Origin of the sequence: Extibacter muris (assembly GCF_004345005.1) — a bacterium.
GTDB classification, from domain to species: domain Bacteria; phylum Bacillota; class Clostridia; order Lachnospirales; family Lachnospiraceae; genus Extibacter; species Extibacter muris.
Genome location: NZ_SMMX01000015.1, coordinates 1 through 57336 on the forward strand (window position 1 = coordinate 1; position 57336 = coordinate 57336).

Annotated in this window: 62 protein-coding genes, 1 other RNA gene and 1 pseudogene (1 of these 64 only partly in view); 12 read left to right on the plus strand and 52 right to left on the minus strand. The window is 49.8% G+C overall.

The annotated features are described in order from the left end of the window. The 3 genes from E1963_RS20230 to E1963_RS14930 form a co-directional block, all read left to right on the plus strand. The coding region (locus E1963_RS20230; RefSeq protein WP_207669409.1) for a hypothetical protein at window positions 1-186 on the plus strand (186 nt) is incomplete at its 5' end. Window positions 187-464: 278 nt separating this feature from the next. Beyond that, complete coding sequence (locus E1963_RS14925) at window positions 465-947, plus strand: RNA polymerase sigma factor (protein WP_132279580.1); 483 nt, start codon at window positions 465-467, stop codon at window positions 945-947. 17 nt (window positions 948-964) lie between these two features. Further along, window positions 965-1783: a zf-HC2 domain-containing protein gene (locus E1963_RS14930; protein ID WP_132279583.1), complete on the plus strand. Its 819-nt coding sequence runs from the start codon at window positions 965-967 to the stop codon at window positions 1781-1783. Window positions 1784-2370: 587 nt separating this feature from the next. On the opposite strand, the gene E1963_RS20235 is transcribed toward E1963_RS14930, so the two are convergent. From E1963_RS20235 to E1963_RS15030, 21 genes are all read right to left on the minus strand, one after another. Then, window positions 2371-2532 carry a hypothetical protein gene (locus E1963_RS20235; protein ID WP_207669410.1) on the minus strand — a complete coding sequence of 54 codons (162 nt, stop codon included), beginning with the start codon at window positions 2530-2532 and terminating at the stop codon, window positions 2371-2373. Between the two features lie 7 nt (window positions 2533-2539). Then, entirely contained in the window at window positions 2540-3070 is a 531-nt protein-coding gene (locus tag E1963_RS14935; protein ID WP_132279586.1) for a hypothetical protein, read from the minus strand. Window positions 3071-3190: 120 nt separating this feature from the next. Then, on the minus strand, window positions 3191-4618 hold the full coding sequence (gene lpdA / locus E1963_RS14940; RefSeq protein WP_132279589.1) for a dihydrolipoyl dehydrogenase: 1428 nt from the start codon (window positions 4616-4618) through the stop codon (window positions 3191-3193). Window positions 4619-4641: 23 nt separating this feature from the next. Further along, complete coding sequence (locus E1963_RS14945) at window positions 4642-5310, minus strand: uracil-DNA glycosylase (protein ID WP_132279591.1); 669 nt, start codon at window positions 5308-5310, stop codon at window positions 4642-4644. 69 nt (window positions 5311-5379) lie between these two features. Then, window positions 5380-6141 (minus strand): imidazole glycerol phosphate synthase subunit HisF, encoded by a 762-nt coding sequence (gene hisF, locus E1963_RS14950; protein ID WP_132279594.1) that lies wholly within the window; start codon window positions 6139-6141, stop codon window positions 5380-5382. 13 nt (window positions 6142-6154) lie between these two features. Then, complete coding sequence (hisH, locus tag E1963_RS14955; protein WP_132279597.1) at window positions 6155-6760, minus strand: imidazole glycerol phosphate synthase subunit HisH; 606 nt, start codon at window positions 6758-6760, stop codon at window positions 6155-6157. A 39-nt stretch (window positions 6761-6799) separates the two neighbouring features. After that, window positions 6800-8266, minus strand: coding sequence for a sensor histidine kinase (locus E1963_RS14960; RefSeq protein WP_132279600.1), 1467 nt, complete (start codon window positions 8264-8266; stop codon window positions 6800-6802). Continuing rightward, the gene (locus tag E1963_RS14965) at window positions 8267-8947 is read right to left on the minus strand and encodes a response regulator transcription factor (RefSeq protein ID WP_132279603.1); all 681 of its coding nucleotides are present in this window, start codon (window positions 8945-8947) and stop codon (window positions 8267-8269) included. Between the two features lie 236 nt (window positions 8948-9183). Continuing rightward, window positions 9184-9963, minus strand: a complete 780-nt coding sequence (gene surE / locus E1963_RS14970; RefSeq protein WP_132279606.1) for a 5'/3'-nucleotidase SurE — start codon at window positions 9961-9963, stop codon at window positions 9184-9186. Between the two features lie 101 nt (window positions 9964-10064). Beyond that, the gene (locus E1963_RS14975; RefSeq protein WP_132279609.1) at window positions 10065-11495 is read right to left on the minus strand and encodes an FGGY-family carbohydrate kinase; all 1431 of its coding nucleotides are present in this window, start codon (window positions 11493-11495) and stop codon (window positions 10065-10067) included. Window positions 11496-11580: 85 nt separating this feature from the next. Next, window positions 11581-12366 (minus strand): SDR family oxidoreductase, encoded by a 786-nt coding sequence (locus E1963_RS14980; protein ID WP_132279612.1) that lies wholly within the window; start codon window positions 12364-12366, stop codon window positions 11581-11583. Between the two features lie 251 nt (window positions 12367-12617). Further along, window positions 12618-13502 (minus strand): damage-control phosphatase ARMT1 family protein, encoded by an 885-nt coding sequence (locus tag E1963_RS14985; protein ID WP_132279615.1) that lies wholly within the window; start codon window positions 13500-13502, stop codon window positions 12618-12620. Window positions 13503-13518: 16 nt separating this feature from the next. Continuing rightward, window positions 13519-14094, minus strand: a complete 576-nt coding sequence (locus E1963_RS14990; RefSeq protein WP_132279792.1) for a glycerol-3-phosphate responsive antiterminator — start codon at window positions 14092-14094, stop codon at window positions 13519-13521. A 6-nt stretch (window positions 14095-14100) separates the two neighbouring features. Beyond that, on the minus strand, window positions 14101-15702 hold the full coding sequence (locus E1963_RS14995; protein ID WP_132279618.1) for a BCCT family transporter: 1602 nt from the start codon (window positions 15700-15702) through the stop codon (window positions 14101-14103). Window positions 15703-15706: 4 nt separating this feature from the next. After that, entirely contained in the window at window positions 15707-16213 is a 507-nt protein-coding gene (locus tag E1963_RS15000; protein WP_243117755.1) for a hypothetical protein, read from the minus strand. After that, entirely contained in the window at window positions 16197-17216 is a 1020-nt protein-coding gene (locus E1963_RS15005) for an electron transfer flavoprotein subunit alpha/FixB family protein (protein WP_132279624.1), read from the minus strand. The genes E1963_RS15000 and E1963_RS15005 overlap by 17 nt, the downstream gene beginning before the upstream one ends. Next, the gene (locus E1963_RS15010; RefSeq protein WP_132279795.1) at window positions 17213-18010 is read right to left on the minus strand and encodes an electron transfer flavoprotein subunit beta/FixA family protein; all 798 of its coding nucleotides are present in this window, start codon (window positions 18008-18010) and stop codon (window positions 17213-17215) included. Before E1963_RS15010 ends, E1963_RS15005 begins: the two co-directional genes overlap by 4 nt. Then, entirely contained in the window at window positions 18007-19449 is a 1443-nt protein-coding gene (locus E1963_RS15015) for an FAD-binding oxidoreductase (protein ID WP_132279627.1), read from the minus strand. The genes E1963_RS15010 and E1963_RS15015 overlap by 4 nt, the downstream gene beginning before the upstream one ends. 17 nt (window positions 19450-19466) lie before the next feature. Further along, entirely contained in the window at window positions 19467-20399 is a 933-nt protein-coding gene (locus E1963_RS15020; protein ID WP_132279630.1) for an electron transfer flavoprotein subunit alpha/FixB family protein, read from the minus strand. Then, a complete protein-coding gene (locus tag E1963_RS15025) occupies window positions 20396-21211 on the minus strand; it encodes an electron transfer flavoprotein subunit beta/FixA family protein (RefSeq protein WP_132279633.1) in 816 nt (271 codons plus the stop codon). Before E1963_RS15025 ends, E1963_RS15020 begins: the two co-directional genes overlap by 4 nt. 3 nt (window positions 21212-21214) lie before the next feature. Continuing rightward, entirely contained in the window at window positions 21215-22672 is a 1458-nt protein-coding gene (locus E1963_RS15030; protein WP_132279636.1) for an FAD-binding oxidoreductase, read from the minus strand. A 459-nt stretch (window positions 22673-23131) separates the two neighbouring features. Between E1963_RS15030 and E1963_RS15035 the strand changes: the two genes are divergently transcribed. After that, entirely contained in the window at window positions 23132-24376 is a 1245-nt protein-coding gene (locus E1963_RS15035) for an MFS transporter (RefSeq protein ID WP_132279639.1), read from the plus strand. Here E1963_RS15035 and E1963_RS15040 read toward each other — a convergent pair. Further along, window positions 24342-25169: a nitroreductase family protein gene (locus tag E1963_RS15040; RefSeq protein ID WP_132279642.1), complete on the minus strand. Its 828-nt coding sequence runs from the start codon at window positions 25167-25169 to the stop codon at window positions 24342-24344. The genes E1963_RS15035 and E1963_RS15040 overlap by 35 nt on opposite strands. Window positions 25170-25323: 154 nt before the next feature. On the opposite strand from E1963_RS15040, the gene E1963_RS15045 reads away from it, so the two are divergent. Genes E1963_RS15045 through E1963_RS15055 form a run of 3 tightly spaced genes read left to right on the plus strand, consistent with a single transcriptional unit; the run spans window position 25324 to window position 26937 of the window. Continuing rightward, entirely contained in the window at window positions 25324-25902 is a 579-nt protein-coding gene (locus tag E1963_RS15045; protein ID WP_132279645.1) for a TetR/AcrR family transcriptional regulator, read from the plus strand. A gap of 42 nt (window positions 25903-25944) precedes the next feature. Then, complete coding sequence (locus E1963_RS15050) at window positions 25945-26694, plus strand: EFR1 family ferrodoxin (protein WP_132279648.1); 750 nt, start codon at window positions 25945-25947, stop codon at window positions 26692-26694. Between the two features lie 54 nt (window positions 26695-26748). After that, window positions 26749-26937 (plus strand): hypothetical protein, encoded by a 189-nt coding sequence (locus E1963_RS15055; RefSeq protein WP_132279651.1) that lies wholly within the window; start codon window positions 26749-26751, stop codon window positions 26935-26937. Window positions 26938-27010: 73 nt separating this feature from the next. On the opposite strand, the gene E1963_RS19785 is transcribed toward E1963_RS15055, so the two are convergent. Both E1963_RS19785 and E1963_RS15060 read right to left on the minus strand, forming a co-directional pair. Then, the gene (locus tag E1963_RS19785; protein ID WP_167482220.1) at window positions 27011-27178 is read right to left on the minus strand and encodes a hypothetical protein; all 168 of its coding nucleotides are present in this window, start codon (window positions 27176-27178) and stop codon (window positions 27011-27013) included. Window positions 27179-27192: 14 nt separating this feature from the next. Continuing rightward, a complete protein-coding gene (locus E1963_RS15060) occupies window positions 27193-27894 on the minus strand; it encodes a cell wall hydrolase (protein WP_132279654.1) in 702 nt (233 codons plus the stop codon). Window positions 27895-28108: 214 nt separating this feature from the next. Between E1963_RS15060 and E1963_RS15065 the strand changes: the two genes are divergently transcribed. After that, the gene (locus E1963_RS15065; protein WP_132279657.1) at window positions 28109-28543 is read left to right on the plus strand and encodes an AraC family transcriptional regulator; all 435 of its coding nucleotides are present in this window, start codon (window positions 28109-28111) and stop codon (window positions 28541-28543) included. A 64-nt stretch (window positions 28544-28607) separates the two neighbouring features. Here E1963_RS15065 and E1963_RS15070 read toward each other — a convergent pair whose 3' ends face one another. The 5 genes and pseudogenes from E1963_RS15070 to E1963_RS15090 form a co-directional block, all read right to left on the minus strand. Next, entirely contained in the window at window positions 28608-29315 is a 708-nt protein-coding gene (locus E1963_RS15070; protein WP_132279660.1) for a 4Fe-4S dicluster domain-containing protein, read from the minus strand. Between the two features lie 157 nt (window positions 29316-29472). Then, window positions 29473-29937, minus strand: a pseudogene (locus E1963_RS15075) (ABC transporter ATP-binding protein); the annotation flags it as partial. 20 nt (window positions 29938-29957) lie between these two features. Continuing rightward, window positions 29958-31940, minus strand: coding sequence for an ABC transporter permease (locus E1963_RS15080; RefSeq protein ID WP_243117756.1), 1983 nt, complete (start codon window positions 31938-31940; stop codon window positions 29958-29960). 127 nt (window positions 31941-32067) lie between these two features. Next, window positions 32068-33477 (minus strand): sensor histidine kinase, encoded by a 1410-nt coding sequence (locus tag E1963_RS15085; protein WP_132279666.1) that lies wholly within the window; start codon window positions 33475-33477, stop codon window positions 32068-32070. Then, the gene (locus E1963_RS15090) at window positions 33478-34182 is read right to left on the minus strand and encodes a response regulator transcription factor (RefSeq protein WP_132279669.1); all 705 of its coding nucleotides are present in this window, start codon (window positions 34180-34182) and stop codon (window positions 33478-33480) included. 292 nt (window positions 34183-34474) lie between these two features. Here E1963_RS15090 and E1963_RS15095 point away from each other — a divergent pair, with 292 nt between their 5' ends. Further along, window positions 34475-34801, plus strand: coding sequence for a sporulation initiation factor Spo0A C-terminal domain-containing protein (locus E1963_RS15095; protein ID WP_132279672.1), 327 nt, complete (start codon window positions 34475-34477; stop codon window positions 34799-34801). Between the two features lie 59 nt (window positions 34802-34860). On the opposite strand, the gene ssrA is transcribed toward E1963_RS15095, so the two are convergent. Further along, window positions 34861-35211, minus strand: a transfer-messenger RNA (tmRNA) gene (gene ssrA, locus E1963_RS15100). 195 nt (window positions 35212-35406) lie between these two features. Between ssrA and E1963_RS15105 the strand changes: the two genes are divergently transcribed. Then, entirely contained in the window at window positions 35407-35832 is a 426-nt protein-coding gene (locus E1963_RS15105; protein WP_066579349.1) for an Hsp20/alpha crystallin family protein, read from the plus strand. Between the two features lie 67 nt (window positions 35833-35899). Here E1963_RS15105 and E1963_RS15110 read toward each other — a convergent pair whose 3' ends face one another. The 7 genes from E1963_RS15110 to E1963_RS15140 all read right to left on the minus strand — a co-directional run bounded on the left by E1963_RS15110 (window position 35900) and on the right by E1963_RS15140 (window position 42272). Then, window positions 35900-36442, minus strand: a complete 543-nt coding sequence (locus E1963_RS15110) for a zinc-ribbon domain-containing protein (protein WP_132279675.1) — start codon at window positions 36440-36442, stop codon at window positions 35900-35902. An 18-nt stretch (window positions 36443-36460) separates the two neighbouring features. Further along, window positions 36461-36697, minus strand: a complete 237-nt coding sequence (locus E1963_RS15115) for a hypothetical protein (RefSeq protein WP_132279678.1) — start codon at window positions 36695-36697, stop codon at window positions 36461-36463. 34 nt (window positions 36698-36731) lie between these two features. Next, window positions 36732-37199, minus strand: coding sequence for an SsrA-binding protein SmpB (smpB, locus tag E1963_RS15120; RefSeq protein WP_132279681.1), 468 nt, complete (start codon window positions 37197-37199; stop codon window positions 36732-36734). Continuing rightward, window positions 37186-39339: a ribonuclease R gene (rnr, locus tag E1963_RS15125; protein ID WP_132279684.1), complete on the minus strand. Its 2154-nt coding sequence runs from the start codon at window positions 39337-39339 to the stop codon at window positions 37186-37188. Before rnr ends, smpB begins: the two co-directional genes overlap by 14 nt. A gap of 92 nt (window positions 39340-39431) precedes the next feature. Further along, window positions 39432-39674, minus strand: a complete 243-nt coding sequence (gene secG / locus E1963_RS15130) for a preprotein translocase subunit SecG (protein WP_040435760.1) — start codon at window positions 39672-39674, stop codon at window positions 39432-39434. A gap of 113 nt (window positions 39675-39787) precedes the next feature. After that, entirely contained in the window at window positions 39788-41095 is a 1308-nt protein-coding gene (eno, locus tag E1963_RS15135) for a phosphopyruvate hydratase (RefSeq protein WP_132279687.1), read from the minus strand. 61 nt (window positions 41096-41156) lie between these two features. Further along, complete coding sequence (locus E1963_RS15140; protein WP_132279690.1) at window positions 41157-42272, minus strand: 4-hydroxybutyrate dehydrogenase; 1116 nt, start codon at window positions 42270-42272, stop codon at window positions 41157-41159. A 160-nt stretch (window positions 42273-42432) separates the two neighbouring features. Here E1963_RS15140 and E1963_RS15145 point away from each other — a divergent pair, with 160 nt between their 5' ends. Continuing rightward, window positions 42433-43275 carry a YitT family protein gene (locus tag E1963_RS15145; RefSeq protein ID WP_066579371.1) on the plus strand — a complete coding sequence of 281 codons (843 nt, stop codon included), beginning with the start codon at window positions 42433-42435 and terminating at the stop codon, window positions 43273-43275. 50 nt (window positions 43276-43325) lie between these two features. Here E1963_RS15145 and E1963_RS15150 read toward each other — a convergent pair whose 3' ends face one another. The 7 genes from E1963_RS15150 to E1963_RS15175 all read right to left on the minus strand — a co-directional run bounded on the left by E1963_RS15150 (window position 43326) and on the right by E1963_RS15175 (window position 49834). Further along, entirely contained in the window at window positions 43326-44096 is a 771-nt protein-coding gene (locus tag E1963_RS15150) for a sulfite exporter TauE/SafE family protein (RefSeq protein ID WP_132279693.1), read from the minus strand. Then, window positions 44093-44533 carry a MarR family winged helix-turn-helix transcriptional regulator gene (locus E1963_RS15155; protein WP_132279696.1) on the minus strand — a complete coding sequence of 147 codons (441 nt, stop codon included), beginning with the start codon at window positions 44531-44533 and terminating at the stop codon, window positions 44093-44095. The genes E1963_RS15150 and E1963_RS15155 overlap by 4 nt, the downstream gene beginning before the upstream one ends. A gap of 217 nt (window positions 44534-44750) precedes the next feature. Next, entirely contained in the window at window positions 44751-46097 is a 1347-nt protein-coding gene (glmM, locus tag E1963_RS15160; RefSeq protein ID WP_132279699.1) for a phosphoglucosamine mutase, read from the minus strand. A 153-nt stretch (window positions 46098-46250) separates the two neighbouring features. Further along, a complete protein-coding gene (locus E1963_RS15165) occupies window positions 46251-47648 on the minus strand; it encodes an NAD(P)/FAD-dependent oxidoreductase (protein ID WP_132279702.1) in 1398 nt (465 codons plus the stop codon). A 94-nt stretch (window positions 47649-47742) separates the two neighbouring features. Further along, entirely contained in the window at window positions 47743-47922 is a 180-nt protein-coding gene (locus E1963_RS19465; RefSeq protein ID WP_145964195.1) for a hypothetical protein, read from the minus strand. A 5-nt stretch (window positions 47923-47927) separates the two neighbouring features. Further along, entirely contained in the window at window positions 47928-49106 is a 1179-nt protein-coding gene (locus E1963_RS15170; RefSeq protein ID WP_132279705.1) for a phosphoribosylaminoimidazolecarboxamide formyltransferase, read from the minus strand. A 14-nt stretch (window positions 49107-49120) separates the two neighbouring features. Next, a complete protein-coding gene (locus E1963_RS15175) occupies window positions 49121-49834 on the minus strand; it encodes an IMP cyclohydrolase (protein WP_132279708.1) in 714 nt (237 codons plus the stop codon). A 204-nt stretch (window positions 49835-50038) separates the two neighbouring features. Here E1963_RS15175 and E1963_RS15180 point away from each other — a divergent pair, with 204 nt between their 5' ends. Beyond that, on the plus strand, window positions 50039-51142 hold the full coding sequence (locus E1963_RS15180; protein WP_132279711.1) for a hypothetical protein: 1104 nt from the start codon (window positions 50039-50041) through the stop codon (window positions 51140-51142). A 76-nt stretch (window positions 51143-51218) separates the two neighbouring features. On the opposite strand, the gene E1963_RS15185 is transcribed toward E1963_RS15180, so the two are convergent. The 8 genes from E1963_RS15185 to abc-f all read right to left on the minus strand — a co-directional run. Then, window positions 51219-51842, minus strand: coding sequence for a hypothetical protein (locus E1963_RS15185; protein ID WP_132279714.1), 624 nt, complete (start codon window positions 51840-51842; stop codon window positions 51219-51221). Beyond that, window positions 51799-53040: an ABC transporter permease gene (locus E1963_RS15190; protein WP_315974351.1), complete on the minus strand. Its 1242-nt coding sequence runs from the start codon at window positions 53038-53040 to the stop codon at window positions 51799-51801. The genes E1963_RS15185 and E1963_RS15190 overlap by 44 nt, the downstream gene beginning before the upstream one ends. Beyond that, a complete protein-coding gene (locus E1963_RS15195) occupies window positions 53037-53915 on the minus strand; it encodes an ABC transporter ATP-binding protein (RefSeq protein ID WP_132279801.1) in 879 nt (292 codons plus the stop codon). The genes E1963_RS15190 and E1963_RS15195 overlap by 4 nt, the downstream gene beginning before the upstream one ends. Before the next feature lie 73 nt (window positions 53916-53988). Further along, complete coding sequence (locus E1963_RS15200; protein WP_132279717.1) at window positions 53989-55251, minus strand: sensor histidine kinase; 1263 nt, start codon at window positions 55249-55251, stop codon at window positions 53989-53991. Next, window positions 55239-55913, minus strand: coding sequence for a response regulator transcription factor (locus tag E1963_RS15205; RefSeq protein ID WP_132279720.1), 675 nt, complete (start codon window positions 55911-55913; stop codon window positions 55239-55241). The genes E1963_RS15200 and E1963_RS15205 overlap by 13 nt, the downstream gene beginning before the upstream one ends. 106 nt (window positions 55914-56019) lie before the next feature. Next, window positions 56020-56340 carry an MGMT family protein gene (locus E1963_RS15210; protein WP_132279723.1) on the minus strand — a complete coding sequence of 107 codons (321 nt, stop codon included), beginning with the start codon at window positions 56338-56340 and terminating at the stop codon, window positions 56020-56022. A 19-nt stretch (window positions 56341-56359) separates the two neighbouring features. Further along, entirely contained in the window at window positions 56360-56773 is a 414-nt protein-coding gene (locus tag E1963_RS15215) for a hypothetical protein (protein ID WP_330570855.1), read from the minus strand. 159 nt (window positions 56774-56932) lie between these two features. Further along, on the minus strand, window positions 56933-57336 hold the 3' end of the coding sequence (gene abc-f / locus E1963_RS15220) for a ribosomal protection-like ABC-F family protein (RefSeq protein WP_132279729.1). 1075 nt of this gene lie beyond the right edge of the window; only the last 404 of its 1479 coding nucleotides appear in the window; its start codon lies beyond the right edge, outside the window; its stop codon occupies window positions 56933-56935.

Sequence of the window (57336 nt, forward strand, 5' to 3'; positions counted from 1 at the left end):
AGCGTAACTCCTTATATCCCAGTTCTGGCTTGCATGATAGCAGGCCTTATTGTCGTGCTCTTTTTACCAGAAAATTTCTTTTTACTTTTTTTAATTATCTACTTGACTTTTAATAGTTGGTCTTTCAGCATTGTAAAAGATTTCCCCAAGGGCAAAGTCAATACATTCTTACAATTTAAACTATAACCCTAAAATTTACGGTATTTTTTAGTGCATACTGTACAAATAACTCATATTATTTTTACTTATTCTTTCCAAAAAGGGAAATACATACTCTCTGTCTATTTTAATCTCTTATTGACCGTAAGTCCTTATATAGTTACATTTTGTCTCCTAACAGTCAAACTGTGCACGATTAATATTTTCCAATTATCTGTAACATTTTGTATTCTCGTGCGTGTAATGGCATATCAAGTATACTTGTATTACATGATGTCAGGCACCACAGGGAAGGGGGAAGATAGTTGGACATAGATTTTGAAGAAATATATAGCCGGTACTTTAAAGACGTATATCTCTTTGTACTGACGCTGAGCAAAAGCCCCGCGCTTGCGGAAGATATAACACAAGATTCATTCTTTAGAGCCTTAAAAGAGATCCGGCACTTCCAGGGCAGCTGTACTATGAAATCCTGGCTCTGCCAGATAGCAAAAAATCTATATATCTCACACTTGCGCAGACAGAAATACACGGTTGACAGAGAAATGTTTGTACTGCCCTCTTCCGTGGACATCGAACAGACATTTCTGAAGAAGGAGACGACACGTTCCATATACAGGGCGCTGCATACCCTAGATGAACCATACAAGGAAGTCTTTCTGCTGCGGACGCTTGGCGAGCTCACATACCGGGAAATCGGAGATATCTTCTGCCACAGCGAAACATGGGCCAGGGTCACTTATCACACGGCCAGGCTTAAGATACGGGAACTATTGGCGGACGAATAGAAGGGAGGAATCATTATATGAGCAGATTACATTGTGATCTGATAAAAGATCTGCTGCCATTATATACCGATGGCGTCTGCAGCGAGCAGACGAAGGTATCTGTCGAAGAACATCTTCGTACATGCGAAAGCTGCCGTGAAATGTACGAGGCCATGCAGGAGAACCTGCCGGAAAAGCCCGAGATCGCACTAGACCCGGAACTGAAGGATGATATTGCGTTTATCCGCAATGTGAAACGGCGCTTCACCCGCCGTCAGCTCATCATCATCTTCATACTGGTACCGATATTTGCCCTATTGCTCATACCGGCACCGTATATCAATGCTGAACTCTCGGCCATACATGCCGAAGATATCAAGGTCACGGAACTGTATGAACTGTCGAACGGGGATATCTTTTGTACGATAGAGAGCAATAAGGCCATATCAGCATTATCAGCGGGAAATCTTATGTCTGGCGACAAAGATGCAGAAGGCAGGGAGTATTGCGACGGTGTGATAGCGGCTGGTTCTCCTTCTGCCCTGACAACAATGCTTGACAGCAGCAAGAAACGTTTTCCTGTGTTAATCCGTTCCCAGAGCTTTCTATTTACTACGGCTAAAAAAGTGGAATATGGTGGCGTGACAGTAGGAGGAAAAGACGTTGACAGCCACTGCCGCACTATCAGATACGAAGGGCCGTTCAACGAAGAGCTTGTCATCTGGAAGGAAGGACAGGCGCTTGAACCGGCGCCGGAGCGTATAGAAAAGATGCTTAAGGAGAGCAGCGTTCCCGATTATTTCCCCTCCGTTTCCACAGAACAGCTGAAAATCGGGGATGTGCTGGTTATCTATTAAAGGGGGGGTTTAGTAAAACAGACCGCGGACAGGGAGCCGGGTGGCATCTGCTCCGATGCGTACGAGACTCCGACTATTTCACGTATCCCTAACCCTGCGGAATGCGCGCCGATAGCGGCTTACATCCCGCAGGATAAAGGCTACGGAAAGGATTCTCCGCCTCTCCCGCTTACACCTGCGCATCTCCCACCCGGCTCCCCGCCCGCTATCTACTTCACTTAACAAGGGCGAGGGCGGCTGTGGGACGTTACTGGCCAGCATAAAGCTGCTGGCTGCGTGAGCTGGCTGATAAAATATCGCAAACTTCATATATGAACAGTATGCATATGGTCGTTGTTGAACGTTTGCAGCGAGGCGTGCACGCCGTTGCTGCAAGAAGAGCCGGAATCAGGCAGGGGATGTCATCTCATAAACATCCCCGTACCGGATTCCGGCTCTTCTTCATTACGATTACTTCTCACTTAGCGCTATATTGATAGATTGACACAACCAAAGCACTTCCATCAGCCAATAGTGTTGCACAGCCGCTCCCGCCCGTGCCAGTAAAGTAGATAGCCGATGGGGAGGTATGGGACAGATGCGAAGGTCTAAGCGGAAGGGACGTAAGAATCCTCACCAGATTCCTTGGCTTGTGGGATGAGAGCCGCTATCGGCGAACATTCCACAGGCTTAGGAATCTGTGTGATAGTCGCAGTTCCCGGACGCATCGGAGCAGATGCCCCATGCCTCCCCAGCGGCGTCCACTTCACTAACCCCCTATTTCTTACGCTTCTCTGACAGCAGTCCCATGAGTTCGTTCTCATTGTCAAATATTCTTGAGATACGGAATCTCTTCTGGATATTATAAGTCTCTCCGGAGAATACATCCTCGAACAACGCCTTCGGGTCTGCCACTTCTTTCATCCCTTCCCGCTCGACGCCTTCCGTCCTTACCTCTACCGTTCCGCTGAACAAGATGGAGCTGCCTTTTACCGTTGAGTATTCAACTTCTTTTACACGGTAGAAGATGAATTCATTCCCGGCTCTTGAACTATAGGTCGGATAATAGATATATACTTCTCCGTCCACAAGGAAGATACGATACGTTGAATTGATATAGATATCATAAAATATCGACAGCATGACGATGAATATCGCAAATACGCATATTGTGAATATCGGAATGCTGTAAAAGAAATAATTTGATACTATGCCTGCTATAAGTATGGCTACGACGCTTACACTAAGAACTGTCATTAAAAACCCTCTGCGGACATCCATAAGAGTTCTTGTCTGTTTTAATTCCATAACTGGCCCTCCATTTCCCTTCTTGCCTTTCACACCTATAACTATTATACATATTGAACATCAGCAGTTCAATAAGTTTACACTTCTTATTCTTCCACAATCATGGAACAGCCCGGCCTTCTACCATCTGCTCTTACTTTCCCTGCTGTTCTCCACCGCACAGGATATGGCCTCATTGAATGTGGGATGTGCACGCATGGCGTACATGAGCTGTGTGGACGTAAGCCCGTTGGCAATCGCCGTGGCAAGTTCTCCTATCATATCCGTCGCGCGCGGGCACATCACCTGCGCCCCGAGCAGCACATCACTGTCTGCCGCAAACAGCACTTTGATAAATCCCTTCTCTTCTTTCGAGATGATTGCCTGGCCGTTCACGCTCATCGTATATCGTCCGCACCGCACCGGCACGCCTTTTTTTCTGGCCTCTTCTTCCGTTATTCCGACCGACGCGATTTCAGGATCCGTGTACAGGCAGCTTGGTACGATGGAAATCGGCGTAAACAGGCAGCTTGGCACCATCTCGATTATAACCGAAGGCTGTACGCCATTCATCCGCTCTACGACATATGTCGCCTGGGCGGAAGCCACATGGGCAAGCTGTATGCCTCCGGTTACATCTCCCACCGCATAGACATCCGGCATGCTCGTCATGTAAAAGTCGTCTACCACTATCTTTCCATTGTCAATCTTCACTGACACATCCGGATCGAACAGGCCTTCCGTATTGGCGCTTCTTCCGACGGATACGAGAAGCGCATTGACCTCTATCTCCTGGTTGCTTCCCTCGCACACGAACTGGCAGCTGATGTTGTCACCATGCTTCTCCACCCTTTCCAGTATGCTTTCCTTATAGATACGTATCCCCCTGTGCGCCAGTATCTCCTCAAGTACATCTGAAAACTCCCGGTCCATATTCGGCAGGAGCCGGTCTGACACTTCCACTATAGTGACTTCCGTGCCTAGCGCGTTGAACACCGTAGCAAGCTCCAATCCGATTACGCCGCCTCCAAGTATAAGAAGCTTTGCGTACTGGCTCTCATTTGCCGTCAGCAGTTCCTCGCTCGTCATGACGCCCGGCAGGTCGATGCCCGGCAGATCCACCATGTTCGCCTTTGCGCCTGTGGCTATCAGAATATACTTTCCTTTATAGTATGCAGTATCATTTCCATCTGATACAACGCGCACCCTGCGGTCACTCTGGATGACAGCCTTCCCTTTGATAAACCGGATCCCGGCCTGGGCAAATTCCCGTTCCAGTTCCGCCCTCATCTCCGCCGCAGACAGATCTTTGTATTCATATATCTTACGGAGATCAAACACTACCTCTCCGGCAGACAGGCCGAACTGCTCACATTCCCGCATCTCACGGAACAGGGACGCGGCATGTATGAGTGCCTTGGTCGGGATACATCCCCGGTTGATACACGTACCTCCCAGTTCATCCTTATCAACCACGGCCACGGACATTCCCAGCTTTGCTGCTTTTTTTGCAGCCACATACCCGCCAGGGCCTGCACCGATTATCAATAAATCATAATATTGTTCCATATGTATCCCCCTCCTGTTATGGCCTATTCAATCTGCCAGTCTATCGGCTCCAGCCCATTCTCCTTCAGAAATTCATTCGTCCTGCTAAATGGCCTGCTGCCGAAGAATCCTCTGTATGCGGACAAAGGGCTCGGATGCGGCGCCTGCAGGATGAGATGCTTCGGGTTATGCAGCATCGCCTTCTTCCTCTGCGCCGGAGACCCCCACAGGATAAATACAATCGGACGGTCCTGGGCGTCCAGTGCCGTAATCGCGGCATCTGTAAACTGTTCCCATCCGATGTCCCTGTGAGAATTGGCCTGATGCGCCCGTACGGTCAGCACGGTGTTCAGAAGCAGCACGCCCTGTCCGGCCCATTTCGTAAGACATCCGTGGTTTGGAATCGTACAGCCGAGATCATCGTGAAGCTCCTGATATATGTTCACAAGCGACGGTGGAACTTCCACCCCTTTCTTTACCGAAAAGCACAGGCCGTGGGCCTGCCCGTTATTGTGATATGGATCCTGCCCGAGTATGACGACCTTCACATCCTTCAGCGGTGTAAAGTGGAATGCATTGAATACATCATCCGCAGGCGGAAATATCAGCCTTGTCTTATATTCCTGATTCACCGTCTGGAACAGCTTCCTATAATAAGGCTTCTTAAACTCCCCCTGCAATGCTTCCAGCCAGTCATTATGAATTGCTGCCATAATATGCTACCTCATTTCCTTATCATTTTATCATACTGTACGTTATTCTCAGCTTCCGGCACCGATGTGTCAGAGTCGTACCGAGAGACCTTTTTCCCTCAGATATTCTTTTACTTCCCTGATCTCCAGCTCTTTGTAATGGAAGAGGGAGGCTGCCAGCGCGGCATCTGCCCGTCCGTCCGTAAGCGCCGTATAGAAGTCCTCCAACGTCCCCGCACCGCCCGAGGCGATGACAGGTATGGATACTTCATCGGCAACAGCACGGGTAAGTTCCAGGTCATAGCCCCCTTTTGTCCCGTCACAGTCCATGCTCGTAAGCAGGATCTCTCCTGCCCCTAGCCTTTCTACCTGCGAGGCCCACTCAAGCGCATCCATCCCGACATCAACGCGTCCGCCGTTCTTATATATGTTCCAGCCGCCTCCGTCCGGCCTCTTCTTGGCATCTATGGCTACTACGACACACTGGCTTCCAAACTTGTCCGCGGCATCCGATATGAGACGCGGCGTATTGATGGCAGAAGAATTGATAGATATCTTATCCGCCCCTTCCCGCAGCAGCGCCTTGAAATCGTCCACCGTGCGGATGCCGCCGCCTACCGTAAACGGTATGAACACAGTCTCCGCTACTTTCCGTACCATATCGACGACCGTCTCCCGCGCGTCAGAGGAAGCCGTGATATCCAGGAATACCAGTTCGTCCGCCCCTGCCGCGTCGTATGCCTTCCCTATCTCCACCGGGTCTCCGGCATCTTTTAAGTCTACAAAGTTCACGCCCTTGACGACCCTTCCGTTGTTTACATCCAGACATGGAATGATTCTCTTTGTATGCATATGTATCCTCCGTCTATAATTCCACAAAATTCTTTAATATGTAAAGGCCCGCATCGCTGCTTTTCTCCGGATGGAACTGGCAGGCAAATACATTTCCCTGCTCCACGGAGGCATGGATCCGCGTCCCGTACTCTGCCACTGCCGTTACGATCTGCTCATCCGCTGCTTCCAGATAATACGAATGCACGAAATATACGTATGGCTCTTCCGCAAGCCCCGAAAACAGCCTGCCTCTCACGGGGAATGCCAGAGAGTTCCATCCCATATGGGGAATCTTGAGCCCCTCCGCTTCAGGTATGCGCAGAATCTTCCCCTTCAGAATCCCAAGCCCCGGCACTCCGGGACTCTCGTCACTTTGTTCAAATAATAGTTGAAGGCCGAGGCAGATTCCGAGAAAAGGAGTACCGCTCTCTGCCACCTGCCGTATGACCGGCTCAAGCCCATACTGCCTTATCTTCCCCATCGCATCGCCGAAGGAGCCCACCCCGGGCAGTATCACCTTGTCCGCAGACAGAACCGTATCTTTATCCCTCGTTACGGCCGCCTCCTGGCCGAGAAGCGTCATGGCCTTCTCCACACTCTTTATATTTCCCGCATCATAGTCAATAATCGCAATCACAATAACGCCCATCCTTTCCTTATAGGATATAGTGTACCATTATTTAACGTCCAGTTCAAACCAGAATTCCACACCGTTATCATAATTGTGCAGCCCATATTTCTGATGGAGTGACTCCATTATGGCTTTGACGATGGACAGGCCGATTCCATTTCCCCCGTATTCCCTCGTATGGGCTTTGTCTACCTTATAGAACTTGTCCCATATGTGGGCGATATCTTCCTGCGGTATCGGTGTCCCTGTATTGAAAACGCTGACTCTGGCTTTATCTCCGCTCACGGTTACCTTAACTTCCACAACCATATCGCCGTCCAGATGGTTATATGCATTGCTCACATAATTGCGTACAACCTGCTCTGTCTTAATCTCATCCGCCCATACGTATACCGGTTCCTCCTGACAGAAATTGACCCGGGCTTCTTTCTGCTGCGCGATAATCTCCATGCTCTGGAGAACGCCCTGTATAAGCTCTCTGATATCAAAACGCTCGAACTGTATATCTTCATCTCCGAATTCCAGCTGGTTCAATGTCAGAAGATTGCGGACCATCTGGTTCATCTTGCCTGCCTCGTCCATAATGACGTCACAGTAGAATTCCCGGCTCTCCGGATCGTCACTGACCCCTTCCTTCAGCCCTTCGGCATATCCCTGGATAAGGGCAATCGGCGTCTTAAGCTCGTGGGATACATTGCCGAGAAAATCATTGCGCATCTGCTCCAGCTTCTCTTTCTGCTCTATATCCTTCTGCAGGCTGTTATTGGCCCGTTTCAGTTCTGAGATGGTGCTTTCAAGCTTCTCCGACATCCTGTTGAAATTCGCTCCGAGCTCTCCGATCTCATTCTCTCCGCCGCTTTTGTACTTGGCGTCAAAGTCCAGGTCCGCCATCCTTTCAGACAGAAGGGCCAGCTCCTTGATAGGGTCTGTCAGCCGTTTTGAAAAGTACCAGACTAGGCAGATGCAGATGCATGTTACGATTCCTCCGATATAGAGGAGGAATCGGTTGGATACGGATACGCTCTCCTTGATACTTTCCAGAGGACTCCTTAAAAACGTATTATACTTTCCGTCGACAGATCCCCACAGGACGATGTACTCCGTCTGAGTCCTCGGATCTTTGTACTGGGCAATCTGGTACTCCTCAGCACTCTCCAGCACCTTGCTCTCCTTCTGCGCCTGCCCCAGGAGATAGCCGGTCAGCTGGTCATTGAGCATGTCGATATCCGGAACATTATATATCCCTTCTTTTGTCTCTATATTCATAAGGAGAAAGGATAGATTCCCTTTTTCCGCCATGTGCCTGAGCTCCGTCTGGGCGTCTTCGCCTTTCCACGTACCACTGTGGACAGACTCTGCAAGCTTCTCATACATACTGATAAACTCGGCCTCTTTGTTGCTGATATAATACGGTTCCAGGAACCGTACATTGATAACTACGAGCGCGAGCAGCAGGCATATGGTGAGTCCGACAAACACCGCTATCATCTGCTTCTTGATTGAACGTTTCATCTATTCTTCTACCTCGAATTTATAGCCCATCCCCCAGATGGTCTTAATATAATTCCCTTTTTCTCCAAGCTTGTTCCTGAGCTTCTTGACATGGGTGTCTATCGTACGCGCATCACCAAAATAGTCATAATTCCACACATTGTTCAGTATCTTTTCCCTAGACAGGGCGATTCCTTCGTTCTCCACAAAGTATACGAGGAGCTCAAATTCTTTGTAGCTTAAGTCTACCTGCTCTCCTCCCACTGTTACTTCATGAGCTGCTTTGTTGATCCGGATTCCTCCCGCATCCGTCACTTCTTCCAATCCAAGCACATGCGAGCGCCGGAGAATGGCCTCGACCCTTGCCACAAGTATCTTCGGGCTAAAAGGCTTAGATATATATTCATCTACCCCAAGTCCGAATCCCTGAAGTTCATCCCGCTCCTCAGACCTGGCTGTCAACATGATGATCGGCGTCTGCGAGGACTGGCGAATCTCCCTGCACACCTGCCAGCCGTCCATCTTCGGCATCATGACATCCAGAATGACAAGTGCGACGTCTTTGTGTTCATAGAATAGCTCCATCGCCTCCATGCCGTCCCCGGCTTCCAGTACCGTGTATCCTTCCCGCCCAAGAAAATCACGGACTAATTTGCGCATCCTGCTCTCATCGTCAACCACTAATATTTTAACCTTATCCATGTAACATACCTCCGCAGCATATCATTTACTCACATTTTTCTAATCATAGCAGACATTTATGATATTTTTGTGAATTAATCACGTTAATCATATCATAAAAGCATGTATAAGTGAAAGGACCGGTTATAATATCCGAAATCCCGTACAGATGCAGATATAGCCCGAACTGATGCGCGGCATCAATCTGCAGCGCCGGTTCAGGCTATATCATATGTTAATTATAGTCGTTATGTATCTCAGGGTTCCATATCTACCGACATTACGAAATTGACAGGTGTCACTGATGCAGTCTTATCGACATAAACCGCATAGATGTCGCTATTCTTCTCCAGCGTCTCTTCATCGACATATAGGCGCGACCGAAGGGCAAACGGACAGCGCAGATTCCGCTTTCCAGGACGGATAAATTCAAAATAATTCTGCCGGCTCTGTGTTGTGATGCGGTACGCGCCCGGATGGCGCGGGGCTGCGGGCACATTGATGTTAAGTATATCCACATGCTTGGGCATCCCTCCCTCCAGAACGCGCTCCGTCCATGTGCGTAGCAGTTCCCTGGACGGCCCGAAATCTACCGCCTGGAACTCGTTGGAACGCTGTATGTCCAAGTCTGCTTCCAGTGACACCGCTATGGCTGGCACGCCATGGCTCACCGTTTCAAACGCTGCCCCCAGCGTGCCGCTGCATGTCAGCACGGCTCCCATATTTTCCCCGTAATTGATGCCGCTGATGCAAAGGTCAGGCTTACGTCCCGCCAGTTCCAATATGCCATGGGCTGCCGCCAGAGCAGGCGAGCCGTGGACAGCGTAAGCCGGGACAGACCGGCCACGAATCTCAATCGTCCCTTCCTCAATCATGCCCGTATCTTCTGCCCTCGGAAATGCACGCCCCATCCCCGTCTGCTGCGTGTGAGGGGCTGCGATCAGGATATCACCTATGTCTGCCACCGCCTCTGCTGCCGCCCTGAGGCCGGGAGACCGGACACCGTCGTCGTTCGTAATCAAAATAAGTGGTTTCATGCACGTCACCTCGCGAAAGGGGTCAGACCCCCCCTTGGGCATAGGGGGCTGACCCCTATGGCCCAAGGGGGTCTGACCCCTTTCAAATTTCCCTTTCAAAATTAATGAAATAGTTCATACGATTTCTTTAATATATCATCCGTGTGATTTGTGATATCTGTATATATCGGAAGCATCTTCTCGTAAAATGCTACCTTTTCCGGATCTGGCGTGAAGCTGTCCTTGATTCTTACCATATTGGCTACTGCTTCATCGAAGCTTCCGTAGATACCTGCGGCTACTGCCGCGCAGATTGCGGAGCCGAGGCCGGCCGCGCCGTTGACTTCATTGCGCACGGACGGAATGTTGAACACGTCCGCAAATATCTGCATGAACAGGTCGCTGTTGGACCCTCCTCCGGTGATGATGACTTTGTCGAGCGTTACGCCCATCTCTTCCGTCATATCGTCCAGATGCTTCTTCATCGTCAGCGCTACTGCTTCCAGTATGGAACGGTAGATATGCCCTCTTGTATGCCTTCCGTCAAATCCTATCATGATGCCTTTCTTGTACATGGCATCTACCGGAGCGAGCCAGTCCAGCACAGTCATCAGCCCGTCAGAGCCTGCCGGCACTTTCTCCGCCTCTTCGCTCAAAAGCTCTTCTGCGGAAAGCCCTTTTTCTTTGGCGGCCTGTATGTAGCTGTCCCCAAGGATATCTCTGAACCAGCTGATCGTCCACATTCCTCTGCGGATCCCGTTGCTGTCGTACAGGTATTTGTTCGGCACGCAAGAGAATTTCGGCCATACGCACTTCGTATCTCTTAAGAACTCTTTCCCTTCCATCATAGCTGCCGTATAGGTGCCGAGGGATATGCACGCCGTCGTATCTCCCATGCAGCCGGTTCCAAGCCCTTCCACCGCCTTGTCGTTTGAGGTGGCCACGACCGGGAGCCCCTGGGGGAATCCGGTCGCTTCAGAAGCCTCCTTTGTCACATAGCCGAGCACATCCCCCGGCATCACGAGGTCAAAAAGCATTTCTCTTGGCATTCCTGTCGCTTCATAGGCTGCCGGGTCATCCGACCAGTCCCACCTGTCCACGTCTATCGGCCATACGCCCTCGTAATTGGCAACCGTATCCTTGAATTCGCCTGTCAGCCGGTGGGTGATGTAGCCGGAAGACGCCACGATATATTTGATATCCGGATTCTTATGCTCGTATGGCTGCGCCACACGCACATCCATCCAGCTCAGCGCCGGCTGTGCAAGCGTCCCGTCCGCCTTCAGGTAAGCACGGCAGTAACGGATGGTGCACAGGCCGATTCCTACGATATCTTCTGTACTGCCTTGAAAGCTGGCCATACATTTTCTGCCCGCCTCACAGATGGCGTCCCACCAGTCGTCATCCGGGTGCTCTACAAGTCCCGGCTCCGGCAGGTTATAAGGCTTCAGCGGATGCTTTCCCTCGCATACGATATTTCCCTTCGTATCAAAGATAAGAATCTTCGCGCTCTGGGATCCTTCATCTACTCCGATGATATATTTCTCACTCATTGGTCCAAACCTCTTTCTTCGTCTATGCTTTATGGAGCATTCGTGCTTCATTAAGCATGTTTTCTAGTAATGCTGCCTGTGTCTACTACCTTACAAGGTACCCGCCGTCTACAACCAGTACCGTTCCGTTCACATAATCAGACGCCTGGCTTGCAAGAAATACGGTAGCGCCCATCAGATCCTGCCTTTCGCCCCAGCGGTCGGCCGGAATGTGGTCTTTAATCTTGTTGTACTTTTCGTCGTTCGCACTACCTGTCCCTGATGTCATCGCCGTCTGGAAATATCCAGGAGCGATGCCATTCACAGATATGCCGTACTTGCCAAGCTCATCTGCGTAAGCTTTCGTAAGTCCCATAAGGCCGGCCTTCATAGCTGCATACGCAGGAGAGCCGAGTCCGCCAAGGAAGGAGAATAAGGAGCAGATATTGATTATCTTACCGCTCTTCTGCGGAATCATGTATTTTGCAGCTGCATGGCTCAAGTCAAAGGCACCGGTCAGGTTGATGGCAATCATCGGATCCCATTCTGCCCTTCCGAAGTCGAGCACATCGGCAATCTTGCAGATACCTGCGCAGTTGACCAATATGTCGATGCTTCCGTATGTCTCCACACACTTCTGTGCAACTTTGTCACACATGCCATCTTCCGTCAGATCTCCCTGCATAAATGTGTACTTAACACCACAGTCTTCGATGAGCTTCTGTGTCGTTCCGTCATCATCCACAAATGCAAAGGTAAAGATGTTGGCTCCCGCCTTGGCAAGTGCAAGCGCAAATGCCTGTCCCAGACCGCTGTTACCGCCTGTGACAATCGCATTTTTACCTTTCAGTGAAAAAAAGTCCATAGAAAAATCATTGATATTTAAACTCATTTGAATACCTCCATATATTTGTGATTATTATTGAAAAAGAGCTCAGCCGATTCCGTCTGCGCACAACAGAATCAGAAAAGCCGGACGGAAGCTGGGATGCATCTTCCTACAAAGCAAAAAAAGCAACTTCCACCCACTACGCATGGGTAAAAGTTACTCTCTCTTCCGCTCTTTTAGTAACTATGTCCATTGTAAATCCTGTTATATCATTTGTCAATATCGTGATTATACTTAAAAGTGGCATATGCTTTTTATGCATATTGTACAATCCGTTTCTCATTGCTTAAAACCGGCGTAAAGCGCGCTACCTGGAACTTCTTGACGAACAGTTCGCATTTGCACAGGAACAGATAGTAAATATTCCTCCCGCAGCCGCGCAGCGTCTCAAAGTTCCCCTGCCCCTTGGCGATGCACAGGTCGGCAGCATCCATTGCTTCCCGTGCCTCCCGGCTGATACCGTCCATCGGGGTTCCCGGGATATCCGTTCCATTTGTCATGACGGCAGCCAACTTATCTATACCGACAAGCTCTGCATCTTCCATGGTCGCATCGTTCAGGACCGGCATCCCCCGTACAAGCACAGTTATCTGAAGGTTCGGATACCGTTCTTTCATCACGCGCAGGAATATCTTGTCAAGCACGATCTCTCCGGCATTGTCGGTGATATATACGAGCCGTAATGCCCTTGCAAGCTCCTGTTCAAGCCTGGCTGCTTCTTCTTGGTCAAGCCTCATCCCGGACCGGTCGGATAGCAGTCCGTCAAGCTTCTCTTCCTCTACTTCCGCCATAGCTCCAAAATCTATGTAATTGCCGGTTATGGCATACTGCAGAGCGGCAGAAAAGCTGTCCTCTTCGCCCATCACCTCGTCAAATATCGCTTCTTCCCTCCCAAGCAGCAGTTCATTGTACTTCTTCTTCGGCAGGTCAAACGCATCTGTGATACCCGTCAATTCCCCCAGCATGCGCATTGCCTGTGCCATGAGCACCGGTGCGGAAGCATCTTCTCCCGCCCGGCAGAGCCTCCCTCTTATGCGTTCAAGCACCTCCGCCGCCGTATGCTCCGGTACATCGTACTGCCCAAGCAGCGTCACCGCCTTGTTCACGCAGCATGCATAACATTCCTTGTCTGCTCTCATCTTACTCTCCTTACTCTTAACAGTCCCACATCTGCCGGTTCGTGGTAGACACGGCGAAAGCGCCTGCTTTCAGCGCTCCCATCACATCCTCTTTGTCCAGGATGAGTCCGCTTGCCACGACCGGCTTGTCTATCTCTTCCAAAAGATATTGTATGACCTTCGGCAGCCCCGCCGGAAGAAATTCCACGACGTCCGGATTGCAGTTCTTGACATGCTTTACGATATTGGCATAAGTAAGGGCATCCATCATATAGAACCTCTGTATCGTAAACATGCCAAGTTCATTCGCGCGCTTGATAAGCGCAGGCTTCATGCTGATGATGCCGTCGGCTGCCGTATACTTCTGGATGAAATCTACGCTGATCTCCTTAGAAGACAGGCCCACGATCAGATCCACATGCACGATCGCTTTCTTGCCCATCTCCTTTACCTTCCTGACAATATCAGCAATAGTACAGATGTCGCCATAAATGATATACACGATCCCGCACTCTGATTCTCTGCAGCCCTCCAGCCATTCTTCATTTTTGACAGCCGGGATGACCGGGCAGGCTTCCGTGGCTTCCATAAAATACTCTTTTGTCAAAGACATCATTCTTTACTCCTTTTCAATAGGCAGCCGTGGTGTCTCGATAGGACGCCCCTTGCTGTCATAGTCTTCCTTGTGCACATCATATTTCTGCGGATTCCGGCTGATCTTCCACAATCCGGCTATCATGATGAGGATTAGGAACATATTCGGAAAGCCTCCCAGATTAGACGCTGCCTTGATTCCGTCTATTCCCGCAAAGCTGATCAGCAGCCATGTCATGAGCGCAATAGAGATTCCCCATACAATCTTAAGCCATGCCGGCGACTCCTGCTCATCCTGGGTGATGCCGTTCGTGCACAGACCCGCCATAGCGTTCGTATTAGAATCGGATGCCGTGACAAAGGATATGAACACGATGAACAAATAGAACGGTATGACAATCACCGCCAGAGGCAGCTGGTCGAATACCGCATACACGACCGATTCCGTCCCTTTGTCCAGCAATGTGTCATACAGCCCGGCACCGTTCATCTCATAATAGATAGATGCAGTCGCAAAGAGCCCCATCCAGATGGTACTGAATACCGCCGGTATGACGAAATTGCACTTGATGGCATCTTTTATCGTATAGCCTCTCAGTATCTTCCCGAGAAATACTGCCGTAATCGGAGTCCATGCCAGCCAGTTGCACCAGTAGAATATGGGCCAGCTCTTGGCCCAGCCGTCCTGGAAGATGTCGCCGGTCATAAGGCTCATCTTGAAGAAGTCCTGTATATATGCTCCCCAGGATTCCACAGAAAAATTCAGCATAAATGCCGTCGGCCCGAATACGAACAGGAACAGCAGCAGGACCATATATACTTTGGCATTGATGGATGACAGCACGCGGATACCTTTCATGATGCCGGATATGCTTGATATGATAAATGTCGTTACGATGACGGCAATGATGATTCCCCATGACGCCGGCCCGCTCTCGATTCCAAACACCTTCTCCACGCCGCCGGCTATCGTCATCGTACCGGTTCCAAGTGATGCCGCCATGCCGGCCACAAGCGCAAACAGACAGATGACATCTACGATTACGTTATACCGCTTTACCTTTTCCCCAAAGACCGGCACAAGCGCAGACCCCATAGAATAAGGCTGGTTCATGTTATAAAACACAAAAGCAAATATCAAAGTAGCCACCGTGTATATCGCATATGGGGACCAGGTCCACTCGAGGAACATGGTCTTCATGGCAAAGAGTGCAGAACTTGCCGTTCCTGCCTCAACTCCTTCGGCCACGGCCGGAGCATTCATATGGTACAGCGGCTCCGCGCACGCCCAGAACAGAATGCCCGCAGCGATCGTCGTACAGAGCGTGATCCATACCAGATCCAGGAACTTCATCATCGGCCTTGCCTTGCTGCCTCCGAAACGCACCTTCCCAAGCGGGGAAAAGTATACCACGATGACCGTGATGACACAGCCCACTGTAGTCAGGTTGAACGCCCACGCAAAGTTGCCGAGTATCCAGTTCGTCACCGTATTCAGCCCCGCCATGAACGCGTCGCCGTTGGTCAGGCTTACGGCAACCATCGCCACGAGCAAGAGCCACGGCGGGAAGAATACCCCTTTCCTCAATGATAGTTTTACTGTCTTCTCTCTAACTTCCGCTTCCATACTGTCACTCCTTTCCTACTACTATATTTATAAAGCTGCACCCAAGCAAGCCTGCAATCCTCTTCAGGCCTTCGAGGTCACCGTCTCCCAGTATCCGCCTCGGAATCGTATATACATCCCGGTCCACGCGGATGACGAGGACATGCTCCGAGCAGAGGAACTGCATCTTCTTGCCGTCCAGCTTTATCTTCTCATTATCATCCCCCGATTTGATGTACGATTCCGTAATCTCAAGCCGGTATTCTCCACCCTTGGCAGCCATCTTGCCCGCCCGCCTCTTTCTTCCATATGACGTACCATAAGCCATATATAGCAGCGTCAGTATGACAAACGATAATATCAGAAATAAGTAGAACTGGTCCGGATTCCTAATGTACCCAATCAGCACGAGGGCCCCGAGGATGCTAAGTATCCACAGGTTGGCCGTACGGAACCTGCCTTCTCTGCGCCAGTTCAGGTCGAGAAGGGCCTCCTCTATCTCTTTTTGGTCCAAATTATATGTGAATCTCATCCAAATCATCACCTTTCCCGGCCCGAATCCTCTCAAGCATCGCCGGCACTATCTCATACAAGTCGCCGCATATCGGGTAATGGGCAATCTCAAATATCCTGGCACCCGGGTCTGTATTGACCGCAATAATGTTTTTCGTATGTCTCATGCCTGCCATGAACTGCACGGTTCCCGAAACGCCGCACGTAATCATATACTCCGGGCTTACCGTGCTGCCAGACAGCCCAATCTGGCATTTTGGCGGCATCCAGCCTTTCTCTACAAGCGCGCGGCTCGAAGCAAGCTTTCCGCCGAGCAGTGCGGCCAGCTCTTTTAGCATCTCAAGGTCTTCTTTCTTCTTTACTCCTCTGCCTGCCACGACCAGAAGCCGTGCGTCCGTTATGCCGCCGGATACTTCTCTCTCCTCCACGTCCAGTATCCGGAACGTATTCTCCGCCTGCCTTACGGCTGCCCTGATTATCTCCGGCTCCCCGGTCGATTCCACGCAGAGCTCCTCCATGATTCCAGGCCGCACCGTCGCAAACTGCGGCCTCGTGAAACGGGTCACGATGCTGGCCATCACATTACCGCCAAATGCGGGCCTGACCTGCACAAGGCAGCCTTCTTCATCGATGTCTAGCGAGGTGCAGTCTGCCGTCAGGCCGCTCTCGAAGGCCACCGCAAGACGGGGGGCAAGCGCACGGCCTTCCTGGGTTCCTCCAATCAGGACGATAGAAGGTTTTACGCGAGCTATGCATTCCGTCATCAGATTTTCATAATGGAAAGGGCTATATTCGTCTTCTGTCTCATACAGATAAAGCCTTGACAGAGGGCAGCCTGAGAGCTGTCCGGCAATTGCCTCCACCCCGCTTCCCAAAGCCGCTCCATATACATCAGCCCCAAGCTTTGCCGCAAGCCGCCCTGCTTCCGCAAGAAGCTCACGCCCTACCGGATGGACCCTGCCCTGCCTGCATTCGATGTATACAAGAATCCCGGACCATGCCTTCGTGTCTGCCTGTCTCATATCCGTTCCTCCTGTACGTCTGAATCTAGTATCTTCAATATATATTCTGCCGCTTTCTCTCCATCCAGGCTCACAAGTTCCTGCCTCTTCGAACGTTCCGGCGGAAATATCTTACGGACCCTCGTGGCGGAACCTTTCAGCCCGTAATGTTCCTCATCATGGTCCGGAAGGTCCTGCAGAGAAAGCGTATATATCTCCTTCTTCCTTCCGCTGATTTTAAGCTTCAGGGAAGGCATTCTCGGTATGAATGCATCCTTTTCTACTGATATGACACATGGCAGCTGCACCAGCGCGCCTATCATACGGTTATCCATATTATAGCGTACTTTTACTGCATTATGGGATATATCCGCTATTTCTGACGCCCAGCTGACATGCGCGGTGTCCATCCACTTTGCCAGGGCTCCGCTTACCTGCGCCGTATCTCCGTCTGTCGTCTGCCTTCCGCACAGAATCAGATCATAGGATCCCACGGATTCGATCGCCTGTTTCAGCGTGTAGGATGTAGCAAGCACATCTGCCCCGGCGAATGCCCTGTCACAGACGAGGAAGCCCTCATCCGCCCCCATGGCAAATGCTTCGCGCAGCACGCTTTCCGCCTTCTCGGGCCCCATCGTGAACACATGGATCTTGGCTCCATATGCTTCTTTTAACCGAAGGGCGGCTTCCAGCGCCGCCAGATCATATACGTTGACAACTGCCTCAAGCCCTGTCCGTATCAGTACGCCTGTGTCAGGATCCATATTTCCTTCGGAAGCCGCGGGCACCTGTTTCATACATACTGCAATCTTCATCGGCTGCCTGCCTCCCCGCTGATGATATTTCCCCTGTTCCATACATTACCTGCATCCATCTCGTCTTTCAGTTCCGCGCACAGCTCAATATACTGCTGAGGCAGCAGCCCGTCCAGAATCCTGAGCTTCAGCTTACCGATGCCATGTTCTCCTGTCACCTGGCCGTGGCGTTCTCTGACTTTGGCTGCCCATCTTCTGATCAGCGCAATTCCCTTTTCATAGTCGCGGTAGTCATCAGGCAGCAGGTTGACATGCAGATGGTTCTCAAGCGCATGCCCGAACATGCACCCCTTCAGACCCTCGTTTTCAAGATCCGACTTCACATCGGCGAGAACTTCGGAAAATGCCATGTCCGTAATGGCCATGTCTGTTCCAAGCTTTGTGATACGCCCATCCTGCCTGCGGACCTCCTCTATATACAGATTCGCAGTTTCAGCTGCTCCGTGCCGGAACGCATGGAGCTTCTCTACATCCGTCTCGCCTGATACGGCCCACGCCTCATCCGGGTCGCTGCCGCACACCATGGCAGCCTCCATCAGAGATTCCGCGAGCAGCTCGATCTCCTCTTCCCCTCCGTGGAGCTCTACATATATCATAGCTTCTGTCTCTTCACCGACATCCGGAAGCTCTTTGATCTTCGTCATGGTCCCTTTGTGCATTTCAATCAGATCCATCGCCGCCCGGTCTATATATTCGACCGCTGCCACAGCCGCATGTTCACACGCAGGCATGTCCTGCTTCAGGATATCGACGAACCTCCCTGCCTCTTCTGCCTTGCCAAAGAAGAAGGCGATGCCCCAGATGCCTTCCGGCTTCGGAAGCAGCTTGAGCGTCAGCTCGCTGATAGCTCCGGTGATTCCTTCTTTTCCCATCACCACGTCTATCCAGTCTATCACACGGCCGGAAGGAAGTGCCAGCTTCTGGCCTTTCTCTGCGGTTAGGACGCGCCCGTCACCAGCCACCAGTCTTACAGACTCGATATACTTCCTGGCGGGTCCATACAGCAGCCGGCTGATACCCTGCGCATTGGTCGCCGCAATCCCCCCGACGGTGGCTGAAGTCTCCGTCGGGTCTGGCGGCCAGAACTGGGGCGCCTTGCGGAAAGCCGCCCCAATCTCTTTCTCAAGATCAATCAGATTGATACCCGGCTCCACGGTTATCCTTCCTGTCCCATCTTCAAGCAGGAGGCTGCCTTTTACCTTATTCATATGGGACAGGTTCATGACATGCCCGCCTTCAGGCACGGCCGCACCGGTGATTCCGGTCTTCCCCCCCTGTATGGTCACTGGAATGTGCGCCGCTTCAAGTTCCCGGAGCACCTCCTGTATCTCTTCTTCGCTCTCCGGAAAAGAAATGCTGTCCGCATATCCGGAAAATTTGGATTCATCTATCAGATATTCTTCGTATTGTTCCCTCATCGGATATATCAATCGTCTCATATTCCTGTCCCCTGTCTCTACCTTTCTGCCAGCTCCCGCAAAGCCTTTACTACGGGTACGAAATCATCCGCCACCGCGACATCCGCCTTCTTCATGATTGGCGCCTGTCCGTCCGTATTGATAGCGACGATAAATTTGCTCTTTTCTATCCCTGCATAGAATGCGGCTGCCCCGGACACGCCTGCCGTGATACAGATATCCGGCTGCAGCATGGCCCCGGATACGCCTATCATCCTGTTCATCGGAGCCCACGCATTCATCGCCGCCGAGCGGCTGACCCCAAGCTCGCCGCCAAGCGCCTTGGCCGTCTCCCGCAGATAATCAGCATTTTCTTTATTCCTGATTCCCCTGCCCGCCGCTATGACGACTTTCGCCTCGTCTAGTCCTCCTGCGGCTTCATTGGCCGTCGTCTTTCTGGACACCACGGATTCCGGCAGACCTGTGCATTGCATTTCTTTCATAATATGGAATGTACCGTGTTCCAGTTCCTGCCTGTCCATCCCCTTGGCCAGCGATATGCAATAAGGGCCTTTTTTCATTCGGAACGTCCCTTCCATGTGGCTTGCATAGACCATTTTCTTTACCGTCACATGCTCTTTCCATTCAAGGCCGTGGACCGCCGCCACCGAACTGCCCTTCATCCGGGCCGCCAGCCGCACGGATAATTCTGTCCCGCAGATACCGCTGCCAAATATATATATATCTTCCAAATCTGTCTCTTTGCCGAGTGCTTCCAGCACGCTCTCCGGAGAATAGTCTTCTGCAATGATGGCAACGGCACTGCCCGATATGCGCCTGCCAAGCCTCTCCACTACTGTCCTGTTTCGGCAGAGGACATAGGATACGCCTTCCTCCGCCTCCTGGAGGAAAGCCGTTTTAAAAGCATAGAGTTCCTCCATCTGCCGGATAATGTCCTCGGAGTATGCATCTATGATACAATGATATCTCATATTTTTTCAAGCCTTCCTTTCAAATATGACTCATATAGTTCCCTGGCCTTCTCTTCCGGAGTGCCGCCTTCAATGAGCACTGCATCTCGTCTTTCCTCCACTGCCGCGAGCTCTGTGAGCTCCACGTTCTGTTCCTTCTCCAGAAGCTGCTCCCAGTCTGGCACTATATGCTCAATCGGCTTCTTGCCCAGCTTCATCTTATCCTTTAGCGTGGGAACACGCAGGTAAGACGAAGGGGCATTCCCCACTGCAAGCACACACGGAACCCCTACTACCTGTACTGCCGTGCGTCCGTCTTCTTCACTCGTGACCTTCAGATGCCCTTCATCCACCGGTTCCAGGGCCGTCACCTCGGTGATGCACGGCCACCCAAGTGCTTCAGCCAGGAGCAGCGGCGTCTTCATATTGCACCCTTCCGAACTTTGCATCCCCATAACCACGACGTCCTGAGGTGACGTCCCAGCGATATATCCGGCTACCAGTTCTGCAATTATCTCCGGACAGAAACGGATGTCCTGATCTTCTTCCGCCTCAACCCGGACGGCATGTTCAAACTTAAGCGCGTACAACGTCTTCAAAAAGGATTCGTGCCGCTGCCGTCCCACGGTCAGCGCATTCAACTCATACACGACATCAAAGCCTTCTGATAAATCAGAAAGCTTTAACATCATTTCCAGTGCTCCTTCATCAAAACAATTCCACGATAGCTTCGCATAGCTGGTATCTACCTGAAGCTGGCCATCTGCAATCCAGTCTTCTTCCGCTATCAGATCCAGATCCGGAACTATCTTAAAACACCCTAGTATCTTCATGGCTTATTTTCTAAGCGGAATCAGCGTCCCCATGTTCATGATGCCGTTCGGGTCAAATGCCTGCTTCAGCGTCTTGAGCATGTAATAGGAAGAGCCGTATTCCTGTGTCACGTATTTTGCTCTTGCCTTCCCGAGTCCGTGATGGTGGACGATGGAACCGCCGTATTTGATAACCTGTTCGCAGATGATCTGGTTAATCCTGTCATGGTATTTGTTGATCTCTTCTTCCGGCGCACAATCTACTATATTGTAATAGTATACGAAATACATGTTTGTACCGTTGATGTAGCTGTGAGAGGAATGTCCGCCCATAAGGGTCATATCCGGAACTTCTTCCAGTATCCTGTCGCAGGCCGTCTTATAAATGTCATATATGTTGTCCCAGCTACCCGATACTTCTGTCGTGATGCCGATATTCTGCGTGGCCTTGATTTCTTCTTTTTCCTCAGCGATCTGTTCTGGTCCCCAGTTCAGGCCGCCATACCATTTCTCGATGAGCTTCGGGTCAACTTCTTCCAGTTCCGGATGTTTGGACATCATCTCTTTGATGCCTGCCTCGATAGCAGGAGTAATATTTGCAGGACCTTCTGCCATCCATATCAAGATAGCTTTTCCTTCCGGAAGCCAGGCGCTGAAGTGCTGCTGGGCATCGGCCGCGTCATAAAGCCTTGCGAAAGACGGCTTATATCCTTCCACCATGACCTCTCGCAGACAGTCAAACCCGAGCTTCATATACTCGTCATCCAGCATATAACCGATGTAACGGTTATTGTCCGGCTGCCATTTGAACAGCTTTAATGTCACTTCCGTGATATAGCAGAGCGCTCCTTCATTCCCGCAGATTATGTGTCTGATGTCTGGTCCGGCCGCACGTCTCGGCACATTCTTGATTCTGCATATCTTACCGTTCGGGAATACTGCTTCCATACCTACGATCATATCCTCGATACCGCCGTACAGCGTCGAGAACTGTCCGATACTTCTCGTCGCAACCAGCCCTCCCATCTGTGCCAGAGGCTTGGACTGCGGAGAATGTCCGGTCGTATATCCTCTTTCTCTCAACATGTCATCCAGCTCCTGCAGAGGAACGCCACACTGGCATGTAACCTGCATGTTGTATTCATCTACCTTGATTACCTTGTTCATAGTAGAACCATCGATGACTACCGAGTCCTTCAGAGCCGTCTCAAGGCCCCCTTCAATGGCTGACTGTCCTGTTCTTGGTACTACATTTATCTCATTGTCATTTGCAAACGTAAGCACTTCGGATACCTCTTCGGCACTTTTTACATATACGACTGCCGCAGGAATCGGCTGTGTATACACTTCACATACCTGCTCATATTTTCTGTATCTGTCGAGGCTGCTCTCCTTCAATACCTGCTCGTCTGTTACGACCTGTTCGCTGCCAAGGATATCGACTAGCCCCTCTACGATTTGTTCTCTTGAAATAATTGCCATGACACTGGACTCCTTTCATTAATAACACGTTTTTTCTTTGATACCTCACCAAAAGAGAGAGAGGGCTCCTGCCCAACAGATAGCATCGCATCTCATAAGACAAAAAAAAGAAAAGTAACACAACACGGGCAGTACGCCTGCCACGTTGGTTACTTTTCTCTGAAAATCTCTTTCGGTAACTGCCTATAGTATAAAACCATTCTTGCCAGATTGTCAATTGGTTATTTTTCATATTATTGATTTTCTATTTTTGTGCACAATGATTATATTTCGTTTTTTAACCTTTTAGTGATTGACTTTTTTCCACAAATATTTTATGATTTCAATTAGTTACAAAGAGTGATGAGAGAAGTAACGCCACCTTGGCATTACTTTTCTCTTTTTTTGTTACATTAATATCAGGTACGGCGACTGCAGCGCCTGTGCCACCAACATTATAGTTAATCTGGAGGCGAAATCATGAACAAAGCTTTTATTAAAAAGTATGGTACCCTGCTCCTTCTTGCGACAGGTGCCGGAATCATCTTTCAATTACCTTATATCCGTGAGACCTTCTATGTGCCGATTCAGAATGCCATGAACCTTTCCAATGCACAGATGGGACTGCTCTCTTCCGGATATGCAACGATGTCACTATTCTCTTATTTTATAGGTGGTATCATCGCCGATAAGTTCTCGGCAAGGAAGCTGCTTACCTTTTCCTTCATTGCAACGGGTATCCTCGGGCTCTGGTTCTCCACGTTCCCGGGCTATACCATCAGCCGCGTCATATTCGTGCTTATGGGCATCTCTACTATCATTACATATTGGTCCGCCTGCATCAAAGCGACACGTATGCTCGGTAACGACGAAGAGCAGGGCCGTCTGTTCGGATTGCAGGAGGGTCTGCGCGGTATCATGAACGCGCTGCTCGTATTCGGCATGACAGCGGCATTTACCCGCTTTGCAGACGAAGTTGCCGGCGCGTCAGCGGCAATCAAAGTATGTTCTGTCGTAGTCATCATCATTGGTATCCTCAACTTTATCTTTATCGAAGACACGAAGAAGGAAGAAAATCCCGAATCATTTGTGGAAGTCACGAAAGGCATGTTCAAGGCTCTTCTTATCCCGAGAGTGTGGCTGCTTGTGGCGATCGTATTCACAGCCTACAGCGTGTACGGACTCATTGCATATGCAACCACTTTTGCACAGCAGTTCTATGGATTGTCCGCTGCCTCTGCCGCGACGCTCGGCGGTATCCGTTACCTCATCCAGGGAGCCGGCGGCATCGTCGGAGGATTCCTTGCCGATAAGGTCAAATCCCGTTTCAAAGTTATCATCGGGGGCTGCATCGGACTTGCCTTGTCATTCGGCCTCTTTATCGTAATGCCGTCAAAAGCTTCCCTCTGCGTCATGGTAGTCGCCAACTTCTTTGTCGGCCTCTTCTTCATCTACGCTGTAAGAAGCCAGTACTTTGCGGTGCACGATGATGCCGGCATCCCTCTTAACATGAGCGGCCGTGTATCCGGTATCGCATCATGCCTCGGCTATACGCCTGACATCTTCATGTATACATTAGTCGGAAGCTGGATGGACAATTACGGCAGAGCCGGCTACAACATGACATGGGCTTACGCTATGGCTGCGGCAGTGCTCTGTGCACTCATAACCTTTATCTTAAGCCGTATCGTCAAGAAAGAAAAGGCTCAGAAAATGGACGCTTAAGCGAGAGCAATCCGGGCGGCAGATGTTCTGATACATCTGCCGCCTCTTTCTGTACCGTGCGCCGGTAGCGTACATTTGGATAGCCGAGTACCAGCACCGTTACAACTTTCTTATGACGGAGATGTAGCTTGCGCCGGAGTTTAAAGGAATAGTTCGCCGCCATGGCAAACAGGCCACTGTACAGGACTCCCAGGCCGTGTGCTTCTGCCATCAGCTCCATATTAGACGCGGCAAGTGATGCGCTTATCTTATCCTTTCCCAGCACCAGAATGGCTGCGGGAGCTTTTTTAAAGAAAAAGTGGTCGTCTATGATTATATTGCGTGCATTCGGCTTTATGAGCTTCATCACAGGCAGTATCCACTTCGCAAAGCGGATTGCTATTTTCTCATACCGCTCCATATCTTTACGCAGGACGATATAAGATACATCCTGTGCATTTTCAGCGCTTGGCGTCAGACGGCCTGCCTCTATGACCTGTTCTATGACCTTCGCGTCTACTGGCTGCTGTTTGAACTGCCGGACAGACCTCCGTGACCGGATTGCGTCTAACAGCAGCTGCGGTTCTAATACGGCAGGGCTGTCAATTTCTACCGGCTGCTCACGAAATCCGGTAATCGATACTGCTGCTTTGGGGCAGACGGCGACGCAGTGCCCACACATCAGGCACCTCTGCATTTTGATTACCGCCTTTTTGTCCTTAACAGCGATATTGTTTACAGGGCAATCCTTTACGCACATCCCGCAGCCGATACATTCTTTGCGGCTGATATTGATTTTATGTTCTCTTGTCATGCTAGTCTCCTTTTATTTTTCACATAGCTATTTTTTTGCACTTGTATAAATCTTGACTTTAGTTTATGATGAATGAAGCAGATATACAAGTGCCAATCTGATATAGATGCAAGAATCTGGACAAATTTGATAAAATGTCAAAGGAGATGTCAAAATGAAATATGATTTTACCAAGAAGATGACGATTGGAGCGGCACGTACGCTGTCTTCCCTTCAACAGGCTATGCTGATGCTGCTTTCTGCTAAATCTTTTGAAGAAATAGCTGTAGGGGAGCTGTGTGAACAGGCCATGCTGCCACGTGCAACCTTTTACAATTACTTTGATGACAAATATGATCTGTTGGAGTATTGCCTGAGAACTGCCCGCAAGCAGCTTGACAGCGGCTGCGCGGACGCTTGTACATGCAGGATGCGCATGGATGTTTTCCTGGAAAACTGTTTTGATTTCCTCGACCGTAATTTGGATACGGTTGAAAAAATATTGAAAAACAATATACCGGACCAATATCTGATCAACCAAATCCGGTACTATCTGCTTTCCAATATGGAAGAAGCATTTCAAGCCGGTTCCTGTTCGCACCGCTTTAAGATACCGGATAAAATGGCTGCAAAACTATACAGCGATGCCGTGTTGATCATACTGGAGTGGAAATACCTGGAAAAGAAAGAGTGCACGAAGGAACAGGCGAAAGAATATGTGCATCAGATGGTCAGCGGGATAGATGTACAATAACTGACTCGTCACAAGTTAATCATACTGCAGAGGAGGAATCATATGGTTTTTTATTTCAGCGGTACCGGCAACAGCCAGCATGCGGCAAAACACATTGCCGGAATCATCGATGACGAAATCATTTCTGTCAACCAATGTCTAAAGGAAAAGAAGAAAAGAACTTTCTGCTCGGAACGCCCGCTCGTATTTGTCGCGCCTGTCTATGCCTATCGTGTGCCGAGGGTTGTACAACGCTGGATTCGCGAGACAAAGTTTGAAGGCTGCCGGAAAGCCTATTTTGTACTGACCTGTGGAGGAAGCGGCGGTAATGCCGCGGCGTACGCAGAAAAACTCTGCCTGGAAAAGGGGCTGGAGTACCAGGGGCTCGTTTCCGTTCTCATGCCGGAAAATTACATCGCCTTATCTGCCGCGCCAAGCGCATCTGAATGTGCCGCCATCATCGAGAGGGCAAAGCCTGTCTATTCCAAGCTCGCCGGTTACATTCAGAACAATGAGCCATTCCCTGTTTCGCCGGTTTCCTTTGGCGACAGGCTGCTAAGCGGCCCGCTCCATATACTGTATTACAGGCTGGCCATCCACGATAAAGGTTTTACGGTTTCGGACACATGCATCTCATGCGGAAAATGCGCCCAGAGATGCCCGTTGGACAATATTGGCATACAGGGCTGCAGACCTGTATGGAACGGCCATTGCACACACTGTATGGCCTGCATCTGCGGATGTCCCGTCAATGCAATCGAGTACAAATCCATCTCCAAGGGAAAGAGACGCTACTATATCATGGAAGAATAAATGGGGGTTTAGTAAACTAAGACGCCGCTGGGGAGGTATGGGGCAGATGCTCCGATGCGTCCGGGAACTGCGACTATCACACAGATTCCTAAGCCTGTGGGATGTTCGCCGATAGCGGCTCTCATCCCACAAGCCAAGGAATCTGGTGAGGATTCTCCGTCCCTTCCGCTTACACCTTCGCATCTGTCCCATACCTCCCCAGCGGCTATCTACTTTACTGGCACGGGCGGGGGGGCTGTGTAACACTATTTGTTAGTGGAAGTGCTTTCGTTATGTCAATCTATCAATATAGCGCTAAGTAATTTGAAATCCTTGGTTAGAAGTAACCATCATGAAGAAGAGCCGGAGAATCCTTTCCGTAGCCCTTATCCTGCGGGATGTAAGCCGCTGTCGGCGCACATTCCGCAGGGTTAGGGATACGTGAAATAGTCAGAGCCTCGTACGCATCGGAGCAGATGCCACCCGGCTCCCGGTCCGCAGCCACTTCACTCCCCCCAATTAATGGAAGTAATGTGCACCTATCTGCATTCCTGATCCTCCCTGGTCAAAATACAGGCAGTCACCTATCGGGTTAGATCCCGCAAGGGCATCTGCCGCTGCCTGTCTGGCGATATCTGTATAGCCGCCTGAAGCCAGAACCTGGTCGAGCCAGCCCGTCACTGCCGGGCCGAACTGTCCTGACTGATAGATGACGTCCCGGATGGAATTCGGGAACACTCCGCTTCTTACCCTGTTCATCACGACCGCGCCTACTGCAACCTGTCCTTCATACGGCTGGTTTCCAGCTTCACAATATATGATTGCGGCCAGAAGATCTTGATCTGACTGGCTTGCAGAAACTGCCTGAGCCTGTGCTGCCTGAGCCGCCTGTTCCTGGGCCGCCTTCTCCTGGGCTGCTTTTTCCTGGGCCGCTTTCTCTTCCGCGATCCTTTTCTCTTCTGCTATTCTCTTTTCTTCGGCAATCCTTTTTTCTTCTGCAATACGTTTTTCTTCTGCTATTCTCTGCTGTTCTTCTATTATCTTCTGGGTCATCTCTTTCATGTCCATAAACCAGGATGCATATTTATCTATATTTACATCCGCAGCTACTGGTACAGCTTCTGATTCGTTCGCCATTGCCTCGCTGGAATACCCTGCGGTAAACAGTGACGTAACTGTGAACAGTGTTACCAGAAGCCCCACATTTCTTTTAGAATTCATAAATTTATACCCTCCTGAAAATAACAATATTTTAAAATTGTTTTAATTAATTATATTCAGATATTTTCTATTTATTACAATTGTTACATATTTGTTACGATTTTATTCAAAAGAATGAATTATATTTAAAAAAGTTATTGAAAAAATTTTTAAAAGAAACTATCCTTTAGTTGTTGAAGTCGACGTCAATAGATAAATGAATGGAGAAAATAAGATGAAAATCGAAGAATTTAAAAATATCACGATAGCTTATATGCGCAATATCGGCGAATATGGCGTTAAGAATGAATTGTTGATGGAGGATTTCAAAGACTATCTAAAAAACAATCATCTGTTTGATGCAGATACGGTTCTGCTGGGAATCGCCTTAGATGACCCGGCAGCAACGCCCCCGGAGGAATTAAGATACGATGTGGGGCTTATCATTAAGGATGATAAGGACATAAGCCTGAACAAGAGAAGCATTGACGATGGGACATACGCAATATATGAAACCGCTCATACGAAGCAAGCTGTCATAGCTTTCTGGCGGGATATTGCAAAACTGACAGAAGGCCTGGCTGTAGATTATGACAAGCCTGTTATTGAACGCTACGCGGCAGATAAGATAGCTGACCACCTGTGCGAATTTTGTATTCCTTTAAAATAACCACTTCTAAGGGCTTGCCCTCTTCGTTCGGAGCAAGCCCTTGTTTCAAAGCTCATGTTTCACGCTATTCTAATATGGTTCCATCTGTAGATATCGTTACTACCTGCCATGGTATAAACTTGCCGCTCTCCTTCAATGCAGATACGGCAGCATGTTCGATGCCTCCGCAGCATGGCACTTCCATTCTTACTACGGTCAGGCTCTTGATATCGTTGTGCCTGATAATCTCAGCCAGCTTCTCACTGTAATCTACACTGTCCAGCTTCGGACAGCCGATCAGCGTCACCTTGCCCCGGATAAAATCCTGATGGAAGCTGCCGTAGGCATATGCCGTACAATCCGCTGCTATAAGGAGATGGGCACCCTCAAAATATGGCGCGTTCACAGGCGCCAGCTTAATCTGTACCGGCCACTGCCGAAGCTGAGATGACGACGGGGTCCGGCGCATCGTCTCAGGCACCGCTTCTCTGGCTATCTGCCTCGACTGGCTGCCCGGACAACCGCATGGCAGTGTTTCTTCCTGCTTCTTCTCCTTCTTCCTCATATTCTGCCGGACTGCCTCTTTATCATATGCCGCGGCCTCGCGTTCTACAAATGTGATGGCTCCTGCCGGGCAGGCCGGCAGGCAGTCTCCCAGGCCATCGCAGTAATAATCCCGCAGCAGCTTGGCCTTGCCGTCAACCATACCGATTGCCCCTTCGTGGCAGGCCTCGGCGCACAGCCCGCAGCCATTACATTTCTCTTCATCTATCTGTATTATTCTACGTACCATATTCATTTCCTCCTTACGGTAACTTTCTTGGTACATTATAATACATCCATACAGCCTTGTATGTTGTAGTTACAACACAAATCAAAAAATATAAACATTTACTGCCATTTCAGAACTATGCTATGCAAGCACCCCGTCCCGGACGGTTATGATCCGGCTGCTGCCCGCCCGACAGCTGGCGCGGCGTATGCTTTCTCCTGTCGGACAGCCCCACAACCTCCAGGATATGGTCAAGCTGCTCTCTGTAATCACGTATCTTCTTTCCGTCGAGCAGAAGCGGAAGCATAATATTTTCCTCTACATTCAGGTTCGGGATGAGATTATAGAACTGAAACACGAATCCTATCTTCTGCCTTCTTATCCTGCTCATCTTTGCGTCATCGAAGCTGCATATATCTGTGCCGTCTATATATACAGAACCGTTCGTCGGCGTATCAAGCCCTCCAAGGATATAGAGAAGCGTGCTCTTTCCGGAACCTGACTGTCCCATGACGGATACGAATTCTCCTTGCATGACCTTCAGGGATATCCCCTTCAGTACATTGGAAACCGCACCACCGCCCACAAAATCTTTTGTTATATTTCTGCCTTCGACAGCGGCAATACCGCTATGTTCCTTCATATGCCTGTCCTCCAGTCTGTCTATTCAAATTTAATTTCTTCCAGCAGCTTCATCTGACGGCTCTTTAATATAGGGACAACCGAGCCTGCAGCCGTAACCACGATTCCCATGGCTCCTGCTGCCAGGAATATGGCAGCATCCAGATCTGGCTTGATGGAAATCTTGGGCCCTGCTACGATAAAAATCGTCTGTATCTCCATATACGATACCGCTATGGCTGCTGCCGCGCCAATCAGTCCGGCAGACACCCCTTCGATCAGCATCATTTTTACATTCTGCCTGCTGCTGAGGCCTGCTGACTTATACATGGCTATCGCGCGCCTCCTCTGCATATAATTGATCAGCAGATTATTGACGATCCCTACCGCGGCCATCAGAAGAATGAAGCTTCCTTCCCCATGCACGCGGTCGTCCAGCACCTGTACAGGAAGGACCTCTTCTATGCCTTCAAATCCCTTTACCTGCCTTATAAAATCGTCGTCCATAGAACCGTCCGCAAATCCTTCAAGCTCTGCCCCCTGAAAGATATCGCTGATATATGATGTCACAAAGTTCCCGACTGCACTGATAGAGATTACGGCAGAGATGCTGATAAAGAGCAATGTGATATTCTGCGTAACGTTCCTGTTGTCCCTCATGTTGCGCGCGGCCAGCATCCCTTCATTACCGAATACGGTCCCGTAAATCCGCTCCAGTCCCCTCGCCACAAAATTCGTGAAAGACGGAATAAAAAGTATGGCTGCAGCTATCAGACCAAGAAGCGAGATTCCTCCGGCAGGATACAGCAGCTTTTCCGGAGCTATACGGGGCAGCACGATGGAGACGGCGCCAAGTATGACCGCCGTGCCGATGGTATATCGCGCCGGCCTCTTCTTCTCTTCTACCGTCCCGAGGACCACCTCCTTCACCGGCAGTCGGCCCGCACGGCGGACTGGAATCCAGGAGCTCAGGAGCGAGACTATGACAGCCGCGGCAATGGATATGGCGATGCCGGGCAGCGGAATCACAGCCGGAATCTCTATCCCCTGTGCCAGCCCCTTCCCCATTCCATGCAATATCACCTTCAGTACGGCTATTCCCACAGGGATGCCCAGCAGACCTCCTGCCAGTCCATAGACGAGGCTCTCGGCCAGAAGGATAGACGTCACCGTCCTTTCCTCTGCTCCGATGCTGCGGAAGGTGCCGATAACCGGAAGCCGGTCCAGCGTTATCACTTTATAGCTGCTGTAGATGATAAATACGCTCATCGTCAGGGCGAAAAAGCTGATCAGGAAAAAGGGCATGGATTTTTGCCTTGCATCTGCAGCGATCTGCGCTTCATCTACGGTCTCAGAAACGTGATAGCGGTCTTGCGGCAGCTTCTCTTCCAGACAGGACTTCAGTTCACCGGCCGTCACGCCATCTGCCGGTTCAAGCAGTATCTCGCTGTACTTCTGGGGCTGCTGCACCGTACCTGCCAGCAAGTCAAGCGGAACAAGAGCGGTTGCCCCTCTTGTCTGCCTGAGAAACAGCGTATCGTATGCAGCTATTCCAAACACTTCAAAAGAGACAGGAAAGTTGTTGATGAGAAGCGTAACCGTATCACCTTTGCTTACCCCGAACTTAGAAGTGAACCGGTCCGGAAGGATTATCTGATTTCCGGAAAAGCCAGTTATGCCGCTCCCGTCTGACATGCGCGGTCTGTTGATCAGATTCAGCTGTTCAAGATTGGCCGAAACCAGATCCACGGTCTCATAATATCCACCCTGGCTGTACATCGCGGCCTGCTTCCGTATTCCAGCCTTTGCCTTAATCTCAGGGATATCCGGAACCGTATCGTCATCCAGTTCTGCTGCACTTTGAAGAGCTGTTACAGAGACAGCCGCACTTCCATACATCCCCCGCGCCATCTTCTGCTGCGCACTTTCATAGGATGCCCCGATAGAAAAGGATACGAACAGCAGCGAGGACGACAGGAGAACAGACAGCAGCATCACAACCGTACGTACCTTTCGTTCTTTCATATTTGTAAGTATATATTTTATTATGATCTTCAAGACGCACCTTCTTTCTTTTCAAGCCATAGAAAAAGCTGACAGCTATCATGATAAGATGATAACCTGCCAGCCTTAATCTAACTTGTACCCTGCCTTAATTAACCTTAAATATAATGATTATATCTGTACCCGCTCCACGTGCGCTTCGTACTGAGATGGCCCCTCCGTGGCTTTCTATGATGCTTTTTGCAATTGCCAGGCCAAGGCCGGTCCCTTCCGGTTTTTCATCCGTATCCGTACCGCGGTAATACCTCTGAAACAGCCTGCCAGAGTCCTCCTCGGACATGCCCGCCCCATCATCTGACACGATAACTTGAATCTGATTCCCGTCAGCCTCCGTGCTGATCGTAATCCCGGCATCCGGGCCTCCATGGATGCAGGCATTGATAATGAGATTGCTGAACGCCCGCCTGAACAGCATCCTGTCAAAAGAAAAATAAAGTCCTTCTTCTGCGGCCTGTATCTGGATGCTGCGGTTTTCATATTCTGGAGTGTTCTTTATATCGATGGCCGTCTCCTTCAGAAAACGGGCGAGATCCGTCTTCTGCCTGTCCAGCGGAACCGTACCGCTCTCCAGCCGGTATGCCAGCTTCAGGTCATCCAGAAGCCGCTCCATGTAAGAGACATTTTTCAATATGATAGCCGAATACCTCCTGTGCCGTCCGGCCATATCCGTACCGCTGTCCTCATACATGATTTCCGCGTAGCCTTTTACCGGGGACAGGGGCGTCTTCAGATCATGGGTGATATTAGCTATCCATTCCTTCCGCATGCGTTCCGTCTGCTCCCTGAGCCGGTCGCTGCTCTTGATCTCTGCATCCAGCCGGTTCAGGCTGTCATATATATCGCCGAACATCCCATCATCCTCTACGGATAGATAGGAGCGCCGGGCAATATTCTTGACGGCGTCCGTCACGCGTCCCATCATCCGCGTCATCCAATAGCCATATGCCATACCGGATATGATGATTACCCCGAGCAATATGCTGCCAAGCACCAATACAATCGTCCTGCCTTTCATGAAGTGCTCTCCGCTCAGCTGCATGGTAACCTTTGTGACCGTCGTGGGAAAATGTATGATGTACGTATAATGGCTGTCTGCAAGTTCTCCTACAAGCGATGCCTCTTTTCGATCCGCCAGATGCCCGTCCCTGTATATAGCTATCAGATCGGAGGCGCTATAACCTGTGGCGGCCTGTTCCGGCTTGCTGTAGCTGAACCATTCTCTTCCACCCTGATCCAATATCTGGATGCCAAGCCGCTCTCTCTGCAGCAGCTCTATACCTGTCTGCTTTATCTGAGGCTTATCTTCGATAAAGATGATCTGCTTCTCAAAATCTTCTGTAAAGCGCTCCGGCCAGTCGCTCCTGACAATAGTTCCATCCGCCTTTCTGACCGTGATGAGCATAAAAAAGAGTACCGCTGCTATAATCAGTATCCCCGTCAGGGAGACCAGGAATATGCTATAGAGGTGGAGGCTGGTCCGGTATCCCGATTTTTTCATCTAATCAGTCCTTTTCTTTAACTTATATCCCAGGCCCTTCACTGTGACAAGCTGCTTCGGGTCGGATGGATTATCTTCTATCTTCTCACGTATATGCCGTATGTGGACCATAATCGTGTTGTCACAGATGCTGCTGTACTCCCCCCACACCTGCTCATACAATTGTTCCTTGCTGATGATTCTTCCGGCATGTTCAGCCAGATGTGACAACAGGAGGAATTCCCGTCCGGTAAGTTCCAGCTCTTTTCCATCTTTGAACACCCGGCATCCCTCTCGGTCAATGGTCAGCCCCCCTACAGCCAGCGGCTTCTGTGACAGTCCGTCGCCATTGCCCTGATACTTCTGCCGGCGCAGCTGTGCCTTTACACGGAACGCAACTTCCCGGGGGCTGAATGGTTTCGTGATATAGTCATCACCTCCACCTGACAGGCCCAGAATCTTGTCGATATCATCATCCCTGGAAGACAGGAACAAAATGGAACAATAGGAATAGCCACGTATCTGGCGGCATACTTCCAGCCCGTCGATATCGGGGAGCATGATATCCAGTATGATGACATCCGGTGCAAACACTTTACAGATACGTAACGCGTCCCCACCAGTATAAGCTCTCCTAATCTCATAGGATGCATCCATACATAATGTCTCTTCCAGCAGATCTACGATATCCTTTTCATCATCGACAAGCAGAATCTTATCCGCCATAGCAAATCCCCTTTCCTCATTATCTGTTATTGTGCCCTTTGCCCACCGGCCTGATTCTTGTATTATACCATACCACGCAGATAAAAGTCCCGGAGTTTTAGCTCCGGGACCTGGAAGATCCGGTCAGATCCATAAAAACAAATGCCATGCTCATCTGTTGTCTGTATATAGTAACATTTCTGTTATCATCTTTTATCGTCGTTTATGGCTTGTTATTGTCTGTTTATGTCCGGTATTCTCCTTTTGACTATGTATTGATTACAATATATCCGTAAGGTCACAAGGAGGCATTATGCAAAAGATAAGAATACTATTATTGAAGCTCGGTGTACGGTCCACGCTGAAAGGATTCCATTTCCTCCTCTATGCGCTGCAGCTCTGCTTATCAAGCGAAGAATACCTGCTCTCTGTCTACAAGACGCTATATGTAGATATTGCGGACCACTTCGGCACTTCCAGGGATAACGTAGAACACTGTATCCGCACTGCTATTTCAAACTGCTGGTACAAAGGCAACCGCGAACTTCTGATTAAAATTGCCGGTTACAAGCTGAAACAGAAGCCGGCCAACGGAGAATTCATCGACATTCTCTACAACTACCTGTCTCAGGAAGGGTAGCCTTCCTATGCCATGATACCGGAACATAACAAAAAAACGCCGTAACAACGGCGTTTTTTCCATGGACCTGGCGGGAGTTGAACCCGCGTCCGAAAGCCCCTCCATCGAAGCATCTCCCATCACAGTCATTATATTGACATTCCCTCTGCCGGCCGCCTAATGACAGGCTTCCGGTTTTAGTAGCTTCATAAGTTCTTCCATTCCCTCAAAGCTTTGAGAACGAAGTGCTCCACCTGTTTGAAGCCGGTTACTTAAGCGATGGAAGACCTAAGGCCGACTACAGCCTAATTAGGCTGCGTACGCTAATTCTCTATTGTCTGCGTTTATATTTAATTGGAACTTTTAACGTAGTGTCCCACTACGGATGGCTTCTCCAACTTCCAGACCCCCGTCGAAACCAGTACAAGCCCTGATAATCGTGTACCTGGCCTACAGACATCTTTTGCATAGTTAATTATATGTTGAGATATAATAAATGTCAAGGGCAGCCTAAAATTTTAAATAATTAGCACTCACATATTGACAGTGCTAACAATTAGTGTTATATATAATGTATAGCAAATAAAACAAATGCAACAATATAAATAAACAAGGAGGAATGACTTATGTTACTTGCAAACAGAAGTATTAACAATTTATTTGATGATATGTTTAAGGATCCGTTCTTCTCCCGTCCGTTCGAGAATTCATCTTCTCAGATTATGAAGACGGACATTCATGAAAAAGACGGAAGCTATATGATCGAGATGGAACTTCCCGGATATGCCAAAGAGGATATCAAGGCTGATCTAAAAGACGGATACCTCACGATTACGGCAAATCGGGATGAGACAAAGGAAGAAAAAGACGCAAAAGGTAACTGCCTGCACAAAGAGCGCTACACAGGAAGCTGCAACAGAAGCTTCTATGTCGGGGACAAGGTAACCCAGGATGATATCAAGGCTTCCTTCCGCGACGGCGTGCTCCTTCTGCAGATTCCGAAAGAGGTGCAGAAGGTGGAAGAACAGCCTAAGCTGATTACAATTGAGTAATCGGATGGTAGTAGATAGCCGGCAGTTAAGCGGGGGCAGATGCCCCGTCTCCCTGCCGGCTATCATTTTACTTAAACAGATGAATCTGTCCGATTATCGGCAGCTCTTTTCTTTCTCCTCTGCATGCATGTACGATACCCATGATTGCAATGATAAATAATGCAAGTTCGATGAGGTCGAAGATCCATCCAAACCACCATCCTCCGAAATTGATAAAGGAATGGAGGCCGAACACCCAATTGCCGGACAGCAGATTTACTACCACGGACACGATGAAGAGTACGAGCCCCTGGTTCGAGTGGAATCTGACATATTCCGAGTTCTTGTTTCCTGCAAGTATCGGTATCAGTACCAATATGCCGAGATACGACAGTACCCCCATGGCTTTATTCGTACGCACGTCTTCTATGTCAAAATATGCTCCGCCGTCTTGCCTGCTCTCATAGCCCGTACCGGTAGTTCTGCTCCCCTGCTCATAGTATCCTTGCTGATTCGTATCCTGTCCGTATGTATATTCCTGACGTCCCTGTAGGGGTATCTCTGCTCCGCACTGTGGACAGTATCTTGTTCCATCAGGAGCTTTCGCGCCGCATTTAATACAATATCCCATTTCCTATCCTCCGTATCCTTATTCTGTAAGTCCCAGAATCTCTGACAGCACTTCGATGATGATTTCATTCGTGCACGATTTGATATACCCCATCATATGCAGTGATATTTCATCCTGCTTCTGCGCTTCTGTCAGTTTCTCATCGTGTCTTGTTCCTTCTATCAGCTGAATGAGCTGTGGCGTCAGTTCCTCGTATGTCTCTACCGTAGTCTGTGCGACCAGCTTCCGCAGGTCTTCTTTCTTAACAGGTACCATCTCATATCCTCCATATTGTCCGCAGAGCAACCTTCTATCCGAGGTTGCGCACCTTGAAATCTCTCTGGGCTTCCCGCTGCCGATCCTTTTTCGCAATATCCTGACGTTTGTCATAGAGCTTCTTCCCTTTGGCAAGACCGATTTCAACCTTCACTAGGCTTCCTTTAAAATACACCTTCAGAGGGATTACCGCTATACCTTTCTCCTTCGTCTTCCCAAGCATCTTGTTGATCTCTGCCTTATGGAGCAGCAGCTTTCTGACCCTGAGCGGGTCCTTGTTAAATATATTCCCCTTTTCATACGGGCTGATGTGCATGCCATAGATGTATACTTCTCCGTCCTCTATCCTGATGAACGACTCTTTTATGCTGCATTTGCCCATGCGCAGGGATTTCACTTCCGTCCCGTGCAGAGCTATGCCCGTCTCGTAAGTATCCAGGATAAAATAATCATGATACGCCTTCTTATTATTGGCTATCATCTTCCCATTACTCTTCGCCATCTCCCATCTCTCCTTCATCTGCAATCTCAAAATCAATCGTCCGCATAAGCCTGTCTGCACCTGTGACGCGGACAGATATGCGCTGGCCGAGCTTGAACACTTTACCCTTGTGGATTCCGGCCATCTCATACCGGCTCTCGTAATATTCATAATGGTCGTCCGTCATGTTGGCCACATGGACAAGGCCTTCGATCGTATTGGGCAGCTCGATGTACATTCCCCATTTTGTTATGCTGGATATCACGCCCTCGTACACCTCGCCCAGGTGCTCTTCCATATATTCTACCTTCTTGAGCTTGATCGTCTCACGCTCCGCCTCGTCGGCCCTGCGTTCCATCTCGCTTGCGTGCTTTGTCACCTCGGGAAGTATCTTTCTGTAATGCTCCGTCTTTTCTCCATCCATGCGTCCCCGCAGGCTGTCTTTTATTATTCTGTGGATCTGCAGGTCAGGATACCGCCGTATCGGGGAAGTAAAATGGGTATAATATCCGGCAGCAAGCCCAAAGTGCCCGCTGTTGTCCGGCGTGTACCTCGCCTGTTTCATAGAGCGCAGCGCAAGCCTGCTGATAAGCGCCTCCTCCGGCGAACCTTCCACCTTGGCAAGCAGCTTTTGCACCTCTTTTGGCCGTACTTCATTCGCTCCGATATGCATGGAATAGCCGAAGTTATTGATAAACGTGGCCAGAGCCCTTATCTTCTCATCATCCGGCGCCTCATGGGTACGGTATACGAACGGAAGCTCCTTCCAGTAATAGTCCTCAGCCACCGTCTCATTGGCAAGGAGCATAAAGTCCTCTATGATCTTCGTAGCCACGTTCCGTTCATAAGGCTTTATATCCACCGGCTTTCCTTGTTCATCGAGCATCATCTTCGTTTCCGGAAAGTCGAAATCAATCGAACCTCTCTTCTGCCGTCTCTTTCTCAGAAGGGCAGACAGCTCCTGCATCCGCTGGAACATCGGTACCAGATTCCGGTAGCGGCCTATTTCTTCCTCGTCTTTATCGGCAAGGATTTTCCTTACGCTCGTATATGACATTCTTTCATCTACATGTATCACCGTCTCTGCTATCTCATGGTCCACGACAAGCCCTTTGCCGTCGATTCTCATAATACAGCTTAAGGCCAGCCTGTCCTCACCTGCGTTCAGGGAACAGATGCCATTGGAGAGCGTGTGCGGCAGCATGGGAATCACCCTGTCCACAAGATACACGCTTGTCCCGCGCTTCAGAGCCTCCCTGTCAAGGGCGCTGTTTTCCTGCACATAGTTCGTCACGTCGGCGATATGCACGCCGAGGATATAGCTCTCACCTTCTTTTATGACAGAGACCGCGTCATCGAGGTCCTTGGCGTCCTCGCCGTCAATTGTAACCATCTGCCAGTCCCGGATATCTTTCCTGCCTGCCATGTCCGCTTCACTGACCGGCTTCGCTGTACGTTCCGCCTGGTTCAGCACCTTCTCCGGAAATTCCACCGGCAGGTCGTACCCCTTGACGATGGACATGATATCGGTCCCCGGGTCATTGACATGCCCGATGATCTCCACGATCTTCCCTTCCGGCTTACGGCCCGGCTCCCCGTAAAATGTCAGCTCCACAACTACCTTGTGTCCGTCTACGGCACCTTTGGATTTCTCTTCCGGAATAAAAATATCCTGGATGAACCGCTGATTGTCGGGTATGACAAAGCCATAGTTTTTGCCTTGCTTCATCTGATACAGCCCTACCAGCCTCGTAACTCCACGGGATACGACCCTGATGACCTTGCCTTCACGTCTCTTCCCGTCCGGTTCCTTTGTTATGGCTACTTCTACCGTATCGCCGTTGAACGCTCCGTTCGTGTCATCCTCTCCCACAAAGATATCCGTCTCTTCACCTTCGACGGCAACAAAACCAAAGCCCCTCTGGTGGCCCTGATAGACTCCGGTCAGATGCTTCGCCTCTCCTTTACGGTATTTGCCTTTCTTCGTCTGATGGATCTTGCCTTCTTCCTCCAGCGACTTCAGCACCTCTTTTAATTCTTTCCTCTGTTCTTTCGGAACCTGCAGCAGCATGGCAAGCTCCTTGAACTTCATCGGGACATATAATTCATCACATAATAAATCATATACCACCTTTTTCCTCTTTTCAAACGCTTTATCCATCGTGCACGCTCCTTTCGGCCTATTACTGTAACAGGAATAAAAAGACACTCTTTTACAAGAGTGTCCCATCAATTCCATAAAAAATACTTCTCTTAAGCAAATACTTTTAAATTCAACACTGCCGCTAATACAATGAACAGAATCGCAAGAAACTTGGTCGACTTGACGAGCGCCCCTTCCATAGAACGCCCCTTGTTCTGGCCCCAGTACGTATCGGCCATGCCGCCAATCGTCCCAAGCCCGGCAGACTTTCCTTCCTGCAGCAGCACGATAGCTGCCAGTGCGATACAGTCTATTGCAAATATAATCAATAATATTGTCTTTAAAATCTCCACTTCAAACACCTCCTGCGGATAAACCATGTTTATTCTAGCACAACAGGATGAATATGGCAAGTCAAATTTAAGATTGGACCTGCATGCAGACCTCTAATCCGTATATCTTACGATCAATTATCAGATTTAAAGGGATTCTCATATTTGGCCGTATCCCCGAGCCGCTCCTCGATACGCAGGAGCTGGTTATACTTCGCAACACGTTCCGACCTGCACGGCGCACCCGTCTTGATCTGTCCTGCATTGAAGGCCACGGCGATGTCCGCGATGATTGCATCCTCTGTCTCTCCTGACCGGTGCGAGATGATCGTCCTGTATCCGGCACTCTTCGCCATCTCTATCGCATCAAACGCTTCTGTCAGCGTACCAATCTGGTTGACTTTTATCAGAATGGCATTGGCTACTTCCGTCTCGATGCCTTTGCTGAGACGCTTCGTGTTCGTCACGAAGAGGTCGTCCCCTACTAGCTGCATGTTAAGGCCAAGCCTTGTCGTGAGCAGTTCCCAACCTTCCCAATCTTCCTCATCCAGCGGGTCTTCTATGGACACGATAGGAAATTCTTCTGCAAGATCTTGATAATAGTCGATCAGCTCCTCCACGGAACGGATGACCTTGTAACCGTGCATCCTGCCTTCCCCTTCAAAGACATATTTCTTGAAGTTGCGGTCATAAAGCTCTGTTGCCGCCACATCGAGCGCAATCACGACCTCCTCTCCCGGACGGTAGCCCGCCATGCGGATAGCTTCCGTGATAAAGCGGAGCGCCTCCCTTGCATCCGGAAGATCAGGGGCGAAGCCTCCTTCATCACCTACTGCCGTGCTGTACCCTTCTTTCTTCAAGTTCTTCTTAAGCGTGTGGTATATCTCCGAGCATATCCGCAAGCCTTCCCGGAAGCAGCACGCACCGGACGGCATGATCATGAACTCCTGTATATCAATCGTGTTATCCGCATGCTTTCCGCCGTTCATGATATTCATCATCGGTACCGGCATCGCTTTGGCATTGGCCCCTCCAAGGTAAGCATACAGCGGCAGTCCAAGGGCTTCGGCTGCAGCCCTGGCAGCCGCCATCGACACGCCGAGCAGGGCATTCGCGCCTAGGTTCTTCTTGTTCTCCGTACCGTCAAGATGAATGAGCGCGTCGTCAATCTCTGCCTGTCCAAAGACATTCATTCCGATAATTGCCGGGGCGATGATCGTATTGACATGGTTCACCGCCCGTTCTGTACCGAGGCCGCCGTAACGGTCGCCTCCGTCTCTTAATTCTACTGCTTCGTACTGTCCGGTCGACGCGCCCGAAGGCACGCTGGCGCGTCCGATATGCTCTTCACCTGCCAGCACCTCTACTTCTATCGTAGGATTCCCGCGGGAATCTAATATTTCTCTTGCGTATACATCTGTAATCGGTAGACAATTATACATTTTTCAATCCTCCTTATGGAGCATATTATGTGCCGATTCAAATGTAATGATTCCAGTTTGCCTAATATAGCTGGCTGTAGATTTCTGCCATCTGTTCCCAGGAAAATTTTACATAGCTCTGATTCAGCAGACGCTGCTGGCTCTCCTCCACATTTTTTGCAAAGCTTTCTATCTCTTCTTTCTTCATCCCATATTCCCGCAGCGGCTTTCTCTTTATGATCTTATCCAGCAGATTTTTAAGTTCCGTGTACACTTCATCCTGCCCGCAGCCCAGCATTCCAGACAGGAATTCATTCAGCTCCTTCAGCCGGCCCTTTGGCCTGAATCTCTGGTATGCGCTGAAAACGGCCGTGAGGAACTGGTAGTTTGCCTCGCCGTGCGTCACATGGTACACGCCGCTTAAAGGATAGGACATCGCATGCACTGCTCCTGTGCCTGCGTTGCCAAAAGCAATTCCGGCCAGGTTGCTTGCCGTCAGGAATTCGTCCATAAGCTGTTCCCGTGCGCCCGGGCCGTCCGCGGCCACTTGCCGGAACCCGCCGATAATCATTTCCATCGCCTTTTTGCTGAACATCTCGGTATACAAGTTCGCCTTCGGGGACACGAATGATTCTATGGCATGGATAAATGCGTCTATCGCGCTTGTCGCCCAGAATGAATACGGAAGCTCGCTCAGGAGCTGAGGGATAAGCACCGCGTCATCCGGAAACAGCTCATCCGCAGCCAGCCCGAGCTTGCTATGCAGATCCGTCATCTCGGTGATAGATACGCTGGACACCTCTGACCCAGCGCCGCATGTCGTCGGTACCGCTATAAGCGGAAATTTCTTTTTGAGGGCCACCTTTTTCCGGAAGATATCCTTTGCAGAGGCCTCCCCGTCCAGGACGAGCAGCTTCGCCATATCGATGACCGCACCTCCGCCGATTGCCGTAATCCTCGTACATCCGGAAGAACGGAAGTCGGCAGCCAGGGCATCCATCATACCATCTGTCGGTTCGCCCTTTCCGTAGCTGTCCTTATACCTCACACACGCTTCCAGTCCAAGCGGTTTGAAATACTTGTCGAAGATTGTCCTGCTCGCAAGTATAAAATCTCTTTTTCCAATGCCGTATTCTCTTACAAAGTCTTCCGCGGAATCAAGCTTTTCGATCCTGGATTTCTGCTGGAACATTTTCATTGTCAATGACCTCTTTTCTAACGTAATTTATATGGCTTACAGCCGCATATCCCTGCCGGCTGCACATAATGTAAATATATCATTATTCCGTTGACTTTTCCATATGCCGGCGTTACAATCTTCATGAATTCAAAACAAATATGCATTGGGGAATGTACAGATGAAATCAAAAGCAAAAAGCTTTGCCCTGCTTACGGGCAGCACTCTCATCATGGCCGTAGGCATCTACTTTTTTAAGTTTGCCAACAACTTCACTTTCGGAGGTATTACCGGACTGGCTGTGCTCGTCGCCAAATCAGGCATAATTTCCGCCAGCGACTTTACCTTTATCGCCAATATGATACTGCTCGTCATCGGATTTGTCATTCTTGGGAAGAGATTTGCGGCAAAGACGGCATACTGCAGCATCCTGCTCTCCGTCTGCCTCTCCTTGCTGGAACGTATCTATCCTTTGACCCATCCGCTGACGGACCAGCCTGTGCTGGAACTGGCATTTGCAATCGCGCTGCCTTCTCTCGGTTCCGCAGTTCTGTTTAATATCGGCTCCTCCAGCGGAGGTACTGATATCATTGCCATGATTATGAAAAAATACACAAGCGCGGATATCGGCAAGGCACTTCTGGCAACCGACTTTGTGATTACGCTTGCAGGCTGCTTCGTATTCGATATAGAGACAGGGCTTTATTCTTTCCTCGGGCTTGCCGTCCGTTCCTTTATGATAGACGGTTTTATGGAAAGCCTGAACCTGTCCAAATACTTTAACGTCGTATGCGATAATCCAGAGCCAATCTGCGACTTTATCAATGACACGCTGGAGAGGAGCGCCACTATCGTGCTTGCACAAGGTGCATTCTCCGGCGAGGATAAGTATATCATCTTTACTGCCCTGAACAGGATGGAGGCTGTCAAGCTCAGGAACTTCATCAAAGAACATGACCCGGAGGCATTCATGCTCATCTCGAATACGAGCGAGATCATCGGCAAGGGCTTCCATTCCATATAGCCTCCATTGCAAAAGACATGGGCTGCATTATGCAGGCTATATAGCGTCAGTTATATAAATTTGACACAGACCATGGCCAGGCCGAGTACGGTGAGCACGGCTCCTGTCGCCCGGTTCAGCGTCTTGGCTGGTGCCTTGTTGGCAAAGCGCGCCGCCAGCTGCGCCCCGGCAAAGGTAAACAGGACGCATAGCACAAGAGCAGGGATATCGGGCAGGCTTACGCTGATAGAAAAATGAGAGGCAGCGCCTGTGAATGCGGTAAAAGCCATGACAAATACGCTTGTCCCCACAGCGGTCTTCAGCTCATATCCGAGAACGCCGGTGAGCATAAGAAGCATCATCATACCGCCACCGGCGCCTATAAAGCCGCATATGAAACCTATCACCATGCCACACAGGAGGGACTGGATGATTCTCGTCCTCCTGCTTTTTTCTTCCTGCTTGTCAGCAGTCGTCATCACAGGCCTGATGATAAATTTTATGCCGAGCAGCAATGTCATGAATACGGAAAAGCTGCCCATAGTCGTGTTCGGAAGCAGAGAGGCGACATAGCTTCCCACTATCGTAAATGCCAGGACGGCGCACAGCATTACGATACCATTCCTTATATCCAGATTCTTATGTTTCCCGTATGTATATGCCGACACTGCCGATGCCAGCACATCCGATGCCAGCGCGATTCCCACGGCCTCATACGCGCCAAAGCCGAGGAAGGTGATGAGCATCGGCGATATCACCGCAGCGGCGGACAGTCCCGCCAGCCCTGTGCCGATTCCTGCCCCCAACCCCGCTGCCAGGCAGACTACTATCTTCGCTATCATAACGTATCCCCCAATTCTTCTTTTATATTTCCGCACATCTGTTTCAGAACCTTTTCAAACACCTTCAGGTCCGATTCCTCAATCCCCCGGCGCACTGCATCGGTTACGCATTCCTGTGCCGCCCTCCCTTCTTTTATTATGCCGGATGCCCCTGGCAGAAGCCTCAGACGGACCACCCTACGGTCTTTGCCGTCCTCTTCGGCTGCGAGACATTCCTTCTGTATGAGCAGCTCCACAGCCTTAGATACGTACGACTTGGCAATATGGCGGATTTCCACGATATCCCGTGCGGTGTCATATCCGGGATTGTTGTAGAGAAAGAGAAGAACATCTGCTTCTGCTTTGGTCATCCCGTATCTCTGAGCCACTTCCGTAATCTTCCGGCTGTAGAAGATATCAAACCGGTGCGTTACAGCCAATAGTTCCCCTGTGTCCATAATATGCTCCTTTATGCTTACGGCTTATGCCGGTACTGTTGACAGTTCTTTTCAGAACAGTTCTCTAAAGAACCATTTTAACCTGCTCTTTCGCTTATGTCAAGCATCTGTTCAACCGCCATGCTGCGAAAAGCAGACAGCCCGGGCGGCGGTGCCGGCTATGATGCCGGCCCTCTGCCAACCCGGGCTGTCTGCCCTGTGTCCGTATTCTCCTGTATTAGCCTGTGACGAGCCCTTGCTGCTCCATCACTTCGATAACCGCATTGACATGTTTTTCGCACAGCTCATCCGTTGAGGCTTCTACCATTACGCGGATGACAGGCTCTGTGCCGCTTTCCCTGACAAGGATACGCCCATCATCGCCAAGCGCCTCGGCAACTGCCTCGACCGCTTTGACGACCTCAGGATTCTCTCTTGCGGTCTTCTTATCTGATACGCGCACGTTCTTAAGAAGCTGCGGATATATCTTCACTTCCTCTGCCAGCTTGGACAGGCTCATCTTCTTTTCCAGCATGACTTCCATGATCATGAGGGAGGTCAGGATGCCGTCTCCCGTTGTCGCGTGTTTGCTGAATATGATATGTCCGGACTGCTCTCCTCCGAGGCAGAAGTTGTTCTGTACCATATTTTCATACACATACTTGTCGCCGACTGCCGTCTTCTCGTATTTGAGTCCTGCCTTGTCACATGCCTTGTAGAGCCCCAGGTTGGACATGATGGTCGTAACAATCGTATCGCCGTTGAGCCGTCCGTTTTCCTTGAGGTACTTCCCGCATATGTAGAGGATAAGGTCTCCATCTACTACGCTGCCGGTCTCGTCAACAGCGATGCACCGGTCTGCGTCACCGTCATAGGCGAATGCCACATCCAGCTTCTTTTCTTTCACATACTCCTGCAGGACTTCGATATGGGTAGATCCACAGTTTGTGTTGATATTGGTCCCGTCCGGTTCGTTGTTGATGACGTAAGTCTTTGCCCCAAGCGCGTCATATACGCTCTTTGCTATGGCAAATGCGCTTCCGTTAGAGCAGTCTAGCCCGACGCGCATGTCTTCAAATGAACGGGTGGCCAGAGAGATGAGATAGCCGATATAGCGGTTTCTGCCCGCCGCGTAATCTACCGTACGGCCAATCTTCTCCTGCTTGGCAAGTGGAATCTCTCCCGTCTCGCCGTCAATATATCGCTCAATCTTTTCTTCTACTTCCGCCTCCAGCTTATGGCCTTTTCCGTTGATGACCTTGATGCCGTTGTCGTAGAAAGGATTGTGGCTTGCGGATATCATGATCCCGCAGTCAAAATTGTCAGTCCTCGTCACATAAGATACACTTGGAGTCGTTGTTACATGCAGAAGATACGCGTCAGCCCCTGACGCTGTCAGGCCTGCCACAAGAGCATATTCAAACATGTAGCTGCTTCTTCTTGTATCTTTTCCGATGACAACCTTCGCCTTATGGTCCTGTCCGTAATACCATCCGAGAAATCTGCCCACTTTAAAAGCGTGCTCCACCGTCAATACTTCATTGGCTTCTCCGCGGAATCCGTCTGTTCCAAAATATTTACCCATAATAAAAGTCTCCTTCATGTCATTTGACATATTTACCGTTTTTTTTGCACAATCAGCAATTGCGCCTTTACTATTATATAAGTTTTTTTCTCATTATACAACCCATTCGGACAAAAAAACAGGAGGTGCCTCACGCACCTCCCACTGAGCCCCTTATCCTTCCGCGTCCAATATGCTTCTTGCCACGTGCAGCCCGTTCGCGGACGCCTGCTGCAGCCCTCTCGTAATCGAAGCCCCGTCTCCCATGGCGCGCAGCCCGCGTATGCTCGTCTCGAATGCATCATTTACGACGACTTTGTTGGAATAGAACTTGACTTCTACTCCATATAAAAGCGTCTCATCCGAAGCGATGCCAGGCGTAACCTTGTCAAGCGCCTGTATCATCTCATCTATGGCTACCATAATCCTGTGCGGGAATACGAGAGACAGATCTCCCGGAACCGCGTCTTTGAGCGTCGGCACGATGTTGTTCCGGTTCAGCCTCTCTTCCGTCGTCCTTCTTCCTCTCCGGAAGTCTCCGTATCTCTGCAGCAGTATCTTCCCGTCGCACAGCATATTCCCGAGCTGTGCGATATGCTTGCCGTATTCGATCGGGGATTTGAACGGCTCGGTAAAGTTCTTCGATACGAGCAGCGCAAAGTTCGTATTGTTCGTCTTCCTGTCCTTAGACTTGTAAGCATGGCCGTTGACGACTGCCAGGCCCTCATCGTAATATTCTGTCGCCACCTCCCCGGACGGATTGGTGCAGAATACACGTACCTTGTCGTCAAACGTAGGCGTATAGTAGACGAGCTTGGCTTCGTACAGCTTCTCGTTCAGCTCTTTCATGATCTCGTCGCGTACCTCTACCCTGACTCCCACATCGACGGTACCGTTCCTCGTCTCGATGCCATGCTCTCTGCAGATATGGGAGAACCATTCGGAGCCTTCCCTGCCGATTCCCGCCACGATCTCCGGCGCATAGAATTCTTCTCCGTCCTCTGTCACGACCCCTCTGGCGGCACCGTCCCTGACGATAATGTTCTTTACCATAGTCATGAACCGTATCTCTACGCCCTGCTTTATAAGGTGTTCCTGAAGCCGCGTATATATCTTATACCCTTCTTCCGTACCAAGATGGCGGATCGGACATTCGATGAGCTTCAGATTTGCTCGTATCGCTTTGGCCCTGATATTTTCAATCGCCTCATGGTCCTTGATGCCATACACCTTCTCGTCCGCTCCGAACTTCAGATAGATGCCGTCTGCTTCGCGTATCAGCTCCTCTGCCTTCTCATACCCGAGTATGTCCGGCAGCGTCCCGCCCACATCCGGCGAGAGGGAGAGCTTTCCGTCGGAAAAGGCTCCCGCACCTGCAAACCCTGTCGTTATGGAACACGGCTGGCATCCTACGCACACCTTCGTCTTCCGTTTTGGACATTGCCTCTGTTCGATTGACCGGCCTTTTTCTATAATGAGCACTTTCATGCCCGGCCTCTTTTCCATAAGCTCATATGCACAGAATATCCCGGATGGACCTGCCCCTATTACAATAACATCATACTCGTTCATGCTGTCACACCACTTTCTTTCCCAATATTGTCTTTTCCTGTAAGCATGGGCTTTCCACCCTGATAATCATATCATTTCCAATGCAAAATATCAATTACCTGCCGTCTGCTTTTAACCTGACAGGCATCAGAAGGTCAAGCTGCAGTTCCTCTAAATTTGTGACAGATTGTTCCATGTATGTAAAATAGTTCAGATGTTCGCCCCATGCTGCGGCAAAATATATCCGGCCGCTGCAGCTTTGTACTGCAACGGCCGGACTACCTGCCTCCGTCACCTGCTCTAGTGGTGGAAAAGCCTGATTCCTGTAAAGGACATGACGATATCATATTTGTTGCATGTATCGATAACATTGTCATCTCTAACGGAGCCTCCCGGCTGAGCGATGTATGTTACCCCGCTCCTGTGGGCTCTCTCGATATTGTCACCGAACGGGAAGAACGCATCGGAGCCGAGGGACACGCCCGTCATCTTGTCCAGCCATGCCCGCTTTTCTTCGGCCGTGAACACTTCCGGCTTTACTTTAAAGATGTTCGGCCATGCATCATCAGCAAGTACATCCATGTAATCCTCGCCGATGTATAAGTCGATAGCATTATCTCTGTCGGCACGTCTGATCGTATCTACGAACGGCAGATCCAGCACCTGTGGCGACTGCCGCAGCCACCAGTTGTCCGCCTTCGTGCCAGCCAGCCTCGTGCAGTGTATCCTGGACTGCTGCCCTGCGCCGATGCCGATAGCCTGGCCGTCTTTTACATAACATACGGAATTAGACTGGGTATACTTCAACGTAATCATAGAGATTGCCAGATCCATCTTAGCCTGATCCGTAAGCTCTTTGTTATCTGTCACGATATTGGAAAAAAAACCGTCCTCAATCTTCAGTTCATTTCTTCCCTGTTCAAACGTGATGCCAAATACTTCCTTATGTTCCAGCGGGGCCGGCTCGTAATCCGGGTCGATCTGAATGACATTATAGTTGCCATTCTTCTTCTGCTTCAGTATATCCAGCGCTTCAGGCTCATATCCCGGGGCGATGACGCCGTCAGATACTTCTCTCTTGATGAGCCGCGCGGTGTCCGCGTCACAGACATCGGACAGAGATATAAAATCACCGAAGGATGACATACGGTCAGCACCCCTCGCCCTTGCGTACGCGCAGGCAAGCGGAGACAGTTCTCCAAGGTCGTCCACCCAGTATATCTTAGCAAGCGTATCGCTCAGAGGAAGCCCTACCGCAGCTCCTGCCGGGGATACGTGCTTGAACGATGTGGCTGCGGGAAGGCCCGTCGCCTTCTTGAGCTCGCTGACGAGCTGCCATCCATTGAACGCATCCATAAAATTAATGTATCCAGGTCTTCCATTCAATACCTGTATCGGCAGTTCGCTGCCATCCGCCACATAGATTCTGGATGGTTTCTGGTTCGGGTTACATCCATATTTCAACTCTAACTCTTTCATTCGTCTCCTGCTCCTTACTGATTCTTGTTTCTGATATTCGTTTCATATGTGCCTGTGGCTATATCTATATAACGGACAAACAACGATACTTTATTATCCTCATTCAAGCTGTTCCATAACATATCCGTAAATGCATTCATATCGTCGGGGATGGCAATGAGCTTCGGCTCACCTTCAAAACTTGGCAGTGGATTGCCATCATGCATATAAGTATGGATAAAATGGCCTTCCCCGGGAGCTGCATTCTCATATGCAAAGGTGAACCTGTTGCATGACTCAGGGCTTCCATTATTGCTTTTCAATATGGACATCGCATAGCTATAGCCGCCATTTTCCACATGCATGATACCAGAGATACGAGGCGTATAGTTCGGACCGTCCGGCTCAAACTCACGGCTTCTCAACGACTGCTCAAATGTCATCTGCCGGTCCATCCCCTCGTAAATCGTATCTGTCTGATCGCCATTCGTCACTATCGTTTTATTGCCAAGCACCCGGACCGGCGCGTAGATAATCAGGCTTGGGTCCGTCAGCTTTGAATCATCAAACGCCTGCGTACGTATTCCCTCGCCGTCCTCTACAAAGACGCGGTTCCTGCTGTTAACGCTTCTGCCCATGATAAAATAAGCGGCCACTGCCTTCGTACCGTCTGCGCTTCTCCCAATAATGATGCCGCGTCCCGGATAAGAATTTTCCTGCAGTTCCTTTTCAATTGATAGCATCTCCATGAATACATCTCCTTTTTCATTGGTTTTATCGTGTTTCTTCATTATACCTATTAAATACCGGCAGTTCAACAAGTATATATAAATTATCAATGTATTTCCATTATATTTTCAGCTTTTCGCCCCGCTTCTTCTGATGCCTGAGGTATTGAAGACAGCGCACGGCAATGCTACAATAGAACTATTATAATGAGGAGGGCTGCTAATATGAAGAAAAAACTACTTTCGGTGCTGCTGGTCATAAGCATGACGGCATCTGCACTGCTTACAGGCTGTGGAGGACAATCTGCCGACGAATACCTGGGCGAGCAGATAACAGCCATGAAAAAAGACAAAACGGACCGATTTTCAACCCTTTTGGATGACCAGCTGGCAGAGCTATTGGACGTGAATATGTATGTGCTCACATTTCCGGATGAGCTGAGAGAACCTTATCTAAAGTTTCTCCAGACAGCTTTTAATTCTGTAGGATTTGAAGTGGCATCTGCGGATAAGAAAGATAATGGCAATTACAAAGTCCAGGTAACCTTCACGCCTCTCGATGTAGCCAAGACGACCCAAGAGACTAACGAGGCTTATACCGAAGCCATGCAGGGAACCAATCTTGCAGAAGAGTCCGGCGCTCTGCTTGAAAAGGCTTCTGACGCTGTCAAAAAGAATCCGGAATATGGCGTGGAGACAACAACCGAATTAGAGGTCAAAAAGAAAGGGGACTCCTACTCTGTCTCGGATAAAGAGTATGAAAAACTGATGTCCGCTTCCCTCGTTAACTGCATGGCTCCTTATGACGCCGTATGCAATATCCTGAATGCCCGCGATCTGCTGCAGGCCTATCTCGATGCATCTTTCAAGGGCGAGTTTACGCAGTATATGAAGCATACCGGAAAAACAGAAGAAGAGGCACAGGCGTGGTATGAAGCAGACGGGACTTTCGATCCTCCGTCAGACCTTTCGTCCCAGTATCAGGAACGCTGTTCCGCCGCCTATAAGAACATATTGAAGCAATGTAACTATTCTGTCGGAATCCCGCATAAGGTCGACAATCTGTTCAATTATACGGCAGACGTGTCCGTCACGCCGAACAACAGCGTCAAACAGGCATATGAAGAATTCTCTGCCCGTTCGTTCTACAGTATAGAGGAAGCAAGTGCCGCATACGTGGAGATATTTGAAAAATACGCCGCATCGCCTGCCTACGGCGAAGAGACTACTATGACAGTAGAACTCAGCCTCTCCTCCATACTGGCTTCACAGGAAGCAGGGAGCGATCTCTATAAGCTGGGCGAGGCAATCTGCCCGGTACCGCAGTAATTGGGGAGATTGTAAAGTGGACGCCATCAAGGAGGAATGGAGCAGATGCCTCCCGCCTTCCCTCCCTGTCTCAAATTTACCTGAACCGTCTGCTGCGCAGGGCAACCCCGGCTGCCAACATGACTACTCCGGCTATAAGCAGATATATCTTTTCTTCGTAGCTTCCTTTTGCCATGGAGAAGGGATAGAGCATCTTCAGATATTTGTCTCCGCTGCCCATAGCCACGATGTAGTAAAATATGGGTACCATATACCCGATGATAAGGTTGTCAAACAGACCGTAGCACAGGATACCGAGACCACCCAGGAAGAGCATCTCCGCCATGGTTCCTCCGTAATATTTCAGCACATCCATCTGGCAGTTGTTGTTATGGAGCATCCACACGTAGATGCCGAGGAAGAATCCCATGGCGGCGACCGCCTCCAGGATACGCACGAGATATACCGAAGAAGCCTTCATGTATTTGGAGTACACCAGGTCCCGCAGATCCTTATTCTGCTCCGGGAGAAATACCGGAGTCAGAAGTATGATGCCTGTCAGTGCCACATACATCTCCAGCACCTTGGCCGTATCCGGCGCCTCAAGGTTTGACACGCCGAGCACGAGCGGGGACAGGCAGAGGATGGCAGCAGTTACAAGCAGATGTGGCAGTATGTTATGCTTTATATTTACTTTTCCGATTTGCAGATATCTTTCCATGTATATCCATCTTCCCCCTTCTTTTCTTTGCATAGATCCAAATAGTGGCAGCAACAAGTGCCACGGATATCACCGCATACAGAGTCCGGTTTGCCGCAAGCTGTGCGAAGTTGTTATGAAAGCCGCTGTAGTTGCCCACCGTATTATGTCTCGGTACAAAGTTCCATCCATACATTCCGCCGCCCATGCCTGACATGCTGCTGAAGATCGATATGAACCACCAGATTCCCTGCACGAGCACTCCGAGCGCCGTATCAGTCAGGACGGTCAGGACGAGCCCGACTGCCGCGGCCGTCATTACGGACGGAAGGAGCCACCCAAAGCTATATTTGGCAAATGCAAGATAATCCATGGATATCCCCGCCTCCGATGCATATCGGATGCTTTCGGCCAGCGGGAAGCATGACAGTACAAGCACTGGAACCATAATCATGACAACCATCGCCAGATAGCGGCTTACGATAATGGCTGCCGCGGATGCTTTCCTTACGGCTATCAGTTCCTGCATCTTAGCCCGGCGGTCCCTCAAGCCACGTGTCACGGCCAGGAATACCGGAAGTATCGCCAGCATGATGCCCATATAATCACAGAAAAGCCGGGCATAGCCACCTGTCAGCCAATCCTTTTCTATCAGCGTATCATATTCCTCCATGGCATCTTCATATGTCATCGCAACCATGGCATTGGATTTCAGCATATCTTTGGCGTAGCTGGAGCCTCCGCCCAGTATGTCATCCACTTCCTGCATCAGCTTCTGGAAATGCTCATATGAAAGTCCTTTCACGGGCCGGACAGCCATACCGGTCATGATGACGCCGCCTTTATTATAGTGCTCCGCCATCAAGTCCTCGATTACCTTCCTATCCCTGATTCCTGCTGTCTCTTCTAATATATCCCCGATTCTTCTGTTCTCGTCCTTATCCGGCTTTACAGACTTGTGGAATCCGATTGGATACGTACTGTATGTTTCTCTGCAATACTCTTCCGCCAGCCTGCCAAGCGTATTTTCCATAATTATCTGTTCGTCATCGCTGTATTTGACTCCATAATCCTCCTGCCCCTTTACAGGTTTGCCCGTAATCTCGATATCTCCAAGCTGGGAGAAAAAGAATAATGACAGAATGATGACCGTAAGCCAGTAGATAAGGCTTCTTACCGTCTGGCGGCATTCTTTGGCAAATAATGTCCAGAACATCATTCCTCCCCCCTCTCGCCGCGCATCAGATACATATATGCATCTTCCACTCCTGCCTCAACACTATGGGCGGATTCAAACGGAGTCCTGTCCGCCAGAAAACGGACCATGACATTGTTGCCAAGCGTTAGCATGCTTGTAACGATATACTTTTTCTTAAGTTCAGACAGTTCTTTTCTGCTGATCTCGGCAGAATAGACTTTCCCTTGTGCCATGGCCGTCAGTTCAGCCACAGACCCGTGGTACAGGATCTCTCCTTCGTTCAGCACCGCGATCTGCTCGCACGTGGCCTCGATATCACCTACGATATGGGTTGACAGGATGACGATTCTCTCCTCGGCAATCTCACAGAGCAGATTCCGGAAGCGGACCCTCTCTTCGGGATCTAGTCCCGCGGTCGGCTCGTCAACTATGAGCACCTTTGGATTGTGGAGAATCGCCTGGGCAATACCGAGCCGGCGCTTCATCCCGCCCGACAGTGCCTTTACCTTTTTCTTACGGTCGTCCAGCAGATTTACCTTGCGAAGAAGTCCAGGTATCCTGCTTTTGCGCTCCTCCCTGCTCAGTCCTGACAATACTCCCAAATAGTCCATAGCTTCATATACTGTCATATTGGGATACATGGAGAATTCCTGAGGGAGATACCCTGTCATGCTGCGGATTCTGGCCGCGCTCTCTACCGGCACCCCGCAGATGCTTATCTTTCCCTCCGACTTTGGAAGCAGCGTTGCCAGCACCTTCATGAGCGTAGTCTTCCCGGCGCCGTTTCTGCCAAGCAGCCCAAACATTCCCCTTCCAATCGTCAGATCTACATCTTTTAACGCCTGCTTCTGACCATAAAACTGGTTCAGATGGCGTATCTTAATCTCTGTATTCATATAGCCGCACCCTTTCTCTGTCTTTGATGCTCTTATCATAAACAGGAAATCTCTACATTTTCCCTATAAAGAATTAAGATTCTCTATATACATTATAAAGACAATTGAAAGAAGCCGTGACTACGGCCCCGCCGGATATACTGTTTGCGATGCTCAAGGTTCCGCCGTGCTTCTCACACAGGAGCGTGCAGATATGAAGCCCTATTCCAAAATGCTCCTCGTCCTTACCGTGTTCTCTGTAGTAAGGCAGCAGCGCCTTCTTAAGGTCCTCCTCCGAGAAACCAGGCCCGTCATCCGACACTGTCAGCAGAAGCTCTCCGTCCGCGCCGGTATATTCCGCTGACACGTTAATCTTATGTAACGCGTACCGTATCGCGTTGGACAGCAGATTTTCAAATACTTCTGCCACTATATTCTTATCTGCATATATCTTTCTTACGGCTTGTGCCCCTTCCTCACACTCGAAGCTGATCTCAATATCTTTTATCTGGTTCAATGCAAAGATAATCTCGCCAATCTCCGCACATATATACGCGCTACTTGTCTCCTCGATGTTTACGGGCCGTTCTTCCATGCTTCGTATGCCCTTCATCGTCCTGCTGAACTGTTCCAGCCTGTCCAGGTGGGAAGTCATAAGTTCCAGCCTATCCATCATCTTCTGTTCGCTCACTTTCCCTTCCGGTATATATCTTGCAAGGAAACCCGAATATCCCTTCAGCACCGTAAGCGGCGTCCTCAGATCATGGGCAAACGCCGCATTGAGCTTCTTCTGGCTCTCGATCATCTGCCAGAGCTCTTCTTTGTTATGGACAAGCACCTCCCGCATGCCGTCAAAAGAACGGCAGAGCTGCCCCATCTCATCCTTGCTGTCATAGTGTATATGGATGTCCAGATTATTCTGCCGTATGGCCTCGGCCCCATCGTTTAATATGGCGAATGGCCGCCTCAGACGGTTCCTGTAGAAGAGGAATACGGCCGCCACCGTACCTGCAAATCCATATATAAGCGGACACCAGACACGCAGGGTGTCCAGCAGCTGCATGATCAGCCTGTCATGGTCCCGGAATCCGTCAAAGCTGTCCGCCCAGACGTGCCATCCGGCCGCTATGGACCAGTCCGGCCACAGTGGCCCGTCATTCAGGCTCTCTTTCTGCATCAGCTCCGCATACTCGTTCCATATGATGCTTTCAAAACGGTAGCAGACCGTCATCGTGGCAAAAGACAGTACGGCCGTGGCAAGTGCTGCCGCCGTAATATAGGCAAGCATCGCTTTTCTGAACGAAAGATTGCGTACCCATGTCTTGAGCTTGTCTGCCTTTTCCTCTATCCAATCCATTTATATCCCACTCCCCATACGGTCTCAATATATGGTTGCTCCGTATACTCCGCCAGTTTTGAGCGGATACGCCGAATATGTTCCGTGACTATGCTGCTGTCGCCGGTTCCGTCATAGCCCCTCGTCTTCTCATACAGCTGATCCTTGCTGAAAACCTGTCCCGGATTCATAGACAGAATCTCTACGATATCAAACTCCATCTTCGTAAAGCTGATTGGAATGCTGTCATAATAGACGCTGCGTTCGCTGTAATGTACTGCCAGCCTGTCGGCCAGCAGAACGGAGCCAATGACACGCTTGCGCTCTTCCCTTCTAAGATGGGCCTCCACCCTGGCTCCGAGCTCGTCGATGGCGAAAGGCTTCATGATATAGTCGTCTCCTCCAAGCCTGAGGCCATTGATCCTGTCCTGCTCCTCCACTTTTGCGGTCAAAAAAAGAATAGGGCATGATATATGTGCACGTATCCTTCTGCACACTTCAAAGCCGTCGATTCCCGGCATGCTGACATCCAGCAGTATGATATCCGGCCTGCGTGACAGCTTTTCCATAACCTCTACTCCGTTCCTTGCTTCTATTACTTCATAGCCCTGTATTTCAAAATAATCTTTCAACAGCTGTATGATTCCTGGTTCGTCATCAGCAATCAGTATCTTGTATCCCATAATCCCTGCCACCTTTTTCATAGTCAAATACCCGGAACCGTTTTTTAAAACATCCGGCTCCGGGTAATTATAACACAGAAATCACTATAAATTCTCTACGCATTTCTCAGAATACGCATTTCTTCCACTGGTATCTCTCCATGTCCACTCTGCCTCCGGCAATCCCCACGCCTTCCTTTTCAAGCAGTTCAACCTGCCGGTTGACGCCGCCTGACAGGAACGCATCCGAGACACGGCCATCCTTCGTCACAACCCGGTGGCACGGCAGGCCTGCCGAACCCGGGACGATATGCAGTGCGTATCCGACCACCCTTGCCCACCGCCGGTTCCCTGCAAGCTCTGCTATCTGTCCGTAAGAAGCTACGCTCCCTTCCGGTATCTGGCCGACCACATCGTAGATCTTCTCAAAAATGTTCTTTTCTTTCAATTTATCTCACTTCCGTATGCTATAGATATTTTTTCAGTTCTTCCAGATTATGCTCTTCCATCTTTTGCAGCTCTTTCATAAGAGATATGATATCCTTCTCCGCTTCCCCTTCATATTGGTGAAGCTGTTTCGTTGCCTCCACGATGCCCATGTTGCTTCCTTTGATGAGCATATCTGCAATATGGGATGACGACTTGTCTATCAGCGTCTTCATGTTGATCATCAGGTAGGACGTGATCTTCTCCATACCCGGAATGCCTTTCTCGTCATAACCGTTCTCATTCAGCATCTTCTTTGCCTTCGTGTTGATGTTCTGATAGCCGCTAAGCTGCTTCTCCAGACACTTTCTGAAGCCTTCATTCTCCACGATCTCAAGCAGCTGCTTTAAAGATTCAATCCCCATCTGCGTATTCTGGTATACATAATTTAACATTTCTGCATTTCCATTCATCTGCGTATATCCGCCTTTCCACTTTTTAGCAGTAGTATGGGCAGACGGCGTGACTCTTATACGCTTCTGACGACTGTCGCTAATAAAATACTATACCACTTTCCTCTTCCTGCCAAGCCTTTTACGACAATATCCCTATCGTCAGAATGTACAGATCTTCGTGGCGACCTTTTCCCTGAATGCCTCATCGTGCTCTACAAATATCATCGCCGGTTCCGCACCCAGTATAAGGTCTTCCACCTGTATACGGGACAGCACATCGATATAATTAAGCGGTTCATCCCATATATACAGATGCGCCTGTTCGCAGAGGCTCTTCGCGAGCAGCACCTTCTTCTTCTGTCCGGCGCTGTAGTCGGATACATCCTTTTCAAACTGGATTCTCTCAAGATCCAGCTTGCGCAGCATCGCTTTAAACAGGCTCTCGTCTAATCCATACTCATAGGCCAGCTCATTAAGGCTTCCCGTGAGGAAAGAAGCATCCTGGGGTACATAGGATATCTTAAGGCTTCTGCCCACTTGTACATACCCATCATAAGCGACAG

Coding starts and splice junctions, on each gene's coding strand:
- E1963_RS14960 (WP_132279600.1), bottom strand. CDS start 8,266: ATGAAACGTTCAATCAAGAAGCAGATGATAGCGGTGTTTGTCGGACTC.
- E1963_RS15015 (WP_132279627.1), bottom strand. CDS start 19,449: ATGAGACGATTGATATATCCGATGAGGGAACAATACGAAGAATATCTG.
- E1963_RS15000 (WP_243117755.1), bottom strand. CDS start 16,213: ATGAGATTCACATATAATTTGGACCAAAAAGAGATAGAGGAGGCCCTT.
- E1963_RS15140 (WP_132279690.1), bottom strand. CDS start 42,272: ATGAAAATGTTCCAGCAGAAATCCAGGATCGAAAAGCTTGATTCCGCG.
- E1963_RS15005 (WP_132279624.1), bottom strand. CDS start 17,216: ATGAGACAGGCAGACACGAAGGCATGGTCCGGGATTCTTGTATACATC.
- E1963_RS15115 (WP_132279678.1), bottom strand. CDS start 36,697: ATGGTACCTGTTAAGAAAGAAGACCTGCGGAAGCTGGTCGCACAGACT.
- surE (WP_132279606.1), bottom strand. CDS start 9,963: ATGAAACCACTTATTTTGATTACGAACGACGACGGTGTCCGGTCTCCC.
- E1963_RS14930 (WP_132279583.1), top strand. CDS start 965: ATGAGCAGATTACATTGTGATCTGATAAAAGATCTGCTGCCATTATAT.
- E1963_RS15190 (WP_315974351.1), bottom strand. CDS start 53,040: ATGATGTTCTGGACATTATTTGCCAAAGAATGCCGCCAGACGGTAAGA.
- E1963_RS14980 (WP_132279612.1), bottom strand. CDS start 12,366: ATGAGTTTAAATATCAATGATTTTTCTATGGACTTTTTTTCACTGAAA.
- E1963_RS15215 (WP_330570855.1), bottom strand. CDS start 56,773: ATGTTAAATTATGTATACCAGAATACGCAGATGGGGATTGAATCTTTA.
- rnr (WP_132279684.1), bottom strand. CDS start 39,339: ATGGATAAAGCGTTTGAAAAGAGGAAAAAGGTGGTATATGATTTATTA.
- E1963_RS15085 (WP_132279666.1), bottom strand. CDS start 33,477: ATGAAAAAATCGGGATACCGGACCAGCCTCCACCTCTATAGCATATTC.
- E1963_RS15155 (WP_132279696.1), bottom strand. CDS start 44,533: ATGGACACAGGGGAACTATTGGCTGTAACGCACCGGTTTGATATCTTC.
- E1963_RS15145 (WP_066579371.1), top strand. CDS start 42,433: ATGAAATCAAAAGCAAAAAGCTTTGCCCTGCTTACGGGCAGCACTCTC.
- E1963_RS14990 (WP_132279792.1), bottom strand. CDS start 14,094: ATGTCTTTGACAAAAGAGTATTTTATGGAAGCCACGGAAGCCTGCCCG.
- E1963_RS14985 (WP_132279615.1), bottom strand. CDS start 13,502: ATGAGAGCAGACAAGGAATGTTATGCATGCTGCGTGAACAAGGCGGTG.
- E1963_RS15050 (WP_132279648.1), top strand. CDS start 25,945: ATGGTTTTTTATTTCAGCGGTACCGGCAACAGCCAGCATGCGGCAAAA.
- E1963_RS15205 (WP_132279720.1), bottom strand. CDS start 55,913: ATGGGATACAAGATACTGATTGCTGATGACGAACCAGGAATCATACAG.
- E1963_RS14935 (WP_132279586.1), bottom strand. CDS start 3,070: ATGGAATTAAAACAGACAAGAACTCTTATGGATGTCCGCAGAGGGTTT.
- E1963_RS15070 (WP_132279660.1), bottom strand. CDS start 29,315: ATGGTACGTAGAATAATACAGATAGATGAAGAGAAATGTAATGGCTGC.
- E1963_RS15020 (WP_132279630.1), bottom strand. CDS start 20,399: ATGAGATATCATTGTATCATAGATGCATACTCCGAGGACATTATCCGG.
- E1963_RS14945 (WP_132279591.1), bottom strand. CDS start 5,310: ATGGCAGCAATTCATAATGACTGGCTGGAAGCATTGCAGGGGGAGTTT.
- E1963_RS15035 (WP_132279639.1), top strand. CDS start 23,132: ATGAACAAAGCTTTTATTAAAAAGTATGGTACCCTGCTCCTTCTTGCG.
- E1963_RS15195 (WP_132279801.1), bottom strand. CDS start 53,915: ATGAATACAGAGATTAAGATACGCCATCTGAACCAGTTTTATGGTCAG.
- E1963_RS15185 (WP_132279714.1), bottom strand. CDS start 51,842: ATGGAAAGATATCTGCAAATCGGAAAAGTAAATATAAAGCATAACATA.
- E1963_RS15175 (WP_132279708.1), bottom strand. CDS start 49,834: ATGGAGATGCTATCAATTGAAAAGGAACTGCAGGAAAATTCTTATCCG.
- hisF (WP_132279594.1), bottom strand. CDS start 6,141: ATGCATACAAAGAGAATCATTCCATGTCTGGATGTAAACAACGGAAGG.
- E1963_RS15165 (WP_132279702.1), bottom strand. CDS start 47,648: ATGAACGAGTATGATGTTATTGTAATAGGGGCAGGTCCATCCGGGATA.
- E1963_RS15200 (WP_132279717.1), bottom strand. CDS start 55,251: ATGGATTGGATAGAGGAAAAGGCAGACAAGCTCAAGACATGGGTACGC.
- E1963_RS15040 (WP_132279642.1), bottom strand. CDS start 25,169: ATGACAAGAGAACATAAAATCAATATCAGCCGCAAAGAATGTATCGGC.
- E1963_RS15055 (WP_132279651.1), top strand. CDS start 26,749: ATGCGTCCGGGAACTGCGACTATCACACAGATTCCTAAGCCTGTGGGA.
- smpB (WP_132279681.1), bottom strand. CDS start 37,199: ATGGCGAAGAGTAATGGGAAGATGATAGCCAATAATAAGAAGGCGTAT.
- glmM (WP_132279699.1), bottom strand. CDS start 46,097: ATGGGTAAATATTTTGGAACAGACGGATTCCGCGGAGAAGCCAATGAA.
- E1963_RS14965 (WP_132279603.1), bottom strand. CDS start 8,947: ATGGATAAGGTTAAAATATTAGTGGTTGACGATGAGAGCAGGATGCGC.
- lpdA (WP_132279589.1), bottom strand. CDS start 4,618: ATGGAACAATATTATGATTTATTGATAATCGGTGCAGGCCCTGGCGGG.
- E1963_RS15045 (WP_132279645.1), top strand. CDS start 25,324: ATGAAATATGATTTTACCAAGAAGATGACGATTGGAGCGGCACGTACG.
- E1963_RS15025 (WP_132279633.1), bottom strand. CDS start 21,211: ATGAAGATACTAGGGTGTTTTAAGATAGTTCCGGATCTGGATCTGATA.
- E1963_RS15170 (WP_132279705.1), bottom strand. CDS start 49,106: ATGAAAGAGTTAGAGTTGAAATATGGATGTAACCCGAACCAGAAACCA.
- eno (WP_132279687.1), bottom strand. CDS start 41,095: ATGTATAATTGTCTACCGATTACAGATGTATACGCAAGAGAAATATTA.
- E1963_RS14995 (WP_132279618.1), bottom strand. CDS start 15,702: ATGGAAGCGGAAGTTAGAGAGAAGACAGTAAAACTATCATTGAGGAAA.
- E1963_RS15105 (WP_066579349.1), top strand. CDS start 35,407: ATGTTACTTGCAAACAGAAGTATTAACAATTTATTTGATGATATGTTT.
- E1963_RS15060 (WP_132279654.1), bottom strand. CDS start 27,894: ATGAATTCTAAAAGAAATGTGGGGCTTCTGGTAACACTGTTCACAGTT.
- E1963_RS15180 (WP_132279711.1), top strand. CDS start 50,039: ATGAAGAAAAAACTACTTTCGGTGCTGCTGGTCATAAGCATGACGGCA.
- E1963_RS15110 (WP_132279675.1), bottom strand. CDS start 36,442: ATGGGATATTGTATTAAATGCGGCGCGAAAGCTCCTGATGGAACAAGA.
- E1963_RS15090 (WP_132279669.1), bottom strand. CDS start 34,182: ATGGCGGATAAGATTCTGCTTGTCGATGATGAAAAGGATATCGTAGAT.
- E1963_RS15080 (WP_243117756.1), bottom strand. CDS start 31,940: ATGAAAGAACGAAAGGTACGTACGGTTGTGATGCTGCTGTCTGTTCTC.
- E1963_RS15010 (WP_132279795.1), bottom strand. CDS start 18,010: ATGAAGATTGCAGTATGTATGAAACAGGTGCCCGCGGCTTCCGAAGGA.
- E1963_RS15095 (WP_132279672.1), top strand. CDS start 34,475: ATGCAAAAGATAAGAATACTATTATTGAAGCTCGGTGTACGGTCCACG.
- E1963_RS14975 (WP_132279609.1), bottom strand. CDS start 11,495: ATGAGTGAGAAATATATCATCGGAGTAGATGAAGGATCCCAGAGCGCG.
- E1963_RS15150 (WP_132279693.1), bottom strand. CDS start 44,096: ATGATAGCGAAGATAGTAGTCTGCCTGGCAGCGGGGTTGGGGGCAGGA.
- E1963_RS15030 (WP_132279636.1), bottom strand. CDS start 22,672: ATGGCAATTATTTCAAGAGAACAAATCGTAGAGGGGCTAGTCGATATC.
- E1963_RS15065 (WP_132279657.1), top strand. CDS start 28,109: ATGAAAATCGAAGAATTTAAAAATATCACGATAGCTTATATGCGCAAT.